Source organism: Klebsiella sp. 10 (assembly GCF_018223925.1).
Taxonomy (GTDB): domain Bacteria; phylum Pseudomonadota; class Gammaproteobacteria; order Enterobacterales; family Enterobacteriaceae; genus Klebsiella; species Klebsiella pneumoniae.
Genome location: NZ_JAGRRB010000011.1, coordinates 224148 through 278791, shown reverse-complemented (window position 1 = coordinate 278791; position 54644 = coordinate 224148). Strand labels below are relative to the sequence as shown.

Below are 54644 nucleotides of genomic sequence, written 5' to 3'. Positions count from 1 at the left end.
TGCCCTACTCTTCCCTCAGCATCAGCACGTCCAGTGCCAGCTCCACTGCCAAACAACCCCTACCAAAAACAAAACATAAAATAATTATACTTTAAGTTCATTGACTTACATTGAAATGAACTATTACCAAATCAAAAATGTACTTTTGGTACTTTACATTGATGAACCATTAGTACATTATCATCTCATCCAAACAACACCGGCAACGCCGGGGTGAAGTCAAAACGTCCCGTTAGCCGCGATAAGGCAAAGGTGAAGAGATGATCCGCGAAGAAGACAAGCCTGCATGGCGTAATTTTTGGTTAAAGGTCGTTCCGTTTTTGGTTGCTGTTATCGCAGTTAGCTATCCGTGCTGGGGTGGAAAATGAGCAAACAAGGCATTCGTTCACTGATTTACTGCCTGCTGATCTGCGGCGTTATCTGGGCAGCGTTGATTATCAAAATTCTGCACGCTACGGGGGTGTTCAATGGTTAGTCATCATTACGGGACACAGACCGTTAACCGCGGCGCTGTTCTTCCTGGGATGCTCGTTAAGCATCGGGAAAGCACCTGGACAGCATCAGCAAATAAACGCGGCCGCCTGTACCTGCATCGCGGGATTGAGCGGACTTACACAACCGACTTGCTGGTTGAAGTTTATCTGAACGGGTTGGGACAAGGTCTCAGCCGGTAATCGAAACGAAGAATTTAACTGAGCTATCTGGCAGCCATTACGGTGCCGGGCGTTTCACAACCAAATTTCAGGAGCGAGCTATGAACGCATACCGCGCATACGACGCTATCGAAGAGCGTAAGTGGGCTGAACAAACGCTGTCCGAAGAGAAGGAAAAGTGGATTGAAGATCGGGCAAAAGAGGTCTTTGACAGCCTTCCAGAGGATCCATACGCGGCACTACGCCAGTCTGTATCGTCCAAGGCGTTTCCATATGAAGGCCTCCGTAGCGATAAGGCTGGCGAGGTATACAACGACTTGCGCACAGCAATAGCTTACGCCCAGGCGGAATACGACTGGGATCACCGCACAGGCTGCCCGTTTTAAGGATACATGAAATGTCTGAATCTAAAACTCACTACCGAAAAGCTTTTGACTCTCCCTATCTGAGCAGTGCCGACATCGTTGAACCTACGGTGCTGACGATCGCCCGGGCAACATTAGAAAGCGACAAAACCAAAAAAACTAAAGACGTTTTTAACACCGCTTATTTTGAGGAGCGCGAGTTACGCCCTGGCGAAAAGCTTAAGCCAATGATCCTGAATGCCACCAACAGCAAGATGCTGAAAAGCATTACCGGATCGCCATTCCTTGAGGATTGGGTAGGCGTGAAAGTCACTGTTTACGTCGATAAAAATGTCAGGTTCGGAAAGGAATCGGTTGAAGGTCTCCGCTTAAGCCCAGCGCGCGTTTCAAAACCTGTGCTTTCGCCGGAAAAAACGCAAGCATGGAATAACGCTAAGGCCGCCTTCAAGCGCGATGGCAACCTGGATGCAGTGCTGGCGAGAATGGACATTTCTCCAGAGCATCGCCGCCAACTGGAACAGGAGTGCTCAGCATGATCTGGCATGACGTCGAGCAAAACGGGGAAGAGTGGGATGCTCTTCGCCTGGGGAAGGCTACCGCTTCAAACTTCGGCTTGATTATGGCTAACGATGGCAAGGCGTTTGGTGAGCCAGCCAAGCGTTATGCGCTTCAGTTAGCTCTTGAGCAGATTAAAGGGTGCAAGTCTGAGTTTGGCTTCACAAACGACCATATGGAGCGCGGCCACGAACAGGAGCCAATCGCTCGCATGCTGTACGAAGAGATGAACTTCGTCGACGTGGATAACGGCGGTTTCTTTGATCACGAAACGTATGGGGATAGTCCAGACGGACTCGTTGGCCGGGACGGGTTGGTTGAGATTAAGTCGGTAATTGCCGCCACTCACTACGCCACCCTCACCCGCGGCGCCTTCGATCCGGCATATAGATGGCAACTAATCGGCCACCTTGATTGCTCTGGCCGGGATTGGGTTGACTTCATCAGCTACTGCTCTGACTTCCCTGACGGGAAGCAACTCATTGTTTATCGCCTGACGGCCGCTGAGTGTCAATCAGAGATAGGCCGCCTTCGCGCGAGAAGGAATGAGTTCCTCTCCCTTGTGGCAGAGACTAAGCGAATGATACTGGAGCTCGAATGAAACATTACCGCGACGCCATAACCGTAGGAAAAGTGAAGTGTCTGTACTCCGTTCTCCATCGTGGCTGGCTAATGCCATCTGGTGAAGTGGTAAGAAACCCGTTAAAGGCTCAGAGGCTGGCTGAAGAGCTGGACACGAAAAGAGGTGCGCAATGACTGATTATGGCGGATCGAAAACTCCAAAAAATGAACGTGACTACTGGCAAACGCCGATTGAAATTTTCAACGCGCTCGACCGCGAGTTTGGCTTCTGGCTGGATGCTGCAGCCTCTGAGAGTAATGCGCTATGCGCTCACTATCTCACTGAGCTGGATGACTCGCTGAACAGCGAATGGGTGTCATACGGCGCGATATGGTGTAACCCGCCCTATTCCGATATTGGGCCGTGGGTAGAAAAGGCTGCTGAGCAATCCCGGGCGCAGTCTCAGGCCGTAGTGATGTTGTTACCGGCTGACATTTCTACCGGCTGGTTTATTTCAGCCATGCAATCAGCTGATGAACTCAGGCTCATAACTGGCGGCCGTGTTCAGTTTGTTCCGGCATCTGTTACAGGAAAGCGCCAGAGCAACCCTAAAGGCTCGCTCCTGTTTATCTGGCGCCCGTACATCACCCCGCGACACATCATTACGTCCGTATCGCTGGCTGAGTTAAAGCGGATCGGGAATCTGGAGGCGACATGAGCAAAGGTACTGTTATCTGCCTCTGTGATTTAACAGGGAAAATGGCTGAGCCATGGGTCGAAGCAGGTTATCGCGCCGTCCTGGTGGACCCGCAGCACCTTGAAACTTCGATCGACGGTCCTGTTGAGCGCATATCGGAAACCATCCTTGAGGCTATGCCGCGGCTTTCTCAAATTATTCGCACCGAGAACATCGTTATGGTTATTGGTTTTCCTCCGTGCACTCATGTTGCGGTATCGGGCTCCCGTTGGTTCGAGGCTAAACGAGCCAAAGACCCACATTTCCAGGCCAAGGCCGCACTGGTCGCTGAGCAATGCCGCATGATTGGAATGGTGACAGGTTGCCCGTGGGCATTCGAAAACCCGGTGAGTGTGTTCAGCAGCATCTTTGGCTCGGCCGATTACACATTCCATCCGTACCAGTTCACCGGGCTGTGCGGGGATGACAACTACACGAAGCAGACATGCCTCTGGACGGGTAACGGCTTCAAGGCGCCGGCAGAGAATATGCACCCGATGGTTGAAGCGGCTATCGACGCCGTGAAGCTAGCCTGCGGCCGCATGATGCCGAAGAAAAAGGCGATCGAAGCCATATCCGGAACGTCCTTTGCCGGGTTGGTGACTGACTGGTATCCGGACAACCGAATTCACGAATGTCCGCCCAGCGACGAGCGCGCCAACATTCGCAGCGCAACGCCTCTTGGATTTGCAAAGGCGGTTTTCCTTTCGAATGCACCCCATCTCAACAAGAAGCGGGAGGCAGCATGACGCCAGAAGAAAAAGAAAACGCTCTCCGCGCCCAGGCTCGTCGCTGCGCAGAAGAGATAACCAAAGCGATGAGCGTAAAGCCTAAACCGAAGTGGAACGCTGTATGCCCCCCCCATCCTTCGCAAGCACTACGAGAAGGTAAAGCCGATGGGTGTCAGCCTGGTGAAATTTGTCAGTGTTATTGGCCGCATGAATGGGCGGTATGGAGTGGAGTCATGAAAGAACGCGGAATGATTTTTAACGCTGAGATGGTGCGCGCCATTCTCGACGGCCGAAAGACGCAGACACGGCGGATTATGAAACCTCAACCAGAACCATGCCCCCGGGGTGGACACTGGTGGCCAAGCAACGTGTTCAAAAAAATGCTTCATGTCGAAGATGAAATGCAGAACGGCAAAGGTGGCTGGGGTGGGCTTGTTGGAGATGCTTGCCCGTTCGGAGACGTCGGCGATCGCATCTGGGTAAGAGAGGCGTTTGCAAGCGGTTTATCCACAAAATCTACGCTTGCCTACCGAGCAACTCACAAACGTGAAGATTTGGAGGATGGCTTTTACGACACCATCAAGTGGACGCCATCAATCCACATGCCGCGCTGGGCCAGCCGCATTCTGCTGGAAATCACCGACGTGCGGGTTGAACGACTGAAGAGTATCAGTGACGGCGATGCGATACGCGAAGGGTGCAGTATCGCCGACATGAAAAGTGGCGACTGTGTAGCTGATGTGTTCGCGCGCCTGTGGGCGTCAATCTACGGTGCTGAAAGTTGGAACGCCAACCCCTGGGTTTGGGTTATCGAGTTCAAGCGCGTTGAAGGCGGTGCAGCATGAGCGCAGAAATCATCGATCAGGCCAACGAGCTGGCAGAGCGCCGGCTGGAAATGACCATCCAGAACATGCGCATCAACCATAACGCTGTTTCAGCTACTCACTGCCGCGACTGCGGGGAAGAGATACCAGAGCGGCGCCGGGAACTGGTGGCGGGTTGTCAGCGCTGCGCTGACTGTCAGGAAGAAGAGGAATTACGCGGTAAGCATCGGAGGTGATATGACATCTGACAAACCGATAACAGCACAGCAGGCCGCCGATTTGCTCATCGTGTCGGCGCGCGTGATCTACCGCCTGATTGAGTCTGGGGAGCTCGCCGGCCGCAAGGTCGGCAACAAGTACAGAACGACCGAAGCAGCTTGTATTGCATATTTGAAAACCCCGCGCGATCCTGTCATCGCGAACGCGGGTGAACATAAAGGAGAAGTTTTATGTCAATCACCCTCAGGGGCGGCGTGTGGCACTGTCATTTCTTTACGCCGTCAGGAAAAAGAGTTAGGCGATCTCTTGGCACGGGGGACAAAAAGCAGGCTCAGGAGCTCCACGACAAGCTGAAGGCGGAAGCGTGGCGGGTTGACCAGATCGGCGACCTGCCCGTCAGAACCTTCGAAGAGTGCTGCATCCGGTGGCTGCGGGAAAAGGACCATAAGCGATCGCTGGATGATGACAAAACCAAAATTGAGTTTTGGCTGCAGCATTTTTCCGGCCGTGATGTCTCGAAGATAACGGCGGAGGAAGTTCATGAAGCCGTTAACGGGATGATCAACCGTAAACACCTGCAGGTGTGGGAGAGTAAGCGTGATGCCGCGCTGAGGAAGGGTAAGCCTGTTCCGGAGTACAAACCACGGCAGGTTTCGCAGGCGACGAAGGCGCAACACCTTTCCTTCATTCGATCCCTTCTCAGGGCCGCGGCGAATGACTGGGGCTGGATAAAAACAGCTCCTGTTATCAAAACCCGCAAGCCGATCAGTAAGCGGATACGGTGGCTGACCAGAGAAGAAGCTGAGCGGTTGATCGAGTGCATGCCGGAGAGCATTAAGCCAGTGGTGATATTTGCACTGGCAACCGGCCTGCGCCGCTCAAACATCATCGGGCTTGAGTGGCAGCAGGTCGATATGCAGAGAAAGGTTGCATGGGTAAATCCGGAGAACGCAAAAGCGGGCAAGGCGATTGGCGTAGCTCTGAATGATACCGCATGCAGGGTATTAAGGGATCAGATAGGGAAGCATTCCCGGTGGGTGTTCGTTCACACGACGGCAAAGCATCGCCCTGATGGAACGCTGACGCCCGCGGTTAGAAAAATGCGGGTGGATGACAATAACGCCTGGCGCGCCGGGTTGAAAAAAGCGGGGATCGAGGATTTCCGTTTTCACGACCTCCGGCACACCTGGGCGAGCTGGCTGATCCAGTCCGGCGTCCCGCTTTCTGTTTTACAGGAAATGGGAGGATGGGAGAGCATCGAGATGGTGCGCCGTTATGCTCACCTGGCACCGAACCACCTGACCGAACACGCACGGAAAATTGACGCCATTTTTGGCGCTAGCGACACAAATACGACACAAGGAGGAAATCAGGCTGGTTTAAAACTGGCGTAAGTTGTTGTTTCTTAATGGCACGCCCTACAGGATTCGAACCTGTGACCTACGGCTTAGAAGGCCGTTGCTCTATCCAGCTGAGCTAAGGGCGCCCTGAGAAGCGAGTGCTTCGCGGAGTGAAACGCGTGGAATTATACGGTCCACGTCGGTTGAGTCAATCCATTTTGCCAGGAAACTGCGGGCTTATACGACGCTGGCGAAATATCCCCCACCAACTGTACAAGAAGCATACCGCTGGGGCTCATGCGCGCGTAAATCGACTCAGTGGCCAGGCGCAACGCACCAATAACCATGTAATAACCATGGTCATAACAGGCTAAATTAGCCTCAGACAGGATAAAACAGCAAACGAGGACTGACAGCGAGGCCCGCTTCTGACAAAATATCCTCATCCCCCTTTCGTAAAGATACAGATGGAATCCTCTCTCTGATGGCAGCAAAAATTATTGACGGTAAAACGATTGCGCAGCAGGTACGCTCTGAGGTTGCGGAAAAAGTGAAGGCTCGCGTTGCGGCCGGAAAACGCGCCCCTGGGCTGGCCGTGGTGCTGGTCGGCAGCAACCCGGCCTCGCAGATTTATGTCGGCAGCAAGCGCAAAGCATGTGAAGAAGTGGGCTTCGTCTCCCGCTCTTACGATCTCCCGGAAACCACCAGCGAAGCCGAGCTGCTGGAGCTTATCGACACTCTGAATGCCGATAAGACCATCGACGGTATTCTGGTTCAGCTGCCCCTGCCGGCAGGGATCGATAACGTCAAAGTTCTCGAGCGCATCGCGCCGGATAAAGACGTCGACGGCTTCCATCCTTACAACGTTGGCCGCCTGTGCCAGCGCGCGCCGCGCCTGCGTCCGTGCACTCCGCGCGGTATCGTGACCTTGCTGGAACGCTACAATATCGACACCTACGGCCTCAATGCGGTGGTCATTGGCGCCTCCAATATCGTCGGTCGCCCGATGAGTATGGAGCTGCTGCTGGCCGGCTGCACCACCACCGTCACCCACCGCTTTACCAAAAACCTGCGCCATCATGTCGAAAACGCCGACCTGCTGATCGTCGCGGTGGGCAAACCGGGCTTTATTCCTGGCGAGTGGATTAAAGAAGGGGCGATTGTGGTCGATGTCGGCATCAACCGTCTGGAAAGCGGCAAAGTGGTCGGCGACGTGGTGTATGAAGATGCCGCCGAACGCGCGTCCTACATCACCCCGGTTCCCGGCGGCGTTGGCCCGATGACTGTCGCTACCCTGATTCAGAACACGCTGCAGGCGTGCGAAGAGTATCACGACGTTGAGGAGGCCTGAGATGGCGACATTTTCCTTAGGTAAACACCCGCACGTTGAGCTGTGCGATCTGCTGAAGCTGGAAGGCTGGAGCGAAAGCGGCGCCCAGGCGAAGATCGCCATCGCCGACGGGCTGGTAAAAGTCGACGGCGCGGTGGAAACCCGCAAACGCTGCAAAATCGTCGCTGGTCAGACGGTGAGCTTTGAAGGCCAGAGCGTGACCGTCACGGCCTGACAGCGAAAATAAAAACGCCCGCTTTTGCGGGCGTTTTTTTATGGCTTACTTCCGGCGCCAGGTGGTGCCCTGCGGGCCATCTTCCAGCACAATGCCCATCTCGTTGAGACGGTCGCGCGCCGCATCCGCCGCCGCCCAGTCTTTCGCTTTGCGCGCGTCCAGACGCTGCTGGATGAGCGATTCGATCTCCGCCACTTCCGCGTCGTCAACCTGCGCGCCGCTCTGCAGGAACGCCTCCGGCTCCTGCTCCAGCAGACCCAGCACCGCAGCAAGCTTACGCAGGTGGGCCGCCATGGCGTTCGCCGCGGCCGTGTCCTCGGTTTTCAGACGGTTCACTTCACGCGCCATATCGAACAGCACCGAGTAGGCTTCCGGGGTGTTGAAGTCGTCGTCCATCGCCTCGATAAAGCGTGCTTCGAAGGCTTCGCCACCCGCCGCATCGACGGATTTGTCCGTCCCGCGCAGCGCGGTGTACAGACGCTCCAGCGCCGAACGCGCCTGCTTGAGGTTCTCTTCGCTGTAGTTCAGCTGGCTGCGATAGTGGCCGGACATCAGGAAGTAGCGAATCGTCTCCGCATCGTAATACTTCAGCACGTCGCGGACGGTAAAGAAATTACCCAGCGATTTCGACATCTTCTCGCGGTCAACCATCACCATGCCGGAGTGCATCCAGTAGTTGACGTATTCACCGTCGTGGGCGCAGGTGGACTGGGCGATTTCGTTTTCATGGTGAGGGAACATCAGATCCGAACCGCCGCCGTGAATATCGAAGTGGTTGCCAAGCTGCTTGCAGTTCATCGCCGAGCACTCGATATGCCAGCCCGGACGGCCCGCGCCCCACGGCGACGGCCAGCTCGGCTCGCCCTCTTTCGACATTTTCCACAGGACGAAGTCCATCGGGTTACGCTTGACGTCAACCACGTCGACGCGCGCCCCCGCCTGCAGTTGATCGAGATCCTGACGCGACAGCAGACCGTAGTTCGGGTCCGTCGGCACGTCGAACATCACGTCGCCGTTATCTGCCACGTAAGCATGGCCTTTGGCGATCAGCTGCTCGGTGATCTCAATGATCTCCGCAATATGGTGCGTTGCGCGCGGCTCGCTGTCGGGACGCAGAATATTCAGCGCGTCAAAATCTTTGTGCATTTCGGCAATCATGCGATCGACCAGCGCGACAAAGCTTTCGCCGTTTTCATTAGCGCGCTTAATGATTTTGTCGTCGATATCGGTGATATTGCGCACGTACTTCAGCTTATAGCCGAGAAAACGCAGATAGCGCGCCACGACGTCAAAGGAGACGAAGGTACGTCCATGGCCGATATGACAGAGATCGTAAACGGTAATACCACACACGTACATGCCGACTTCCCCGGCATGGATAGGTTTAAATTCCTCTTTCTGGCGCGTCAGTGTATTAAAAATTTTTAACATCGAAGATTCCGTGTAGACGTGTGTGGGTAATGAAGTCTCTATAATACCCATAATTCAGACCGGACGCAGCACACATTGCAAGGTGCATCGACCCCCGCGGTTATGCTATAACACCCCCCTATATCTCACCCGACACCGGGTGCTAGCACCACACTCATCGGAACAGGATGCAAAAATGGTTACTTTCCACACCAATCATGGCGATATCGTAATCAAAACGTTTGACGACAAAGCGCCGGAAACAGTTAAAAACTTCCTGGACTACTGCCGCGAAGGTTTCTACGACAACACCATTTTCCACCGTGTTATCAACGGCTTCATGATTCAGGGCGGCGGTTTTGAACCTGGCATGAAACAAAAAGCGACCAAATCTCCGATTCAGAACGAAGCGAACAACGGTCTGAAAAACACCCGCGGCACGCTGGCGATGGCCCGTACTCAGGCGCCGCACTCTGCCACCGCGCAGTTCTTCATCAACGTGGTTGACAACGACTTCCTGAACTTCTCCGGCGAAAGTCTGCAGGGTTGGGGCTACTGCGTCTTCGCGGAAGTGGTTGAAGGCATGGACGTGGTAGACAAAATCAAAGCGGTTGCCACCGGCCGCAGCGGCATGCACCAGGATGTGCCGAAAGATGATGTGATCATCAAAAGCGTCACCGTCAGCGAGTAATTCGTGGCGACACTTTTTATTGCAGATTTGCACCTGCAAACAGAAGAACCGGCGATCACCGCCGGTTTTCTGCGTTTTTTACAGGGCGAAGCCCGCCAGGCGGACGCTCTGTATATCCTTGGCGATCTGTTTGAGGCATGGATCGGCGATGACGATCCTAACCCGCTGCACCAACAAATTGCCTCGGCAATCAAAGCCGTCGTCGACGCCGGCGTGCCGTGCTACTTCATCCATGGCAACCGCGATTTTCTCGTCGGCCAGCGCTTTGCCCGCCAGAGCGGGATGATCCTGCTCGCCGAAGAAGAGCGACTGGACCTCTATGGCCGTGAAGTCTTGATCATGCATGGCGACACGCTGTGCACCGATGACCAAGGCTATCTGGCGTTTCGCGCCAAAGTCCACACCCCGTGGATCCAGCGTTTGTTCCTGGCCCTGCCGCTGTTTATTCGCCATCGCATCGCCGCCCGCATGCGCGCCGACAGCAAAGCCGCCAACAGCAGTAAATCAATGGAAATTATGGATGTGAATCCACAGGCGGTAGTTGACGCAATGGAGCGGCATCACGTGCAGTGGCTGATCCACGGCCATACTCATCGCCCGGCGGTCCATGAACTGCAGGCCAACGGCCAACCCGCATGGCGTGTGGTACTTGGCGCCTGGCACAGCGAAGGTTCGATGGTCAAGGTGACGCCGGACGACGTCAAACTAATCCACTTTCCGTTCTGATTCCTGCGCGAGCACAATTCCGAAAGCGCCTTTTGCCCGGGCGTAGGTGCGCGCTTCCCCCCGCCCTGCATGCTAGTCTTCCACAACGTCACTCTCAAGGAACGAGCATGAGCAGGAAAAAGTGGAGTCAGCCGCTGATGTGGGGAATGATCATCGCGATCCTCAATCCGTTAGGGGTAAGTTATATCGCCTTAATCGGCGTCGTTATCGGCAACACGCTGACGTTTGTCTGGTGTGCGATGCTGGCGTGGGCTATCTATTTTTATGCCATTTATTTGCTCTGCACCCGCCCTCACGATAGCCGGCTGGTACAAATCTATTTACTGCTTATGTGCACCCTGATGCTCCCGTGGGGGTTAGTGCTGCTTATCACCTGTATCATGAGGGAGATAAAGGTCAATCAGGCACCCACGCCATCACCTCCAGGCGAGACAAAAGACGGCTAACCATGCGCACGCAACCGTTTTCCTTGCTGGCAGTTCATGCTATTCTCTGTGGCCTCTAAAGCAGTGTGAAACACACCCACAGGAGTTTTAAGACGCATGTCTTCCCGCAATAATTCGGCGCGTATCGCCATCGTGATGGGGTCCAAAAGCGACTGGGCTACCATGCAATTTACCGCAGAAATCCTTGATGCCCTGAACGTTCCGTACCATGTCGAAGTGGTCTCCGCCCACCGCACGCCCGATAAGCTGTTCAGCTTTGCTGAAAGCGCCGAAAGCCACGGTTATCAGGTGATTATTGCAGGAGCAGGCGGCGCGGCGCATCTGCCGGGCATGATTGCGGCGAAAACCCTGGTGCCGGTGCTCGGCGTACCGGTTCAGAGCGCAGCCTTAAGCGGTGTCGACAGCCTCTACTCCATTGTGCAGATGCCGCGCGGCATTCCGGTCGGTACCCTGGCCATCGGCAAAGCTGGCGCTGCGAACGCCGGCCTGCTCGCCGCGCAGATCCTTGCCCAGCATGATGCAGAACTGCACCATCGCCTGAGCGCCTGGCGTCAGGCGCAAACCGATGAAGTGCTGGATAATCCGGATCCGCGGGGTGCGGCATGAAACAGGTATGCGTGCTCGGTAACGGCCAGTTAGGCCGTATGCTGCGCCAGGCCGGCGAGCCGCTGGGCATCGCCGTTTGGCCGGTCGGCCTGGAAGCCGACCCGGAAGCGGTGCCGTTCCAGCAGAGCGTCATCACGGCAGAAATTGAACGCTGGCCGGAAACCGCCCTCACCCGCGAGCTGGCCCGCCACCCGGCGTTCGTCAACCGCGATGTCTTCCCGATTATCGCCGACCGCCTGACGCAAAAGCAGCTGTTTGACAAGCTTGGCCTCGCCACCGCCCCGTGGCAACTGCTGGCGGATAAAAGCGAGTGGCCGGCGGTGTTTGCTCGCCTTGGCGAACTGGCGATCGTTAAGCGTCGCGTTGGCGGTTACGACGGCCGCGGCCAGTGGCGTCTGCGGGAAAACGAGATCGATCAGCTACCGGCCGATAACTACGGCGAGTGCATCGTCGAGCAGGGGATTAACTTCTCCGGCGAGGTATCGCTGGTAGGCGCCCGCGCTCATGACGGTAGCACCGTCTTCTACCCGCTGACCCGTAACCTGCATCAGGACGGTATTCTGCGCGCCAGCGTCGCCTTCCCGCAGGCCAACGCTCGCCAGCAGGAACAGGCGGAAAGCATGCTGACGGCGATCATGAACGAGCTGAACTATGTCGGCGTGATGGCGATGGAGTGCTTCGTTACCGCCGAGGGGCTGCTGATTAACGAGCTGGCGCCGCGGGTGCACAACAGCGGCCACTGGACGCAGAACGGGGCGTCTATCAGCCAGTTCGAGCTGCATCTGCGGGCGATTACCGGCCTGCCGCTGCCGCCGCCGGTGGTCAACAGCCCGTCGGTGATGATCAACCTGATCGGCACCGATCTTAACTACGACTGGCTGAAGCTGCCGCTGGTGCACCTGCACTGGTATGACAAAGAGGTGCGCCCGGGTCGTAAAGTCGGCCACCTGAACCTCACCGACAGCGATACCGATCGCCTGAGCGCGACGCTGGAAGCGATCAAGCCGCTGCTGCCGCCGGAGTACACCAGCGGCCTGTTCTGGGCGCAATCGCAGCTCAGCTAAGCCCTTCGTGCCGGGGATTTGATCTATCCCCTTCCCCGGCACACCTTGAGGCGCGTACAATCCCCCCCTTGCTGTAAAGCTCATTTCTGTTTTGACTTCAGAGGATACCCCATGACCAATGGGACGGATTATCGCGCCATTCTCGCCAGCGATACGCCACTGATTGACGTACGCGCCCCGGTGGAGTTTAGCCAAAGCGCGATGCCGGCGGCGATCAACCTGCCGCTGATGAATGATGAAGAACGCGCCGCGGTCGGCACCTGCTACAAGCGTCAGGGGCCGGAAGCGGCGCTGGCGCTCGGCCATAAACTGGTCCAGGGTGACCTGCGCGCCAGCCGTACTCAGGCGTGGCTGGAAGCGTGCGCCCGTTACCCACACGGTTACCTGTGCTGCGCCCGCGGCGGCCAGCGCTCGCATATCGTCCAGCAGTGGCTGAAAGAAGCTGGCGTGGATTACCCCCTGATCGTCGGCGGCTATAAAGCGCTACGCCAGGCGGCGATCCAGGCCACCGACGAACTGGTGCAGCGCCCGATCGTGCTGATTGGCGGCTGCACCGGCAACGGTAAAACTCAGCTGGTCTGCTCACGCCCGGACGGTATCGACCTGGAAGGGCTTGCTCATCACCGCGGTTCTTCATTCGGTCGAACCCTGCAGGATCAGCATCCGCAGGCCACCTTTGAAAACCACCTGGCGGTCAGCCTGCTTAAAAAAGCCGAACAGCAGACCCGCTGGGTGCTGGAAGATGAAGGCCATATGATCGGCGCCAATCATCTACCGGAGAGCCTGCGCCTCCGCATGGCGCAGTCGCCGCTGGCGGTGGTGGAAGATCCGTTTGACGTTCGCCTCGAACGGCTGCGCGAAGAGTATTTCGATCGCATGTATCGCGACTTTATCGCCGCGTATGGCGAAGAGAAAGGCTGGCAGGCATACGGCGAGTATCTGCATCACGGCCTGTTTGCCATCCGCCGTCGCCTGGGGCTGCAGCGTTTTGCTCAGCTCACTGAACGGCTCGATGAGGCGCTGGTGCAGCAGCAGCGCACCGCCAGCACCGAGGCGCACTTTGCCTGGCTGGTACCGCTGCTGGAAGAATACTACGACCCGATGTATCGCTATCAGTTGGGGAAAAAAGCCGGGAAAATTCTCTTTCGCGGCAGCTGGCAGGAGGTCGCAGCCTGGCTGGCGAAGTAATCGCATGCTCTATTGTCCCGGCTTGCGGCGTAAACGCCTTAGCCGGGCTACCGGTCGGCGCGATTTGTAGCCACGGTAAGCGCGCGCGACCGGGGAGTTGTGACCGCTTAGAAGTCGTAGCGCAGACGGACCAGGTTCATATCGCCAAGGTTGTCGGTGCTGGAGGTAAACACGTGTTCGTAGTCAACGCGGAAACCGTAATCCAGCTGGAAGCTAATCCCCAGACCGTTATCGATACGCTGATAGTTGCGGCCGTTCACATATTCCAGACGGTCGCCCATAAAGTACGGCTGAATAGATTTAACAGCGTATTGATTGATCGGGAATTTATAGCCCGCAAAATATTCAATCCCCCAGGCGTCACCGGCAAAGTAATTATGCACATCGGTTTTCTTGGTGGTGAGGAAGTTCTGATACCAGCCGCCGCCGAAGGAGAAGGTCCAGTTATCCGGGGTCCAGCTCAGCGCGGTACCGACGATATTCTGGTCATAGGTTTTGCTGTCGGCGCTTGACGGGTCGCGCATTTCGGCGCGGGTGTAGTTCCACGCGGTACCCCAGGTCAGATCCTTCATGATGTGGTAGTCCGCGCCAACAGAACCACCGCCTTTACGCTTGTAACGCAGGCCGTTACCCGGCAGGTATTCGCTGTCTTCGAACAGATAAGAGCCGTAAAGATCGACATCACCTACAGTTTTCTTATATTTCAGCATATTACGTGAACGATAGGAGCCATCGTAATCGCCATTAATACCGTTCCCCGGGGCCTGACCGATCATATCGTAGTCCCAGATATCGGTTTTCACCCCCACCACATCATAGTAAATGCTGTTCTGCTGCCCGTAGGTTAACGTACCCCAGGTATCGCTTTTCAGGCCGGTATACAGCATGCGGCGGGTGGTATTGTTCGCGCCTTCCGCGTAGTGGTTATCCCAGTCAAACAGCGCCGGAATGTTCACGCCCAGCTCATAGTAGCTGATCCAGCTAATATCATCGAACAGGTAGTAATCCGCCGCGAAGCGGAAGCGGGTGCCGCCGTCAAAACCGTTACGCTTATAGGAGCCTTTGTCGCCATCGCCGGTCATCATGTTGAACTGCGGCCGGATACTGCCGCCGACGGTAAAGTTAAGCCGGCTTAACGGATCGCCCGCCTGCGGATCTTGTTTCAGCAGCGTAATCTCCGCGTGGGAAGGCAATGACGTTAACGCTAATGCTGCGCCGATCGAGATCGCCAGCGCTTTTATTGTGTGTGCCATAGTTTTTCCTTGATTAATAAGCCACCTTATATTTTCCAGTTGAATATTAACCGCGAATCAGCATAGCGTGTTGTTGGGTTTTTAATGTTTTGTGCTCTTAAAAATCAATGATTTATCAATTTGTGCGTTTAAAATAAAAGCGCCGCCAAAAACGGCGGCGCATCATCAAAATGCAATATTCTTACTGGCTAAACTGGCGGAATAGCGCTTTTCCTTTTAACAGACGCAGCCCCAGCCCGCCGCCGCACAGGGATAACAACACCGCTCCCGTCAGCGGCAGCAACACCCACAGGCGCCAGTCCGGCGCCCAGGGAAAATCAAAGACTTTCGTCTGCAGCATCGCCAGCGCCACTTCCGCGCCTATCGCCGCCACCAGGCCGGAAACCAGCCCCAGCAGGGCAAACTCCGCCCACAGCGTAGCGCGCAGCAGCGATTTTCCTGCCCCCAGCGTGCGCCAGACCACCAGCTCCTGATGGCGTTGACGCATACCGACCTGCACCTGCGCCAGCAACAGCAGCACGCCGCAGGCTGTCACCAGGCCCACCATCACCTCCAGCGCCCGGCTGACCTGGGAGAGCACCTGGCCGACCTGACGCAGGATGGCGCCGATATCCAGCAGACTGACGGTGGGAAACTCGCGGTTCAGCTGGGTCAACATCGCGGGACCGTTATCCCAGCGGAAGCTGGTGAGCCAGCTCTGCGGCTGCCCGTCCAGCGCCCCGGCGGGGAAAATAAAGAAGAAGTTTGGCCGCAGGCTCTCCCAGTCTACTGTGCGCACGCTGCTGACCTTCGCGCTGAACTTCTGGGTATCGCCGGTAAAGGTCACCGTATCGCCGATCTTTATCCCCAGCCGCTGCGCCAGCCCCTCCTCAATCGATACCTCGCCCGGCTTCGGCGGCCAGCTGCCGGCCACTAGCGGATTATGATCCGGACGCTGTTCGCTCCAGGTGAGATTAAGCTCGCGATTCAGCGCTTCGTCTTTGTTTCCGTCCGTGGACTGACCGTTGATCTGCGTCAGACGGGCCCGGACGATCGGATAGAATTCCGCCGCCCGCGTCTGGTGTTCGGCGAGGAAGGTCTTCACCGGCACTATCTGCTCAGGGGCGATATTGATCAGAAAGTAGTTCGGGCTCTGCGGGGGCAACTGCTGCTGCCAGCGGTCAAGCAGATCGCCGCGCAGCACCAACAGGAGCGCCAGCAGCATAAACGACAGGGAAAACGCCGCCAGCTGGCTGAGGGTCGACCACGGCTGGCGCAGCAGGCGGTTCACCGCCAGGCGCAGCGGCAAGGCTTTGAGCGTCAGGCGTTTGAGCAGCCACAGCAATCCCCAGCCCACCAGGCCGCACAGCAGCGCCAGCACCACCGCCCCGGCCAGCACCGACCACAGCAGCGGGCTGCCGCCCAGCAGCCAGGCCAACAGGCCCACCACCACGACGCTAACCGCCGGGATCCAGATTTTCAACGGCCAGACGTTAGCCACCACATCCTGACGCAGCACTCGCAGCGGCAGGGTCGCCAGCAGCAGTCGATAGGGTCGCAGGCCCACCAGCAGGGAAATGACGCCTGTCGCCCCGATAGCCCACAGCCACGGCCAACCGCTGGCAGCGGGTAACGCGGCGGGCAGCACCGGTTTGAGCACCAGCAGCAGCAGACGCTCCAGCGCCAGGCCCGCCCCCCCGCCGGTTATCACCGACAGCGTCAACAGCAGCAGCCATTGGCCGACGATAAGCTTGCGCAGCTGCGACCTTCCGGCGCCCAGCGTCTTGAGTATGGCGACCAGATCATAGCGGCTGCGGCAGTAGTGGCTCATCGCTACCGCCACTGCGGCGACGGCCAGCAGCAGCGTCAACAGCGCGGATAACAACAGGAATTGCTGCGAGCGTTCGAGGGATTTGCCCAGCGCGCTGTCGTCCTGGTCAAGGCCAATCCAGCGATGCTCCGGGCCGAGCTTCGGCAGCAGCCACTGCTCATAATTGGCGAGCTGTTCAGCGTCGCCGGCGAACTTATAGCGCCATGCGACGCGACTGCCGGGCTGCACGGCCCCGGTTTTTGCCACGTCGGCCATATTCATCATCAGTCGCGGCGCCATCTGGAAGGGGTTAAACCCTGCATCCGGCTCCTGAATCACCTCCCCGGCAATGCGCAGCGTGGCATCGCCAACGTCAATCGTATCGCCGGTTTTCAGGTTCAGGAGCGCCATCAGCCTTGGCGCCAGCAGCACGCTCCCCGCCTGCGGCTTCAGCCCCGGCGGTTGCGTTTCGAGGGTGCCATACAGCGGATAGCGGTCGTCCACCGCCTTAACGTCCGCCAGCTGCGGCGTATCCCCGGCGAACGTCATGGTGGCAAAGCTCAGCTGCTCGCCGACGGTCAGCCCTGACTTCCGCGCCTGTGCGATCCACTCGGCGGGTACCTCGCGCGAACTGCGCAGCGTACGGTCGCCGGCCATAAACTCACGGCTTTGCTGGCTAAGGCCTTTCTCCATCCGATCGCTTATCGACCCCAGGGCCAGCACGCAGGCCACGGCGAGGCTTAACGCCAGCCAGACGATCAGCAGCGACGGCGAGCGCCATTCGCGCCAGAACCAGCGGGCGATCATGCTTCCTCCCGCAGCTGGCCATCCACCAGGCGCAGACGGCGATCGCAGCGCGCCGCCAGCAGCGGATCGTGAGTGACGAGGATCAGGGTGGTGCCGTGTTCGCGATTAAGCGAGAACAGCAGATCGGCAATTTTGTCCCCGGTCTGGCGATCGAGGTTGCCGGTGGGCTCATCGGCGAACAGAATGGCCGGGCGCCCGTTAAAGGCCCGGGCCAGCGCCACCCGCTGCTGTTCGCCGCCGGAGAGCTGCGCCGGCAGGTGGTGCAGGCGTCTGCCAAGTCCCAGCTGCTCAAGCAGCGCGCGGGCATCGCCCCGGCTCTGGCTATCGCTGGCGCCGCGCAACAGCGCCGGCAGCTCGACGTTCTCCAGGGCGTTGAGCGTCGGGATCAGCATAAACGACTGAAAAACAAAACCAACGTGCTGCGCCCGCAGCGCCGCCCGCGCCTCTTCATCCATCCGGTGCAGCGGTTTGCCCAGCATCGATACTTCCCCGCTGCTGCCATCGTCGAGGCCGGCGAGGATCGCCAGCAGGGTCGATTTACCGGAACCCGACTCGCCGATCAGGGCGATGGTCTGCCGCGGTTTGACAACCAGCTCAACTCCGGTAAGGATGGAGAGCTGATGCTCCCCCTGACCGACGGACTTCTTAAGATGATGAACTTCAAGTATGTTTTCCGCTGGCATGTGCCTTTCCTGTTGTTGTTCCTGTTTACCTGCCGCGCGATGGCGGCGGACACGCTGCTGATCCTCGGCGACAGCCTGAGCGCTGGCTATCGGATGGCGGCCAACGCCGCCTGGCCTGCGCTGCTCAATGAGCAGTGGCAGGCGAAAACGCCGGTGGTGAACGCCAGCATCAGCGGCGATACCTCGCAGCAGGGGTTGGCTCGCCTGCCAGCGCTGCTTAAGCAGCACCAGCCGCGCTGGGTGCTGGTTGAGCTCGGCGGCAATGACGGACTGCGCGGTTTTCCGCCGCAGCAGACCGAGCAGACGCTGCGCACCATTATTAAAGATATCAAAGCGGCCAACGCCGAGCCGCTGCTGATGCAAATTCACCTGCCGGCGAACTATGGCCGCCGCTATAATGAAGCCTTCGGCGCGATTTACCCGGCCCTGGCCAAAGAGTTCGCTATTCCTCTCCTGCCCTTTTTTATGGAGGAGGTCTATCTCAAGCCGCAATGGATGCAGGACGACGGCATTCACCCAAATCGCGACGCGCAGCCGTTTATCGCCGACTGGATGGCGAAGCGGCTGGCTCCCTTAGTTAATCATGACTCCTGAACGCCAGGGGTCGCTGACAGGTAAAGTTATGCAAAAAACGGTTTTAGTGACAGGCTGTTCCAGCGGAATTGGTCTGGAAAGCGCGCTGGATTTAACCCGCCAGGGCTTTCGCGTGCTGGCGGCCTGCCGCAAAGCAGAGGATGTCGCGCGGATGCAGGAGCTGGGGCTAACCGGTATTTTGCTCGATCTGGATGACCCGCAGAGCGTGGAGCGCGCGGCAGCGGAGGTGATTGCGCTGACCGATAATCGTCTCTACGGCCTGTTCAATAACGCCGGGTATGGCGTCTATGGCCCGCTGAACACCATCAGCCGCCAGCAGATGGAACAGCAATTTTCCGCTAACTTTTTCGGCGCGCATCAGCTCACCATGCTGCTGCTGCCGGCGATGACGCCGCACGGCGAAGGGCGCATCGTGATGACCTCCTCGGTGATGGGGCTTATCGCCAGTCCCGGCCGCGGAGCCTATGCCGCCAGTAAATATGCCCTCGAGGCGTGGTCCGACGCGCTGCGCATGGAGCTGCGCCACAGCGGTATTCAGGTCAGCCTGATTGAACCGGGCCCGATCCGCACCCGCTTTACCGATAACGTCAACCAGACGCAAAGCGATAAGCCCGTAGAAAACCCGGGTATCGCCGCCCGCTTTACCCTCGGGCCGGAGGCGGTGGTGGAAAAAGTGCGCCATGCTTTTACCAGCGATAAACCAAAGCTGCGCTATCCGGTCACCCTGGTCACCCACGCGGTGGCGCTGCTTAAGCGCCTGCTGCCTGCCCGCGCGATGGACAAAATTATCCACGGCTGAGTTGAAGCGCGGAATGCCGCCCCCATGTAAAACAGAAATCGACTAACGAGAAATGCCCATGTCCGAACAGAATATTGTCAACATTAGCGAAGCGAACCTGCAGCAGACGCTACAGCAGTCCATGAACGTTCCGGTGCTGTTTTATTTCTGGTCTGCCCGCAGCCAGCACTGCGAACAGCTGACCCCGGTGCTCGAGCGCCTGGCAGCCCAATACAACGGCCAGTTCACGCTGGCGAAGGTCGATTGCGACGCCGAGCAGATGCTCGCTTCACAGTTTGGTCTGCGCGCCATCCCAACGGTTTATCTGTTCCAGAACGGCCAGCCGGTGGATGGTTTTGAAGGCCCGCAGCCGGAAGAAGCGATCCGCGCCCTGCTGGATAAAGTCCTGCCCCGTGAAGAGGAGCTGAAAGCTCAGCAGGCGCTGGCCCTGATGCAGGAAGAAAAATACGCCGATGCCCTGCCGCTGCTGAAGGAAGCCTGGCAGCTGTCGAATCAGGAAAGCCAGATTGGCCTGCTGCTGGCGGAAACGCTGATTGCTCTGCACCGTTCCGATGAAGCGGAAAGCGTGCTGAAAACCATTCCTCTGCAGGATCAGGATACCCACTATCAGGGTCTGGTGGCGCAGATTGAGCTGCTCAAACAGGCCGCCGACACCCCGGAAATCCAGCAGCTGCAGCAGCAGGTGGAACAGAATCCGGAGGATGCGCAGTTGGCCTCCCAGCTGGCGCTGCAGCTGCATCAGGTCGGGCGTAATGAAGAAGCGCTGGCCCTGCTGTTCAGCCATCTGCAGAAAGATTTAGGCGCCGGCGATGGCCAGGCGCGCAAGATGCTGCAGGAGATCCTCGCCGCCCTCGGTACCGGCGATGCGCTGGCCGCCAAATATCGTCGTCAGCTCTATTCGCTGCTGTACTAATCCGTTGCCTTCCCCGGATAGCGCTGCGCTTATCCGGGCTACGCGAACTATGCAGAACGTAGCCTAAGTAGCCCGGGTAAGGCGTGAACGCCGCAACCCGGGATCGTTCACGGGCGCTTTTTCAGCTGCGTCACCACCAGCTGATGGCGGGCGTTGAAGAACTTCCGGTAGGTCAGATAGCCGGCGATAATCGTCGACAGGCTGGCGGTCGACAGCAGCATAAAGGTCACCATGATCTGGTACTTAATCGCCTTCACCGGGTCAATACCGGCAAAAATCAGCCCCGACATCATCCCAGGCAAGCTCACCAGACCGACCGTTTTCGCCGAATCGACGGTGGGAATCAATGACGCGCGAATACTCTCGCGAATCAGCCGCGCTGAGGCCATCTTCGGCGTCGCGCCGAGGCTCAGTTTCTCCTGAATCTGCTGCTGCTCGCTGCTGAAGCGCTGGCCCATATTGTTGTAGCACAGCCCCACCGCCACCATGGCGTTCCCGGCCACCATCCCGGCAATCGGGATCACCTGCATCGGCACGAAGGCGATCGAGCCAGAAAACACCAGTACCGCCAGCGTTAGTCCAGCGCCAGTAGTGATGGCGATAAACGACGAGATAAAAGCTTTGTCGATATATTTACTGCGCTTCTTCGCATTCCACGCCGCGTTAAAGCAGATAAACAGCACCATCAACAGCGTCAGAACCGCATGATTGACGTTAAAGATATATTTCAGCACATAGCCGACGATTATCAGCTGCACGATCGCCCGGCAAATACTCCAGATAATATCTTTTTCCAGCGCCAGCTTTTCCCGATAGCTGACCAGAATAGCGATCAGCACCAGCACCATCGACAGCGCCAGCGATTCGTTCGTAATGTTATGCCCGTTCATGCTGTACCTCCTGCATATTTCCGCCGGCAGGTTGCAGCGTAATCACTTCATCGGCATGCGAAATTTCATTGCGATCGTGGGTGACCCACAGAACAGCGACCTGTTTTTCCGTTGCGTAGCCATGAATAATTTCATTCACATTCTGTTTATTACTTTCATCCAGCGCGCTGGTAATTTCGTCCAGCAGCAGCACGCGCGGCAGAAATTGTAGATTGCGGATCAGCGATACGCGCTGCTTTTCCCCGCCGGAGAGTTCGTTAATGGATTTTTCCAGCATATTTTCGTCAAGGCCAAAGCGCTGAAGGTCGGCCAGCAGCGCCTGCGGATCCGGTTGTTTATTGCGGATCTGCCACGGAAAAATCAGATTATCGTAAACCGAATCACCGAACAGGGCCGGCGTCTGCGCGCAGTAAGAGACCTGTTGGCGATACCTTTCCGGCGACAGCGTCGCGACATCCGCATCGTCGAAGAACAGGCGCCCGGAGGTTGGGCTGAGCAGCGAGGCGATAATCTTCAGCAAGGTACTTTTCCCGCAGCCGGAAGGGCCGGTAATCAACTTGAATTCTCCGGCGCGAAGCTGAAAATTGATATTGTGTAAAATAACGGCGTCGTCGGTCTTAAACCCCACACCGTCGAGACGCAAAAGCGCGTTATTTTCCTTCATGAGTCTTCCTGATTATTTTCTGAAACACCGCTAGTTTACCGCACTTTCCTTTCTCCAGGATGAGGAGAAAGATATACTCAGTTTAAACATGCGCTATTTCCTTGTAGCGCCCCGCCAGGCAACAAGACAGGAGGTTTTTGATGCTAATTTTTATTCCTATCCTTATTTTCGTCGCGCTGGTTATTGTGGCCGCGGCGGTGAAAATTGTCCCGCAGGGCTACCAGTGGACGGTGGAGCGCTTCGGGCGTTTTACCCAGACGCTGCAGCCGGGATTAAGCTTAGTCGTGCCGTTTATGGACCGTATCGGCCGCAAAGTGAACATGATGGAGCAGGTGCTCGATATCCCCTCGCAGGAGGTTATCTCCCGGGATAACGCCAACGTCACCATCGACGCGGTCTGCTTTATTCAGGTGATCGACGCGCCAAAGGCCGCCTACGAGGTCAGCAATCTTGAGCAGGCGATCGTCAACCTGACGATGACCAACATCCGTACCGTGCTCGGCTCAATGGAGCTGGACGAAATGCTCTCCCAGCGCGACAGCATTAACACCCGCCTGCTGCATATCGTTGACGACGCCACCAACCCGTGGGGGGTGAAAATCACCCGCGTCGAAATTCGCGACGTTCGCCCGCCGGCGGAGCTTATCGCCTCGATGAACGCCCAGATGAAAGCCGAACGTACCAAACGCGCGTACATCCTTGAGGCCGAAGGGGTGCGACAGGCGGAAATTCTGAAAGCGGAAGGGGAAAAGCAGTCGCAGATCCTCAAGGCCGAGGGCGAACGGCAGTCCGCGTTCCTGCAGGCGGAGGCTCGCGAACGGTCCGCCGAAGCGGAAGCCCGCGCCACCCAAATGGTCTCCTCGGCGATCGCCTCAGGCGATATTCAGGCGATCAACTACTTCGTGGCGCAGAAATACACCGATGCGCTGCAGCAGATTGGCGCCGCTAACAACAGCAAAGTGGTATTGATGCCGCTGGATGCCAGCAGCCTGATGGGATCGATCGCCGGGATCAGCGAGCTGATCAAAGAAGGCGCTGGCGATCGGAAAAAATCATGATCGGCATGATCCTCGCACACCCCCATCTGTTCTGGCTAAGCCTCGGCGGGCTGCTGCTGGCGGCCGAGATGCTGGGCGGCAGCGGATACCTGCTGTGGAGCGGCGTCGCCGGCGTGGTGACCGGCGCCCTGACCTGGCTCCTGCCGCTGAGCTGGGAATGGCAAGGCACGCTGTTTGCCGTTCTCACCCTGCTGGCGGCGTGGCTGTGGTCGAAATGGCTGCGCAAGCGCGTCAAAACGCAGCGCCCGGCCGATGCCCAGCTCAACCAGCGCGGGCAGCAACTGGTGGGCCGCCGCCTGACGCTGGATGCCCCGCTGGTGAACGGCCGCGGCCACGTCCGCGTGGGCGACAGCTCCTGGCCGGTGATTGCCGATGAAGACTTCGCGGCGGGCAGCAAGGTTGAAGTGATTGCCGTAGAAGGGATTACGCTACGAATCAGACCCGCCGTCCGTTAAGCCTGCGCCTTGCGATGGCAGCAGCCGGAAAGATTATCGATAATCGGGCACTCCGCGCTGTCGTCGCCGGGGCAGGATTCGGCCAGCGCCAGCAGGTGCGCGCGCATATTTTGCAGCTCGCGGATATGGTTCTCGATATCCGCCACTTTCTCCAGCGTGCGTTTTTTCACATCGGCGCTGTGCCGCGACGGGTCGTTGAACAGTGCCACCAGCTCGCGGCACTCTTCCAGGTTAAACCCCACCTGCCGCGCCTGGCGCAGCAGCGTCAGTTCATCGAGATGCTGCTGGCTATAGGTGCGGTAGCCGTTTTCGCTCCGCAACGGCGGCGTCACCAGCCCCTTCTCTTCATAAAAACGAATCGCTTTGCTGGTTAAGCCGGTTTTTTTCGCCACATCGCTGATATTCATTTTTTCTCCTTGACCTTCCCCTTGCTGGAAGGTTTAACCTTCTTAATACTCGATGAAAGAGTGGGTCTGGTCAATCGTTGACCGGAAAATTATTCAGGAGTTATTTATGTCTAACACTATCGACCTGACGCTGGATGGCCTCTCCTGCGGCCACTGCGTCAAACGCGTGAAAGAGAGTCTGGAGCAGCGTCCTGACGTTGAGCAAGCGGAAGTAACCCTCACTGAAGCCCATGTGACGGGCAGCGCCAGCGCGCAAGCGCTGATTGATACCGTTAAACAAGCCGGATACGGCGCGGAGCTCAGCCACCCAAAGGCTAAACCGCTGGCAGAATCATCAATCCCGTCGGAAGCACTGACAGCGGCCACTCCTGAGCTTCCGGCAGCCCATGACGAAGATGACAGTCAACAGCTGCTGATCAACGGCATGAGCTGCGCCAGCTGCGTCTCCCGGGTACAAAACGCGCTTGCCGCGGTGCCGGGCGTCTCACAGGCGCGGGTTAACCTGGCGGAACGCACGGCGCTAGTGATGGGCAGTGCGTCCGCCGCAGAATTAGTGCAGGCGGTGGAGAAAGCCGGCTATGGCGCGGAGGCGATCGAAGACGATCTGCAACGCCGCGAACGCCAGCAGGAAACCGCCCTCGCGACGATGAAGCGTTTTCGCTGGCAGGCGATTGTCGCCCTGCTGGTCGGCGTGCCGGTGATGGTCTGGGGCATGATCGGCGATAACATGATGGTCAGCGACGAAAACCGTTCGCTGTGGCTGGTTATCGGCCTTGTCACCCTCGCCGTCATGGTCTTCGCCGGCGGCCACTTCTACCGCAGCGCGTGGAAAAGCCTGAAAAACGGCACCGCCACCATGGACACGCTGGTGGCGCTCGGCACCGGCGTCGCCTGGCTGTACTCGATGAGCGTCAACCTGTGGCCGCAGTGGTTCCCGATGGAAGCCCGCCATCTCTATTACGAAGCCAGCGCGATGATTATCGGCCTGATTAACCTCGGCCATATGCTGGAGGCCCGCGCGCGTCAGCGCTCCTCGAAAGCGCTGGAAAAACTGCTCGACCTGACGCCGCCTTCGGCGCGGGTCGTCACGCCCGAGGGCGAGAAAGATCTGCCGCTCGCGGAAGTTCAGGCGGGCATGACGCTGCGCCTGACTACCGGCGACCGCGTCCCGGTCGACGGCATGATAAGCCAGGGCGAAGCCTGGTTTGATGAAGCGATGCTCACCGGCGAACCGGTGCCGCAGCAAAAAGGCGATGGCGACGCCATTCACGCCGGGACCGTGGTGCAGGATGGCAGCGTGCTGTTTACCGCCAGCGCCGTCGGCAGCCAGACCACGCTGGCAAGAATTATCCGCATGGTGCGCCAGGCGCAGAGCAGCAAACCGGAGATCGGCCAGCTGGCGGATAAAATCTCCGCCGTATTTGTTCCGGCGGTGGTCGTCATTGCGCTGATTAGCGCTGCGATCTGGTACTTCTTCGGCCCGGCGCCGCAGATCGTCTATACCCTGGTCATTGCCACCACGGTACTGATTATCGCCTGTCCGTGCGCCTTAGGCCTGGCGACGCCGATGTCGATTATCTCCGGCGTTGGCCGGGCGGCGGAGTACGGCGTGCTGGTGCGCGATGCCGATGCGCTGCAGCGCGCCAGTGAACTCGACACCCTGGTGTTCGATAAAACCGGCACCCTGACCGAAGGCAAGCCGCAGGTGGTGGCGGTGAAAACTTTCGCTGGCGTTGATGAGCATACCGCGCTGCGTCTTGCCGCCGCGCTGGAGCAGGGCTCAAGCCATCCGCTGGCGCGAGCGATCCTTGATAAAGCTGCCGACGGCCCATTGCCGGAAGTCAGCGGCTTCCGCACCCTGCGCGGCCTTGGCGTCAGCGGCGAGGCGGAAGGTCATCGTCTGCTGCTCGGTAACCAGGCGCTGCTCAACGAGCAGCATATCAATACCGCCGAGGTGGAAAGCGAGATGACAGCCCAGGCCTCACGCGGCGCCACACCGGTGCTGCTGGCGGTGGATGGTCAGGCCGCCGCGCTGTTCGCCATCCGCGACCCGCTGCGCGAAGACAGCGTCGACGCCCTGGCGCGTTTGCATCGGCAGGGCTACCGGCTGGTGATGCTTACCGGGGATAACCCCACCACCGCGAAGGCTATCGCCAAAGAAGCCGGCATTGATGAAGTGATCGCCGGCGTGCTGCCGGACGGTAAAGCCGATGCCATTAAGCGTCTGCAGAGCCAGGGGCACAAAGTGGCGATGGTTGGCGATGGGATTAACGACGCCCCGGCGCTGGCCCAGGCGGATGTCGGGATCGCCATGGGCGGCGGCAGCGATGTCGCTATTGAAACCGCGGCGATCACCCTGATGCGCCATAGTCTTCACGGCGTGGCCGATGCGCTGGCGATTTCGAAAGCAACGTTACGCAATATGAAGCAGAACCTGCTGGGCGCGTTTGTCTACAACTCGCTGGGTATCCCGATTGCCGCCGGGATCCTCTGGCCGCTGACCGGCACCCTGCTCAACCCGGTGGTCGCCGGCGCGGCGATGGCGCTGTCGTCGATCACCGTGGTGAGTAACGCCAACCGCTTGCTGCGCTTTAAACCAAAAGAGTAAACGCCGTCAGATGAAACGGGCGCCGACGTTGTTCGGCGCCCGTTTTTTTGCCGGGACAAGAAAAGCTCGCCGGAAGGGTGACGTGTATCACCATATGCGCTAGCATGAAGTCCTCACACTTCGGAGCGCGTATGGGCCTGTTAAACCGGATAAAAATGCTGTGGCGAGCCGCCGTCGGCTCGTCTTATTCCTGGCCTGCGATGGATATCGTCCTGCCCGGCGAACGCTATTTGCACCTCGTCGGCAGTATCCATATGGGCACCCGCGACATGGCGCCGCCGCCGGCGAAGCTTCTGAAAAAAATACGCCAGGCCGATGCGTTAATCGTCGAGGCCGATATCAGCGGCAATGAAACCCCGTTTAGCAATCTCCCCACTTACCCACCGCTGGCGGAACGCCTGAGCGATGCGCAGCTGAGCGAGCTAGAGGCGCGAGCCGGCGAGCTGGGCCTGTCGGTCGGGCTGTTCGACAGCCAGCCGCTGTGGCAGGTGGCGATGGTCCTGCAGGCCACCCAGGCGCAGAAGCTGGGGCTGCGACCGGATTACGGCATCGATTATCAGTTGCTGATGGCCGCCCGCGAGAGCAACATAGCGGTGATGGAGCTGGAAGGCGCCGACAGCCAAATCGCGCTGCTGCGCGATCTGCCCGACGGGGGGATGGCGCTGCTGGAGGATACACTGACCCACTGGCGCACCAACGCCCGTTTACTGCAGGTCATGATCGGCTGGTGGCTGGAGCAACCGCCGTCGCGCGGCGCGGTATCGCTGCCGACGACCTTTAGCCAGTCTTTATATGATGTGCTGATGCACCAGCGCAACCTCGCCTGGCGCGAGACGCTGCTGGCCTTGCCGCCGGGGCGCTACGTGGTTGCCGTCGGCGCGCTGCACCTGTATGGCGAAGGGAATCTGCCGGATATGCTGACATAAAAAAAATGGCCAATATTGCTATTGGCCCGTCAAAGAGGAATTTCATCATTATTATTATCCCGGGATTTGCATCCCGGATCGTCTGATTGTCGCTCAAAGTGACCATCACTGCCAACACTATTGCGCAAGATGGTACTATTTTTTAGACAACCTGCGGGCGTATTCTGACGTCACGCAAAACCGGTTGGTAAGAAGGATAGCTATGACTCCCGCCGTTAAATTACTCGAAAAAAACAAAATTTCCTTTCAGATCCACAGTTACGATCACGATCCCAATGAGACCAACTTCGGAGATGAAGTGGTGCGCAAGCTCGGCCTCAATGCCGACCAGGTTTACAAGACCTTGCTGGTCGCCGTGAACGGCGATATGAAGCATCTGGCGGTGGCCGTCACTCCGGTCGCCGGGCAGCTGGATTTGAAGAAAGTGGCGAAAGCGCTGGGCGCTAAGAAAGTCGACATGGCCGACCCGATGGTGGCGCAGCGTATCACCGGCTATCTGGTGGGCGGCATCAGTCCGCTGGGGCAGAAGAAGCGCCTGCCGACGGTGATTGACGCCCCGGCGCAGGAATTTGCCACCATCTATATTTCCGGCGGCAAACGCGGGCTGGATATTGAGCTGGCGGCCAGCGATCTGGCGCAGCTTCTCGATGCGAAGTTCGCCGATATCGCCCGCCGCGATTGATAAAACGATCCCGGATAGCGGCGCACGCGCCTTATCCGGGATACCCAACTTGTAGCCCCGGTAAGCGTAGCGCCACCGGGGAAATAGCCAACCTGAAGCCCAGGCTTACTGCCAGCTCACCTCGCCTTTCGGCTCATAGGCGGCGGCATCCAGCGGCGAGTTCTTCTCGATATACTCTTTCAGCACTTCGGCATCGATAAAGCCGGTATTCACATACCCGGGTTTATCGGCGATGTTCGGATAGCCATCGCCGCCGGTGGCGTTAAAGCTCAGCGTCGCCATCCGATAGGTCTTCGCCGGATCCACCGGTTCGCCTTTGATTTTCAGATCGTTCAGCTTACCGTCTTTGGCCACGAAACTGACGTTGGCAAACTGCGGATAAGCGCCGGAATCCGGCTTCATCTGCGCGACGGCGGTCAGGTAATCCACTACCTCCTTGCCGTTCATATCGACATAGGTCAGCACATTGCCGAACGGCTGGACCTTCATCACATCTTTGTAGGTGATATCCCCCGCCTCAATGGAGTCGCGGATCCCGCCGCCGCTCATCACCGCGAAATCCGCGTTGCTGCGCGCCATTTGCGCCGCCAGCAGCAGGTGGCCCATATTGGTCTGCACAAAGCGCACTTTACTGCGGTCGCCCTCCAGATGACCATTCACGCTGCCGATTTTGACCTGCAGCTGCGCCTTGCCTTTGTTCTGGAACGGCGTCAGCAGCGACATCATCTGCGGGTTCTCGGCGATCTGCGGCGTATACAGCACCCGCTCGCTTTGGCCGTTATCGTAAGTCACTTTTTTCTTCAGGTTGACCGGGATCAGATGATAGTGCACCAGCTTCATCTCGCCGTTGCGGAACTCAAAATCGGCGCGGCCGACGTATTTGCCCCACTCATGCGCCTGGACGATCCAGATGCCGTTCTGACGATCCGGAGCGCACGGGGTGCCTGGCACATAATCGACCTGCTTTTTATTTTCCGCCGCCATGCATACCGGATCCTGCGAGTGACCGCCGACGATCATCGCCAGCGATCCCGCAGGTAAACTCCGCGCCATTTCAACATCGCCCGGCGCGTTAGAGCCGTGGTTGCCATTGTCGTAATGGCCCATATGGGTGGTGGCCAGGATCACGTCCGGCTTTTCATTCTGCTGCAGCTCCTGGATAACCAGCTTCGCCTCTTCCGCCGGTTTGCGGAATTCAATATCGGTGAAATATTCCGGATTGCCAATCTTGGCCGTATCGTCGGTGGTTAAGCCAATCACCGCGATTTTCAGCCCACCGCGCTTAAACAACGCCCAGGGTTTGAACAGCCGTTCGCCGGTGCTTTTCTGATAAATATTGGCCGACAGGAACGGGAACTTAGCCCACTTTTCCTGCTGGCGCAGTACGCTCAGCGGATTATCGAATTCATGGTTTCCCACCGCCATCGCGTCGTAGCCGATCAGGTTCATGCCGCGAAAATCGGGCTCTGCATCCTGTAAATCAGACTCCGGTACGCCGGTATTAATATCGCCGCCGGATAACAGCAGGACGCTTCCCCCTTCCGCCGCCACCTCTTTACGGATGCCATCGACCAGCGTTTTCTGCGCCGCCAGGCCATATTCGCCGTAGTCATTGCGCCAGAAATGGCCGTGGTGATCGTTGGTGTGCAGGATGGTAATTTTATAGGTTTTATCCTGCTCATAGGCCTGTGCCGACAGGCTGCCCAGCGATAAAGCGGCGAATAGCGCCAGCGCTACGCTGTGTTTGAAATAATGCATGCTTCACTCCCTGACTTAATCCCAAGTGCCGAAAGTATAGCGAGTTAGTCGCGTTGACAAATATGTTTTCAGAATTGCGACTTCCTTCAAACCTTATCAACAGGTATGTTAGTCGGATAATAATTCTACCTGCATCCTCTATACGCCTTCGCGTTGTATGGCATTGCGTCAGCCCGTTCGTCATATTTCCCATGCAGTAGCCGGGAAAATCAGGGCAGTCGCCATGGCGGACAAAAGACGAAAGCTATATAAAAAAGTGACGTGAACCTATGGCAATCAATCAGACCGCTCAACCCTTGTCCGGCCCCGCTGCGCCGCCGCAAAAAGCACGCACCTCGTTTGGCATCTTAGGCGCGATCAGCCTGTCCCATTTGCTTAACGATATGATCCAGTCGCTTATTCTCGCTATCTACCCGCTGCTGCAGGCGGAGTTCTCCCTTACCTTCGTGCAGATCGGCATGATCACCCTGACCTTCCAGCTCACCTCATCGCTATTCCAGCCGGTGATTGGCTACATCACCGATAAACGCTCGATGCCGTGGTCGCTGCCGGTGGGCATGTGCTTCACCCTCTGCGGTTTGATTCTCCTCGCGCTGGCCGGTAGCTTCGGCATGGTGCTGCTGGCCGCCGCGCTGGTAGGTACCGGCTCCTCGGTTTTCCATCCGGAATCGTCCCGCGTAGCGCGGATGGCCTCCGGCGGCCGTCACGGCCTGGCCCAGTCGCTGTTCCAGGTGGGCGGCAACTTCGGCAGCTCGCTTGGCCCATTGCTGGCGGCGGTGATCATCGCCCCGTACGGCAAAGGCAACGTCGCCTGGTTTGTGCTGGCCGCTCTGCTGGCTATTGTCGTGCTGTCGCAAATCAGCCGCTGGTATGCCGCGCAGCATCGAATGAATAAGGGCAAACCGAAACCGGCCATCGTTAATCCGCTGCCGCGCAAGAAGGTCATTCTGGCGGTAGGCATTCTGCTGATGCTGATTTTCTCGAAATATTTCTATATGGCGAGCATTAGCAGCTATTACACCTTTTATCTGATGCATAAATTCGGCTTAACGGTGCAAAACGCCCAGCTTCATCTGTTTGCCTTCCTGTTCGCAGTGGCTGCCGGGACGGTAATTGGCGGGCCTGTTGGCGATAAAATTGGGCGTAAATATGTGATTTGGGGTTCTATCCTCGGCGTAGCGCCTTTCACCCTTGTTTTACCCTACGCCAGCCTTGAATGGACGGGGATTTTAACGGTGATCATTGGTTTTATCCTCGCCTCGGCCTTTTCCGCTATTCTGGTCTATGCGCAGGAACTGCTGCCGGGACGCATCGGCATGGTTTCTGGCCTGTTTTTCGGCTTCGCCTTTGGCATGGGCGGCCTTGGCGCCGCGGTGTTAGGCCTGCTGGCGGACCATACCAGCATCGATCTGGTTTATAAAATCTGCGCCTTCCTGCCGCTGCTGGGATTCCTGACGATATTCCTTCCTGATAACCGGCAAAAAGCCTGATTATTCGGCGGCCAAAGTGCAACCTTGGCCGCCGTTAACCCTTGTGTCATCAGCCTGTTCCACGATTTCCCCCCGCCATTTTCCCTTCTGTGCCTTTTCATCGGCTAATTGCATTTTTTTGCACAACTCAAGAATTATTCATAAACAAAGTGAACGTTTTTGTCATAAACTATTACCCGGACAGGGTAGCAAAATGGACCGATACACCACTGGAAAGGAGACGGAATGCACCACGCAACACCGCTTATCACCACCATTGTCGGCGGCCTCGTGCTCGCCTTTATTCTCGGCATGATTGCCAATAAGCTACGTATTTCTCCTCTGGTGGGATATCTCTTAGCGGGCGTGCTGGCCGGACCTTTCACCCCTGGCTTTGTTGCTGACACCAAACTGGCTCCGGAACTGGCGGAACTTGGCGTCATTCTGCTGATGTTCGGCGTCGGGCTGCATTTCTCACTTAAAGACCTGATGGCGGTAAAATCGATCGCCATCCCCGGGGCCATCGCCCAGATAGCCGTGGCGACGCTGCTGGGTATGGCGCTCTCCGCCGCCCTCGGCTGGTCGCTGATGACCGGCATCGTCTTTGGCCTGTGCCTCTCCACCGCCAGTACCGTAGTGCTGCTGCGCGCGCTGGAGGAACGACAACTGATTGACAGCCAGCGCGGGCAAATCGCCATCGGCTGGCTGATTGTGGAAGACCTGGTGATGGTCCTGACGCTGGTCCTGCTGCCGGCGATTGCCGGTATGGCGGAGAAAGGCAACGTCGGCTTCGCGTCCCTGGCCCTCGACCTCGGGATCACCATTGGCAAAGTGGTGGCCTTTATCGCCATTATGATGCTGGTTGGCCGCCGGCTGGTGCCGTGGATCATGTCGCGCAGCGCCGCCACCGGCTCACGCGAGCTGTTCACTCTGTCGGTGCTGGCCCTGGCGCTGGGCATCGCCTTCGGCGCCGTGGAGCTGTTTGATGTCTCTTTTGCCCTCGGCGCCTTCTTTGCCGGCATGGTGCTTAACGAATCCGAGCTCAGCCACCGCGCCGCCCATGACACCCTGCCGCTGCGCGACGCCTTCGCGGTGCTGTTCTTCGTCTCCGTCGGCATGCTATTTGACCCGATGGTGCTGGTCCAACAGCCGCTGGCGGTGCTGGCGACGCTGGCGATTATTATCTTTGGTAAATCCGCAGCCGCCTTTTTCCTTGTGCGGATGTTTGGTCACTCGCCGCGCACCGCGCTGACCATCGCCGCCAGCCTGGCGCAGATTGGCGAGTTTGCCTTTATTCTCGCCGGCCTGGGAATGGCGCTTAACCTGCTGCCGCAGGCCGGACAAAATCTGGTGCTGGCCGGGGCGATCATCTCAATTATGCTCAACCCGGTGCTGTTTACCCTGCTGGAAAAATATCTCGATAAAACCGAAACCCTCGACGAGCAGACGCTGGAAGAGGTCCTGGAAGACGAGAAGCAGGTGCCGGTCGATATCTGCAACCACGCGCTGTTGGTCGGCTTCGGCCGCGTCGGCAGCCTGCTGGGCGAGAAGCTGATGGCCCAGGGGATCCCGCTGGTGGTGGTTGAAACCTCGCGCACCCGCGTGGATGAGCTACGCGAGCGCGGGATCAGCGCGGTGCTCGGCAATGCCGCCAATGAAGAGATCATGGAGCTGGCGCATCTCGATTGCGCCCGCTGGCTGCTGCTGACAATCCCTAACGGCTACGAGGCCGGAGAGATTGTCGCTTCCGCACGGGAAAAATGTCCGAATATCGAGATTATCGCCCGCGCCCATTATGATGACGAAGTGGACTACATTATCGATCGCGGAGCCAATCAGGTGGTGATGGGCGAACGGGAAATTGCCCGCGCCATGCTGCGGCTTCTGGAAACGCCACCGGCTGGCGAAGTGGTCACCGGCTGATGTACTGCCCTCTCCCCGCCGGGAGAGGGACGCGCTTACCGATCCCAGTACGCCTCTTCCAGGCTGTCCTCACGCTCCGGCAGGCCGCGGGTTAAACGCGGCGAGTGCTGGTTCAGCACCTGATAGCTCACGCGGTTGGCATATTTACACACCTGCGCCAGCGAGGAGTAGGTCAGCCATTTGCATTTGTGCTTGCTGGAGTTGGGGACGTTATTGCGGTGGTAGTTATTGGCGGTGATGTCATGCAGCAGCGCCGCCAGCGCGCCGTCGCCTGCGCCGTTGGTGTTCATGATCTTCTCGGGGCCGCCCATATAGGGAGCGATATGGGAATATATGCGCAGCGGATTAACGCAATCCTGGTGACGCATCGCGCGGCTGAATTCAAACTGGTTAAACTCCGGGATCGCCCCCGGCAGCAGCGGATGCTGGGTTTTACGCTTCGCCTCTTCTTCAGTGAAGCCCGCCATATACAGGCCCGCCGGGCCGGCGGTGCACAGCACCAGGTCGACCCAGTCCAGCGCCTTATTCGCCGCTGACAGCGGATCGGCAAAGCCGGTCAGCGCTTCCCCTTCCTCTTCGTTCATTGCCAGAATAGAGACATGCTCCTGCAGGAACTCCTGCCACCACGCCGGGTTATCGGCAATCACGTATTTGGTTCCGAGGGTTAACACCACCGGCACATCGTGCTTTTTGGCATACTCAATAGCCTTCATCGTGGCGTCCGGCATCGGCTCGCCCGGCTTGCAGCGGACCAGGTAAGAGGTCAGCACCAGCGCCGAGGCGCCGGCGATCACCGCTTCCGGAATGCTTTCCGGACGCAGCTTGTTCATGTGGCCCGGGCTGATGGCGAAGGTGCGCTCGCCGCTGTCACCGATCAGGGTAAAGCAGCGGCCAATGGCGCCGTCGACGCCCTGCAGATAGTTCAGATCGGTGCGGCTGGAGGTATTGCACAGGTAACGATAGGCATAGCCGCCGATTTCGATATTGCTGCACATCACGCCAAGCAGCACCGAGCGATCGTCCGCCAGCACCGAGTAGTTGTGCATGGTATTGCCGATGGTGCCGCCGGCAAACTGATGGGTAATGAGATTGTTGCGCACCAGCTCCTGGTACAGCGCCTCGGCGACGTCATCTTCAATCACCAGCGAATGGCCCGCGCTCAGGCCGTAGCGCACGATAAACGCCTCATCCACTTTCGCTTCGATATCCACCAGCGTCTGGTCGATACCGACCACCCAGGAGACGCTGGATTCATTCTCCGGCTGAATTTGCTGCAGCAGCGGATCGCGGGCGTTAACGGGAAAATAGTGTTTAGATTTGCGTTTACCGGGAAATTTCATAGTGGCGCTTAAATAACAGGGAACAAGCGGGAAATAGTAGCATATTCCCCGCCCTGCGCGCGATCAGCGATAAGGCGCCGTCAGATTGACCATCATCTCAATATGCGCTGCGTCCGCATTAAGCGCCGGAATATATTCATATTGCTTGCCGCCTGCTTCGAGGAATATTTCCCGGTTCTGGACGGCGATTTCTTCCAGCGTTTCGAGACAGTCGGCGGCAAACCCCGGGCACAGCACCTGAATATGCTTCGTCCCTTTCTCGCCGAGCATCTTTAGCGTTTCATCGGTGTACGGCGTCAGCCAGGGTTCCCGGCCAAAGCGCGACTGGAAAGTCATCATCACCCGCTCCGGCGGCAGCCCCAGCGCGGAAACCAGTTCCCGCGTCGTATCGCGACAGCGCTGAGGATAATCATCGCCCTGGTTGGCATAGCGCTGCGGGATCCCATGATAGGAGAGCAGCAGCAGATCCGGTTCCCCATGCACCGCGAAGGAAGCGCGCACGCTGGCCGCCAGCGCATGGATATAGTCCGGATGTTCGGCATAGTCGCGAATAAACGAGATACCCGGAATGGCGCGCTTTTTCGCCAGAATCCGCGCCAGTTCGTCCCAGACGGCGGCCACCGTCGAGCAGGAATATTGCGGATACAGCGGCAGCACCACGATGTGCTCCACCCCCTGCGCCAGTAAGTCATCCACCGCGCTGGCCAGTGACGGTGAACCATAGCTCATGCCCAGCGCCACCGGGGTATCCGGCAGCCTGGCAGCCAGCGCCTGCTGCTGGCGACGACTATACACCATCAGCGGCGATCCCTCTTCCATCCACACGGACTGATAGAGCTTCGCCACACGCGGGGAGCGAATCGGCAGTATGACGCCGCGCAGCAGCGGCCACCATAGCAGACGAGACGTATCCACCACCCGTTTGTCGCTGAGGAATTGTCGCAGATAGCGCTTCACCGCCCCGGGGGTGGGCGCATCGGGAGTGCCTAAATTGGCCAGCAAGATACCTGTTTTCGTCTGATGCATTACCGCCTCTTAACCATTTGAATCGCAGCCAATTGTAGCTGAAATGGCGCTAAACGGAACCAATCATAGCAAAAGGTAGAAATGAGCGGAGTTCTCATCCTGCCGCAGCAGGATGAGAAAAGGCTTTATCAGCCGAGGATTTTTTCCAGTTCGGCGCGCACGTCAGCTACCGCTTTGGTGCCGTCGACTTTGGCGTATTTGGTGTTGCCCGCCTGCGCTTCTTTGGTGTAGTAGCCGATCAGCGGCGCTGTCATCTGATGGTATTCTACCAGACGCTTACGCACGGTCTCTTCCTGATCGTCTTTACGGGTGGTCAGCTCTTCGCCGGTCACGTCGTCTTTGCCTTCCACCTTCGGCGGATTGAATTTGATGTGGTATACGCGACCGGATGCCGCATGGACGCGACGGCCAACGATGCGGTCGACGATCAGTTCGTCCGGCACGTCGAATTCCAGCACGTAATCAACGGTAATGCCCGCCTCTTTCATGGCGTCAGCCTGCGGAATGGTCCGCGGGAAGCCGTCCAGCAGGAAGCCGTTACGGCAATCTTCCTGGGCGATACGCTCTTTCACCAGCGCGATGACCAGCTCATCGGTCACCAGCTTGCCTGCGTCCATAATGTCTTTCGCTTGCTTACCGAGCTCAGAGCCGGATTTTACCGCCGCGCGCAGCATATCGCCGGTGGAGATTTGCGGAATACCGTATTTCTCCATGATGAACTGAGCCTGAGTTCCTTTACCCGCGCCCGGAGCGCCAAGCAGAATAATACGCATTACGAAAATCCCCTCAAAAGTCGATTCAATTTTTCAAAAACGCTAAACCATACCACCAGAACGGCGATGGCTCAAGGAAGGCGGTGCGGCTGAAACGGTTAATGGTGAGATATTTTATGCAATCCAATGTGAAATGCCCCGCCTGAGCACATCGCTCAGACGGGGCATTTATCCCGTTCCCGGCGTCGCGTCGCTCGGCCGGGCTACTCGTTCAGCTTCGTGTCAGGAAGCCAGCAGCTGGTTCATACGACGGATAAACTGGTTCGGATCTTCCAGCGTGCCGCGCTCGGCCAGCAGCGCCTGATCCAGCAGCAGTTCCACCCATTCGCCGAACTGGGCGTCATCCTGGGTATCAGCTGCGCGTTTCACCAGCTGATGCGCCGGGTTCAGTTCGAAGATGTATTTCACTTCCGGCGCCGCCTGGCCCGCTGCCGCGAACAGCTTCGCCATCTGAGTGCTCATCTCGTCGGCATCGGTAGTGACAATCGCCGGGGTGTCGGTCAGACGATGGGTCAGACGCACCTCTTTCACCCGGTCGCCAAGCAGGTTTTTCACCCGCTCAACGAACGGCTCCAGCGCTTTTTCAGCTTCTTTGGTGGACTCGTCCACTTCATCCGCCAGCTTGTCCAGCGACTCGTCGGCTTTAGCGACAGACTGGAACGCTTTGCCGTCGAACTCGGTCAGGTAGCTCATCATCCACTCGTCGATGCGATCGGAGAGCAGCAGAACTTCAATCCCTTTCTTACGCAGCAGTTCGAGGTGCGGGCTGCTCTTCGCCGCCGCATAGCTGTCGGCAGTGATGTAGTAGATCTTCTCCTGGCCTTCTTTCATCCGCGAGACATACTCTTCCAGCGACACGGTCTGCGCGGAGGAGTCGGTATGGGTGGTTGCGAAACGCAGCAGTTTGGCGATCGCTTCCTGGTTGCTCGGATCTTCCGCCGGGCCCTCTTTCAGCACCAGGCCGAACTGTTTCCAGAAGGTTTGGTATTTTTCAGCGTCGTCTTTCGCCAGCTTATCCAGCATCTGCAGCGCGCGTTTGGTCAGCGCGGTGCGCAGGTTGCGGGTCACGCTGCTGTCCTGCAGGATTTCACGGGAGACGTTCAGCGGCAGATCGTTGGAATCGATCAGGCCGCGCACGAAGCGCAGGTAGTTCGGCATAAACTGCTCGGCGTCGTCCATGATGAACACACGCTGGACGTACAGCTTCAGGCCGTGTTTATGATCGCGGTTCCACATATCCCACGGCGCCTGCGACGGGATATACAGCAGGCTGGTGTACTCCTGCTTACCTTCCACGCGGTTGTGGCTCCAGGTCAGCGGGTCGCTGTAGTCGTGAGCGATATGCTTATAAAACTCTTTGTATTCGTCGTCGTTAACTTCGGATTTGCTGCGGGTCCACAGGGCCTGCGCCTTGTTGATTTTTTCCCACGAAATCACGGTTTCGCCGTCTTTCTCTTCCCGTTTTTCAATCTCAACCGGCAGCGCGATATGGTCGGAATACTTGCTGATGATAGAGCGCACGCGCCAGTCGTTGAGGAAATCATCTTCGCCTTCGCGCAGATGCAGGGTGATTTCGGTGCCGCGATCGGCTTTGGTGATATCAGCTACGGTATATTCGCCTTCGCCGGCGGATTCCCAGAACACGCCGTTTTCCGGCTTGTCGCCCGCCGCACGGGTACGCACGGTCACTTTGTCCGCCACGATGAAGGCCGAATAGAAGCCGACGCCGAACTGACCGATCAGCTGGCTATCCTTCGCCTGGTCAGAACCCATCGATTCGAGGAACGCTTTGGTGCCGGATTTGGCGATGGTGCCGAGATGGTCGATAACCTCTTCCCGGTTCATACCGATACCGTTATCGGCGATGGTCAGGGTGCGGTTGTCTTTATCAAACGAAACCCGCACGCGCAGCTCGCCGTCTCCCTCATACAAATCCGGCTGCGACAGCGCGCGGAAACGCAGCTTATCGGCCGCATCAGAGGCGTTGGAAATCAGCTCACGCAGAAAGATTTCTTTGTTGGAATAGAGGGAATGGATCATCAGGTGCAGAAGCTGTTTTACTTCTGACTGAAAACCACGAGTTTCTTGTCCTTTCATCTGATTCAACCTCAACAATGCCATTTTAAATGGGTAAAAAACCGTTGAGTGGGAGATGGGGACAGCGGGGAAATTTTTCAAGCGGAGGCGGCGAAGGCCGCCTCCATTTGTTCAGAAAGTAATCTTGTGGCGACCGGCCAGGGAGTGGGACAGCGTGGTGCCGTCGACCATCTCCAGCTCGCCGCCCACCGGCACGCCGTGGGCGATTCGGCTGGCGTCGACGCCATACTGCGCGCACAGCTCTGCGATGTAGTTGGCCGTCGCCTCGCCCTCAACGGTCGGGTTGGTGGCGAGGATCACCTCGGTGATCGACTCCGCCTCCAGCCGTTGCTCCAGGCGATCGAGCCCGATGTCATCAGGCCCGATGCCGTCGAGCGGCGACAGGTGCCCCATCAGCACGAAGTAGCGGCCGGAATACTGCCCGGTCTGCTCAATGGCATAGATGTCCGCCGGACTCTCTACCACGCAGATCTGGCCGTTTTCCTGGCGACGCGGGTTGCTGCAGATATTGCACACCTCCTGCTCGGTGAAGGTGCGGCAATCGGCGCAGTGGCCGATCTCCGACATCGCACGCGTCAGCGCCTGCGCCAGGCGCATCCCGCCGCTGCGATCGCGCTGCAGCAGGGTAAACGCCATGCGCTGCGCTGACTTCGGGCCGACGCCCGGCAGACAGCGCAGCGCTTCCATAAGCTGAGTTAACAGCGGGCTAGTTTGCATCAGAACGGCATCTTGAAGCCTGGCGGCAGTTGCATACCGGCAGAAACGGAAGCCATCTTCTCTTTCTGGGTCTCTTCGATACGGCGCGCGGCGTCGTTGAACGCGGCAGCCACCAGGTCTTCGAGCATCTCTTTGTCGTCTTCCAGCAGGCTTGGGTCGATCTCCACACGGCGGCAGTTGTGCGCGCCGTTAATGGTCACTTTCACCAGACCCGCGCCGGATTCGCCGGTTACTTCCAGCTGAGCGATCTCTTCCTGCATCTTCTGCATTTTCTCTTGCATCTGCTGGGCCTGCTTCATCAGGTTACCCAGGCCGCCTTTTCCACCAAACATAGGCTTCTCTCTCAGTCAGTCATCGTTAAAGGTACTGAATGCCAGTCAGACTGGCATTCAAATGGGGCGAATACTCTCTTCATCCAGATCGGCGTCGAAGAAACGACGCAGGGTCTGAATGTTATTATCCGCGATAATGGCTTCGCGCGCCTGCGCGAGCTTCTCTTCATAAATAGCCTGCCGCCACTCCAGCGGCGTACGCATCGCGGGATTATCGTCTTCCACGATGGTCAATTCAACCGGCGTACCGTACAACACCCCCAGCGCTTCAGCCAGCTTTTGCTGCGCGCTGGCGGAATTGAGGTGGCGCTGGCTGGGACGCAGATGCAGACAGACGCGGCTGCCCTCCTGCTCTTTCCACGCGTTGAGCGCCACCTGCTCGACCAGCTTCGGTACCGCCAGCTGGCTCACTTCCGCCGCCCAGCTGTCGCGCTCGACCGCTTCTTCGGCGAGCTTGGCCGCCAGCTCCGGCGTCTTCTCATGCTCCAGCGCCTTTTTCAGCGCTTTGGGCGTGGCGACTTCGACTTTGGTCTCTTCCACCACCGTCGTCGCCTTCCAGCGATAGGCCTCTTTCTTCGCCGGGGCCTGCTCCAGCGCGGCCGCGGCCGGACGAGCCTGGACGCGCTCGGTAATCGAACTCAGTCGCTCCAGCGCAGCGTTATTCACCGGCCGCGCGCGGGAAGCGGCTGCCGGTTCACTCTTTTTTGGGGTGGTTGCTCCCTGGCTGCGCTGCAGGTGGCTGCGGGCCGCCAGCACCTGGCTGGTGGTCGGCGGCAAACTCTGCGGCGACTGTGGCGGCGGCGCGGCGGGGGCAACCGGCTGACGCGGCGCGGGCGCGGCGGCCTGTGCCGGCTGCACCTCCGGCTCCGGCAGCGGCTTACGCGGATGAAACGCCAGGGCACGCAGCAGCGTCATTTCGACGCCCATCCGCCGGTCCGGGGCGTAAGGCAGCTCTTTGCGGCCAATCAGCAGCGTTTGGTAGTAGAGCTGAACGTCGCCGGGCGGTACGGTTCGCGCCAGTTCGCGCATCCGCACTTCGACCGCGGCCATGTCGGCGCCCAGCGCCGAAGGCGACAGCTGAACCATGGCGATGCGGTGCAGCAGGCTCTGCATCTCGACCAGCAGCGCCTCCCACTCGACGCCGCGTGCGGCGGCGTCATTGACGCCCGCCATGACCCGCTCGCCGTCGGCAGCAACCAGCGCTTCAATCAGCGACAGCGCCTGATCGTCATCAAGGGTGCCGAGCATGGTGCTCACCGATGCGGCCGTCAGCTGCCCTTCCCCACTGGCAATCGCCTGATCGGTCAGGCTTAAGGCATCGCGCAGGCTGCCATCGGCCGCCCGCGACAACAGCTGCAGCGCGCGGGGCTCAAAGGCAATCTGCTCTTCGCCAAGAATATGCTCCAGCTGATGGCGGATCTGTTCAACGTCCAGCGCCTTCAGGTGGAACTGCAGGCAGCGGGATAAGATCGTTACCGGCAGCTTCTGCGGATCCGTCGTCGCCAGCAGGAATTTGACGTGCGCCGGCGGCTCCTCCAGCGTTTTTAACAACGCGTTGAAGCTGTGACGCGACAGCATATGGACTTCGTCGATGAGATAGACCTTAAAGCGGCCGCGGGCCGGCGCGTACTGGACGTTGTCCAACAGATCGCGGGTATCTTCGACTTTGGTTCGCGAGGCGGCGTCAATCTCAATCAGATCGACAAAGCGCCCCTGTTCAATTTCCCGGCAGTTATCGCACACGCCGCAGGGGGTGGCGGTGATGCCGGTTTCACAGTTTAACCCTTTCGCCAGCAGACGGGCGATGGAGGTCTTCCCGACCCCGCGGGTACCGGAAAAAAGATAAGCGTGATGAATGCGCCCTAACGACAAGCCGTTCGCCAGTGCGGTCAGCACATGTTCCTGGCCGACGACGTCAGCAAAGGTTTGTGGGCGCCATTTACGGGCTAAGACCTGATAACTCATGGGCTGGCTCTGAAACGCTGGAAGGTGAAATCACGAAGGGGTCATGCTATCACAGCCCCGCCCGATCGGCGAGGCTATGTGGAGGGATTTGCTTAGTGGCCCGGGAACGGCACCAGACAGTAGCAGTGGATCCCCAGCTTCTCCAGGCGCTGTTCGCCGCCCAGATCGAAGAGATTGATAATGAAAGCGGCATCGTGCACTTCGCCACCGAGGCGGCGGATCAGTTTGACCGTGGCGTCGATAGTGCCGCCGGTCGCCAGCAGATCGTCAACCACCAGCACTTTATCGCCCGGTTTAATGGCGTCAACGTGGATCTCCAGCTGATCGGTGCCATACTCCAGCTCATAGGTCTCGGCGATGGTTTCACGCGGCAACTTACGCGGCTTGCGTACCGGAACAAAGCCCACGCCCAGCGCCAGCGCGACCGGGGCGCCGAACAGGAAGCCACGCGCCTCAGTCCCTACCACTTTGGTAATACCCGCGTCTTTGTAGCGCTCGGTCAGCAGTTCAATGCTAAGCGCGTAGGCCTTCGGGTCTTCCAGTAAGCTGGTGACATCGCGGAAAAGAATGCCAGGTTTTGGATAATCCTCGATACTCTGGATGCTGTTCTTCAGATATTCAAGCTGCTGTGCAGTTGCGGTCATAAGTGTATGCCTGATTGAAACGGTATTACCCACGGGCGTGCAAAAGGGGCCAAAGAAACATTTGTTTAACCTTTGACCAGGCTTGCCCGCGCTCGAAAACGCCAGAATTTACTGGCTGTCGGCAACAATTGCAACAGGCATTATTGCGCATCAGTGCTTTTGTTGCTTTGCGTCAACCACCGGAATGCGCCACATAAAGATCAGCAGACAGGCCAGAATGACCAACAGCATGATGCGCACCCACGTAAGCTTAACCAGCCACAGCGAAATAGCAAAAGTCACCACGATCATCGCAATGGCGCGCGGTTTAGCGCCGCGAGGCATGGCGCGGTACTGTTGCCAGTGGCGAAGATAGCCGCCAAACCAGGAGCAATACAGCAGCCACTGGTGAAAGCGCGGCGATGAGCGGGCAAAGCACCAGGCGGCGAGCAGAATAAACGGCGTCGTCGGCAGCAACGGTAAGAAGACGCCCAGCGTACCCAGCGCTACCGCCAGCCAGCCGATAATGGTTAAAATAACAGGTGGCATAATGCGAATCGTTATCAAACAGATGAGGCTACTGTAGCACAGTTGGCTGACGGAAAATGGAGGGGGTTGGTGAAAACTGCTCAACTTTTACAAACGCTGAACGACCAGCTGAGTGAGCTGTCCGCGCTGGTGGCGCCGCTGGCGGAGCACGCGACCCTCAGCCCGCGCTTTGACCGGCAGCTCTTCCACACCCGCAGCACGCTGATGCAGGCCTATCTGGCGGAAGCCCAACACAACTTTAACCAGCTCCGCCAGGCCGTCGAGCGCCAGCAGCTGCCGCAGGTGGTCTGGATTGCCGAGCGTCTGGCGGCACAAATCGCCGCGCTGCGCCGTGAAACCGCCACCTGGTCCTTGCGCAGTTGGGACCACGCGTCGCCAACGTTGAGCCGCTGGCAGCGCCGTCGCCTGCAGCATCAGGAGTATGAGCGCCGCCTGGTGGCGATGCGCGACCAACGCCAGCGTCAGCTGGCGCAGGCGACCAGCCTTGACGAGCAGCAGCGGCTGGGGAAAGAAGTTGAAGCCTACAGCGGCCGGTTGGCGCGCTGCCGACAGGCGCTGGACAAGATTGAAAACGTACTGGCGCGGCTGACGCGCTAACAGGAGAGCCCGATGTCGCTGGAAAATGCATCCGATGAGGTCAAACTGGCCGTCGATTTAATCATGTTGCTGGAATCGCATCAGATCCCGGCGCAAACCGTGCTGAGCGCGCTGGAAATTGTCCGGCGGGATTATGCAAACAAGTTAAAAAACGCGGAAAGCGGGTCGCAAAACCCAGAGAAGTAGGATGTTGTCTCCGCCAGTGTGCTGGCAGTCTGGTCCTTTGCGCATGACGCCACTGGAGACAATATTGATGGAAAAAGTCAGTCAAACCCCACACGACGCGGTGTTTCGCCAGATGCTCATGCATCAGGCGGTCGCGAAGGATTTTTTGCAGTTGTACCTCCCCGCGCCGTTTCTGGCGATCTGCGAACTGGATTCGCTGCAGCTGGTCTCCGGTAGCTTTGTTGAAGAGGACCTGCGCGCCAGCTATTCCGATATCCTTTACTCACTGCGCACGCGTCATGGACCGGGCTATGTGTACGCGCTGATTGAGCACCAGAGTACCCCGGACAAGCTGATGGCGTTTCGCCTGCTGCGCTATGCGCTGGCCGCCATGCAGCGTCATCTGGACGCCGGCCACGACACGCTGCCGCTGGTGGTGCCGATTCTGTTTTATCACGGCAAAGTGAGCCCCTGGCCCTGGGCCCGCAACTGGCAACAGCTATTCGCCGATCCGGCGCTGGCGAAGGCGCTCTATAGCAATGATTTTCCGCTGGTGGACCTCACCGTAATGCCAGATAATCAGATCGCCCGTCATCGGCGGATGGCCATGCTGGAGCTGCTGCAAAAGCATATCCGCCATCGCGATCTGGCCGAGCTGCAGGTGCCGCTGATTGCGCTGATGACGCAAGGCTATCTGACAGAAGCGCAGCTGAATACGCTGCTGCGCTATATGTTGCAGGCGGGAACCACGGAACATCCGGGGGCGCTGATCCGCACGCTGGCGGCGCAGTCGCCCAGGCATAAGGAGCTGATGATGACCATTGCCGAATGGCTGGAAGAGAAAGGCCGTAAACAGGGAAAGCAAGAGGGTGAGCAGGAAGGTCGAGAAGCCGCCACTCGCAGCATCGCCGCCAGAATGCTGGCGCGCGGCCTCGAACGTCAAACCGTGCAGGAGCTCACCGGGCTGAGCGATGAAGAACTCGCCGCGCTGGCGCCCTGATACAGCAGGGGCGGCTTTGCGCCGCCCCTCTTCGATCAGGACGCGGTGGTGGGCGCCAGATCGTCGCCTTTCCCGTCCCGTTTCACTTCGGTGACTTCATCGCCTTTTTCATTGCGCAGATGAACTTCCAGCTGGTTAAAGGCAATGTTGATGTCATTCTCCCGGCACAGGCGGTCGATGGCGCGGTTGAGCTCATCCACCGTGTAGCTGCGATCGCGCAGTTCTCGAACATACAGACGCAGTTCATGATCCAGGGTACTGGCCCCGAAGGTGGTGAAGAAAACCGCTGGCGCCGGCTCCTGCATCACTTTCGGATGATCGTGCGCGGCCTTCAGCAGCACCTCTTTCACCTTATCCAGGTCTGAGCCATAGGCGACGCCGAGGCGGATCACCACCCGGGTCACGGTGTCGGAGAGCGACCAGTTGATCAAGCGCTCGGTAACGAACGCCTTGTTCGGGATAATCACCTCTTTGCGATCGAAGTCGGTGATGGTGGTGGCGCGAATACGGATTTTGCTTACCGTCCCCGAGAAGGTTCCGATAGTGACCGTATCCCCAATGCGCACCGGACGTTCGAACAGAATGATTAGGCCGGAGACAAAGTTACCGAAGATCTCCTGCAGACCAAAACCTAAACCAACCGACAGCGCGGCCGCCAGCCATTGCAGTTTATCCCAGGAGACGCCCAGCGCCCCGAATACCGTCATCGCCCCGATAGCGATAATCGCATAGTTGAGAATGGTGGTGATGGCGTAGGAGGTCCCCTGACGCATGTTGAGCCGCGACAGCACCAGCACCTCCAGCAAACCCGGCAGGTTGCGGATCAGCGCCCAGGCGACCATTGACGCCACAATGGCGAACAACAAACTGCCCATCGTCACGCTGCGCACCACGCTGGCCCCCGCCTCGGTGCCGTTGTAGTGCCAGAGGGTAATGCTGTCGAGGTAGGCGAAAACGGTGATCAAATCAGACCAAATCGCCCAGAACATCACTGCGAACAGCGCGACCATCACCAACATGGTGATGCGCAGCGTCTGCTGGTTGACCTGCTCGAGAGCGATAGTTGGCTCTTCCTGCGGCTCGGCGCCTTCCGCCCCTTCCTTCACCAGATGTTGACGGCGCGCCAGCGCGCGGCGCCAGGCGATACGCCGCGCCGCCACGCTCAGGCCGCGCAGCACGGTCTGGTACAGCAGGTTCCAGATCATCACCAGATACACGGTCTCGATCCAGCGTCCCGCCAGACGCAGCGTCGTGTAGAAGTAGCCGGTTGCCGTCAGCACCATCAGGGCCACCGGAACGATAGACAACACCGTGATCGTCAGCAGGCGCAGGCTGTGCGACTCTTTATCGCGCCAGCTTTCCCGGCACATCGGCCAAACCAGCACCGCGATCAGCAGTAAGTTGAAGAAAATCACCAACTGCCCCAGCACGTCGTCCATCAGGTTCAGCGGCGACAGTTCGGAAATCACCGACCAGAAATTCAGCGGCAGCAGCGCCAGGCTGACGCGAACAATCTGCCGCCGCCAGTGGCTGGTCAACTGCGCCGGCATATTAAAGTGGTTGACCGCGACGCCGTTCTTTTCCAGCACTTTCCAGCACAGGCCAAACACCAGCCAGAACATAGCCAGCTTTTTACTGTACGCCCACAGCAGTCCGCTAATATTTAACTGCATGGTGAGTAAGATCAGACCGATAGCCAGAATCAACAGCACCACCGGTAAGGCGCGGATCAGATCGATCAGGATCGCCTTCGGCGTATGCAGTTGGGTATCGTTGCGCAGCTGTCCCACCTGGGAAGCAAGCTTTGCCTGATAATCCTTGAGCCACTGCAGACGCCAGCGGATGAGGCCGGCAATCAACAGCAGCGGTAAACCGGCCAGGAAAGCGACAAACACCGCAGGCCACGCTTTTTCCCAGTTCACGGTGATTTTCATCGCCTTAAACTGACCTTTCAGCGCCTCCGGGAAGGCCTTAATCCACTCCCAGTCCATCGGTTTATTGCTGTTCACCCAGAAAATTTGCTGGGTCAGAATTTCCTTCAGACTGCTCGAGACGCTCATCAGCTGCTGCTGGTTGATCTGCAGGTTGATGGCCATCATCAGCTGGTTGCCCAACTGTTTGTTGAACTGATCAAGCAGTTCGCGACGCATGTCGATCACTTCCAGTAGCGCGGCGTGGACTTCATCGTTCACTTCGCTGCTGTGCCCCTCCTCCAGTTTGGCGACAAAGGCATCGCTCTGGAACAGCGCGTCGCGCTGCTGGTTCACCTCAAACTGTTCAAGCCGCAGGTCGGCGATGCGGTTGGTCATATCCTGCAGCTCATCCGCCGACGGTAATGTCTGTTGCTGTTGGTAAAGAATACGCGACAGCAGCAGGCTCCCCCGCAGAACTGAAATTTGCTCTTTAATATCCCGTTCAGACTGCAGCGCGCGGTCGAGCCAGTTTTTGACCTGGATATTGCGCTGCACCAGCTGGTTACCGTTCTCTGTTGCCTGGATCAGCTTCTCGCTGAGCTGATGGTTAATATCCAGCTCCTGCTTGACCAGCGGGTTGGCCTGAATACGCGCCGTTTCGTCGGGGGTAACCGCCTCCTGGGCGGTTTTCTCGGTCAGGGTCAGCCGTTTGCTGTTCACGGCCTCCTGCAGCAGCTGTAGCTGATGCTCCAGCCGGTTGCTCCAGGCGGTGACGTAGTCACGCTGCTTCTGCAGGGTATCCTGCAGGATAGTGTTGCCTTCGAGGCTCTTGCGCTGTTGCTCGATCTGCGCGTTGAGCAATGCCTGTTGAGCCTGCAACAGCACCTGCTGGGTCGGGCGTAGGGTCTCGTCGCCCACCGAGGTGCCATTCAGACGATTGCGGATCTGCTGCAGCTGCTGGGAGGCGTTGAACATCGCATTTTGCACGCGTTCCGGCTGCGTTTGCAGGGAAACCAGTTGGCTGTTATAGGTCGCCAGATCGTTTTGCGCATTCTGCAGATCGTCCAGCGTCTGGGTGACGCGCGACTCCAGCTGACGCAGGGAGAGCGTACTTAGCGTTTTGCGCGTCGCGTCGTCGTTCGGGACATCGCTCAGGTTATTGAGGCTCTCCACCGCCTGGCGCAGCTTCGCCGGCGCCTGCTCGACCTGCTGTCGCAGCTGTGCCGTCTCGCTTTTGATACGCTCGATTTTATCCAGCGTTTCCAGCGTCTGAGTCAGATCCTGCTGGACCAGTTTGTCCTGCGGAGTCAGTTCTTTTTGCTTGTTTAACGTATTGAGCTGGCTCTGCACCTCTGCCCGATCGGGGAGATCCGCGGCGCGGCCCTGGACTGGGCTGAAAAGGCCAATAAAACAGAGCAGCGTGATAATAAAGATGAACGTGGCGCGTTGCCTGGAGATCGTGTGCAGCATAGTTAATATGAATGAATGCAAATGCCGGAGAATACCGGGGGTCGTCGCAAGCGCGCAGAATAGCATTTCTCAGCGCTGGCGAATAGCGGCGGACGGCGCTAAAAATTCACGCCCATCCGCGCGCTACCTTTAAGCTGACAAGCTCTCCGGGCCGCGTAGCGTCGGGCAGAATTGATACATCTCCAGCAGAATAGCGACGTAGTCCCGCGCTTCCGCATGCAGGTCGAACGAATCGGGGGCAAACAGCCAATTTTCCATCAGCCCGGAAAGGTAGCTGCGCATTAACACGGCCGCCCGCCGGGTGAGTAAATTGGCGGGCAGCAGCTTCGCCGCGATGCACTCTTTCAAGGTCTGCTCGATACGCTCATAACTCGCCAGGGAGAGCTGCCGCTGGGCCTGCTGCACCACGGTCATTTCACCGACGAACTCACACTTATGATAGATAATCTCCATCATTAATCGTCGACGTTCTTCTGTCACTGTCGCTTCAAGAACATAGACTAGAATCTCCCTGATAACTGAGAGTGGATCGTTGGGGAATTTTGCCCGATACTCAATTTCGAGATCGCTAATACTGGCGTCTGACAGCTCCCAAATTTCGTTGAATAAATCTGATTTATTCTTGAAATGCCAGTAGATAGCCCCCCTCGTTACACCCGCAGCTTTTGCAATTGTTGCCAACGAGGTAGATGATACGCCTTGCTGCGAAAACAGACGCAGAGCAACATCCAGAATCAGTTGCCGGGTTTCACGTGCCTGTTGTTTGGTTTTTCGTGCCATAGGTTAATGACTTTACAGAGGTTACGTTTACATACATTTGTGAATGTATGTACCATAGCATGACCATAATAGAAAGACTGTAGTGGGTTTGTGGTTGTTTGAGCCACTGAACATTTTGAAATTGGACACTCGAGGTTTACATATGAACAAAAACAGAGGGTTAACGCCTCTGGCGGTCGTTCTGATGCTCTCAGGCAGCTTAGCGCTAACAGGATGTGACGATAAACCGGCTCAACAGGGAGCCCAGCACATGCCGGAAGTCGGTATTGTGACGCTCAAATCCGCACCTCTACAAATAACCACCGAACTGCCAGGCCGCACCAGCGCCTATCGCATTGCGGAAGTCCGTCCTCAGGTCAGTGGCATTATTTTAAAACGTAACTTCGTGGAAGGTAGCGATATCCAGGCCGGCGTCTCCCTGTATCAGATCGATCCAGCCACCTATCAGGCCAGCTATGACAGCGCCAAAGGCGACCTGGCAAAAGCCCAGGCGGCGGCAAACATGGATCAACTGACGGTCAAGCGTTATCAGAAACTGTTGGGCACCAAATATATTAGTCAACAAGACTACGATACCGCCGTTGCGACGGCGCAGCAGAGCAATGCGGCCGTGGTCGCGGCGAAAGCGGCCGTTGAAACCGCGCGCATCAATCTGGCCTACACCAAAGTGACCTCGCCGATCAGCGGCCGGATCGGTAAATCCGCCGTGACCGAAGGGGCGCTGGTACAGAATGGTCAAACGACCGCCCTGGCAACCGTTCAGCAGCTGGATCCGATCTATGTTGACGTCACCCAGTCGAGCAATGATTTCCTGCGCCTGAAGCAGGAGCTAGCCGACGGCCGCCTGAAACAGGAAAACGGCAAAGCGAAAGTGGAGCTGGTGACTAATGACGGGCTTAAGTATCCGCAGTCCGGCACGCTGGAATTCTCGGATGTCACCGTCGATCAGACCACCGGCTCAATCACGCTACGCGCTATTTTCCCGAACCCGGATCACACCCTGTTACCGGGGATGTTCGTCCGTGCCCGTCTGGAAGAAGGGATTAACCCTGACGCCCTGCTGGTACCGCAACAGGGTGTTACCCGTACGCCGCGCGGCGACGCCAGCGTCATGGTAGTGGGTGAAGGCGATAAAGTCGAAGTCCGCCAGGTCACTGCTTCTCAGGCGATCGGCGATAAATGGCTGGTCACTGACGGTCTGAAATCCGGCGATCGCGTTATCGTCACCGGCCTGCAAAAAATCAAACCAGGTGTGCAGGTAAAAGCGCAGGAAGTAGCTTCTGATGATAAACAGCAAGCCGCAGGCAACGCGCCATCAGAACAAACCAAGTCTTAACTTAAACAGGAGCCGTTAAGACATGCCTAATTTCTTTATCGATCGCCCCATATTTGCATGGGTGATCGCCATTATCATCATGCTGGCTGGGGGATTATCGATCCTCAAATTGCCGGTGGCGCAATATCCGACGATTGCGCCGCCAGCAATTTCCATTACCGCCATGTACCCCGGTGCTGACGCCGAAACGGTGCAGAACACCGTAACTCAGGTTATCGAACAGAATATGAACGGTATCGATCACCTGATGTACATGTCCTCAAATGGCGACTCCACCGGTACGGCAACCATTACGCTGACCTTCGAATCCGGTACCGATCCGGATATCGCCCAGGTTCAGGTTCAGAACAAGCTGGCGCTGGCGACGCCTCTGCTGCCGCAAGAAGTACAGCAGCAAGGGATTAGCGTTGAGAAAGCGTCCAGCAGCTTCCTGATGGTTGTCGGCGTCATTAACACCAACGGCACCATGAACCAGGACGATATTTCGGACTACGTGGCGGCCAACATGAAGGATCCGATTAGCCGTACCAGCGGCGTCGGCGACGTTCAGCTATTCGGTTCCCAGTATGCGATGCGTATCTGGATGGATCCAAACAAACTGAACAACTTCCAGCTTACGCCGGTGGATGTGATCAGCGCCCTGAAAGCGCAGAACGCCCAGGTGGCCGCGGGCCAGTTAGGCGGTACGCCGCCGGTGAAAGGCCAGCAGCTTAACGCCTCGATCATCGCGCAGACGCGTCTGACCAATACGGAAGAGTTTGGCAACATCCTGCTGAAGGTGAACCAGGACGGTTCCCAGGTTCGTCTGCGTGATGTCGCCAAAATTGAGCTGGGCGGCGAAAGCTATGACGTAGTGGCGAAGTTTAACGGCCAGCCGGCATCCGGTCTGGGTATAAAACTGGCTACCGGCGCGAACGCGCTGGATACCGCCAACGCTATTCGCGCTGAACTGGCGAAGATGGAGCCGTTTTTCCCGTCGGGGATGAAGATCGTTTACCCGTATGACACCACCCCGTTCGTGAAAATTTCTATTCACGAAGTGGTTAAAACGCTGGTGGAAGCGATCATCCTGGTGTTCCTGGTCATGTATCTGTTCCTGCAGAACTTCCGCGCCACCCTGATCCCCACCATCGCGGTACCGGTGGTCCTGTTAGGCACCTTCGCGGTGCTGGCGGCGTTTGGCTTCTCGATAAACACCCTGACGATGTTCGGGATGGTGCTCGCCATCGGCCTGTTGGTGGATGACGCCATCGTGGTGGTAGAGAACGTCGAGCGCGTGATGGCGGAAGAGGGTCTGCCGCCGAAAGAAGCGACGCGTAAATCGATGGGACAGATTCAGGGCGCGCTGGTTGGTATCGCTATGGTGCTGTCGGCGGTATTTATCCCGATGGCGTTCTTCGGCGGCTCAACCGGGGCCATCTATCGCCAGTTCTCCATCACTATCGTTTCCGCGATGGCGCTGTCGGTACTGGTGGCGTTAATCCTGACGCCGGCGCTGTGCGCCACGATGCTGAAACCCATTCAGAAAGGCAGCCATGGCGCGACCACCGGCTTCTTCGGCTGGTTTAACCGCATGTTTGATAAGAGCACGCACCATTACACCGACAGCGTAGGCAACATTCTGCGCAGCACCGGTCGTTATCTGGTGCTGTATCTGATCATCGTGGTGGGTATGGCATGGCTGTTCGTCCGTCTGCCGAGCTCGTTCCTGCCGGACGAGGACCAGGGTGTATTCCTGAGTATGGCGCAGCTGCCTGCCGGCGCCACCCAGGAGCGTACGCAGAAAGTGCTGGATGAGATGACGAATTACTATCTCACCAAAGAGAAGGACAACGTGGAATCCGTGTTTGCGGTTAACGGCTTCGGTTTCGCCGGCCGCGGCCAGAACACCGGTATCGCGTTCGTTTCGCTGAAAGACTGGAGCCAGCGTCCGGGTGAGGAAAACAAAGTTGAAGCGATCACCGCGAGAGCAATGGGCTACTTCTCGCAGATTAAAGATGCGATGGTCTTCGCCTTTAACCTGCCGGCTATCGTTGAACTGGGTACCGCGACCGGCTTTGACTTCGAGCTGATTGACCAGGGCGGTCTGGGCCACGAAAAACTGACCCAGGCGCGTAACCAACTGTTTGGCATGGTGGCGCAGCATCCTGACGTGCTGACCGGCGTGCGCCCTAACGGTCTGGAAGATACACCGCAGTTTAAAATCGATATCGATCAGGAGAAAGCTCAGGCGCTGGGCGTCTCCATCAGCGACATTAACACCACGCTGGGCGCAGCCTGGGGCGGAAGCTATGTCAACGACTTTATCGACCGCGGCCGCGTGAAGAAAGTGTACATCATGTCCGAAGCGAAATACCGTATGCTGCCGGAAGATATCGGCAAGTGGTATGTTCGCGGCAGCGATGGTCAGATGGTGCCGTTCTCTGCTTTCTCGACCTCGCGTTGGGAATACGGTTCGCCGCGTCTGGAACGCTACAACGGTCTGCCGTCACTGGAAATCCTCGGTCAGGCCGCGCCAGGCAAGAGTACCGGTGAGGCGATGGCGCTGATGGAAGAGCTGGCGGGTAAACTGCCTTCCGGTATCGGCTACGACTGGACCGGGATGTCTTATCAGGAGCGACTGTCCGGCAACCAGGCCCCTGCCCTGTATGCCATCTCGCTGATTGTCGTCTTCCTGTGTCTGGCGGCGCTGTATGAGAGCTGGTCGATTCCGTTCTCGGTTATGCTGGTCGTCCCCTTGGGTGTGGTCGGTGCGCTGTTAGCCGCCACCTTCCGCGGGCTAACCAACGACGTTTACTTCCAGGTGGGTCTGCTGACCACCATCGGCCTGTCGGCGAAGAACGCAATATTGATCGTTGAATTCGCCAAAGACCTGATGGAGAAAGAGGGCAAAGGGCTGATTGAGGCGACGCTTGAAGCAGTACGTATGCGTCTACGTCCAATCCTGATGACATCTCTGGCGTTCATCCTCGGGGTAATGCCGCTAGTTATCAGCTCCGGCGCCGGCTCCGGTGCGCAGAACGCCGTCGGTACAGGCGTAATGGGCGGGATGGTGACCGCGACGATCCTGGCGATCTTCTTCGTGCCGGTGTTCTTTGTGGTGGTTCGTCGCCGCTTTAGCAAAAAATCGGAAGATATAGAGCACAGCCATCAGGTTGAGCATCATTAATCTTCACTCCTGAACAAAGGGCCGCTACCGCGGCCCTTTTTTATCACTGGCTGGCAAGGCACATATTGCCATTGTTTATTTTTCGTTCTGCATTTAATATATATTGATATGGCGCAGGCTATTTTTAGCAGCTTGTTCAACAACTCGGGATCGGCAAACACTCATTTACCAGGAATAATCCTACTATCATTATCCACGGGTCGGCGGTTTCTGAACGCGACAGCTGCCTGCCTTAAACCAATGATTCATAAGATTTCTCTATTTCTCCGGCTGTGGGCCAGCGCCTGCGAAATTAATTCGTCTATTTTTAAGATAATTTCTCGCTGATAATTGTAATTTTTCGTAATAGCACGATGAAATCTGTTGGAGAGTGGATTATAGTTAAATCAGCAGGATTACTCAGTTAGTGTCAGGTCAGTTAGTCGTGTTCATCCCACAACGGTGTTTGCTAGTCGTCGTTTAAACCACTCAAAAGGGGATGCGTTATGGACGAATACTCGCCAAAAAGACATGATATTGCACAGCTACGCTTTCTCTGCGAAACGCTGTATCATGACTGCCTTGCAAACCTGGAAGAGAGCAACCATGGCTGGGTCAACGACCCGACGTCGGCTGTCAATCTCCAGTTAAATGAATTGATCGAGCACATTGCCACATTCGCTCTTAATTATAAAATTAAGTATGCAGAGGATAATAAGCTGATCGCTCAGGTTGACGAATATCTGGACGACACTTTTACGTTGTTCAGTAACTACGGCATTAACTCTACGGATTTGCAAAAGTGGAAAAAATCCGGTAACCGACTATTTCGTTGCTTTGTCAACGCCAGCCGGGAAAACCCGGCCAGTCTATCGTGTTAGAATTATTACAATCAAAAGGTGGAATTATGTCTGATAAGCCATTAACTAAAACAGACTATTTGATGCGCTTACGTCGTTGCCAGACAATTGACACGCTGGAGCGCGTCATTGAAAAAAATAAATATGAACTGTCTGATAATGAGCTGGCGGTATTTTACTCAGCTGCCGACCATCGTCTGGCGGAACTGACCATGAATAAGCTATACGATAAAATCCCGACCTCTGTCTGGAAATTTATCCGCTAATTTACGCGTACTACGTGGTCTGCTGGCCGGACGGTACGGGTCAGCCGCCGCAGGGTATCTTTGTGATAGACATCACATCATTCAGCCAACAGCAACCCTGTAACCGGTTTCTTTTTTATACTGCTACGGCCATCAACAGTCAGGTATAAGGAAGACCCATGAGTGAAGAAAAACGCAAAATGATCGCCGGTGAGCTCTATTTATCTGGCGACCCAACGCTTCGCGCCGATCGCCTGCGCGCCAGACAGTTGTTGCACCGTTATAATCATTCCGCCCCGGATGACCAGGAACAACGTCAGCATATTCTGGCCGAGCTGTTCGCTCGCGC

At 57.7% G+C, this 54644-nt stretch carries 58 protein-coding genes, 1 tRNA gene, 2 pseudogenes and 1 other annotated feature (1 of these 62 only partly in view); of the genes and pseudogenes, 41 read left to right on the top strand and 20 right to left on the bottom strand.

Annotated features, from left to right (window positions below):
• Window positions 1–349 precede the first annotated feature (349 nt).
• The 14 genes and pseudogenes from KHQ26_RS13410 (at window position 350) to KHQ26_RS26055 (ending at window position 6039) form a co-directional block, all read left to right on the top strand.
• A complete protein-coding gene (locus tag KHQ26_RS13410) occupies window positions 350–475 on the top strand; it encodes a hypothetical protein (protein ID WP_164523432.1) in 126 nt (41 codons plus the stop codon).
• A complete protein-coding gene (locus KHQ26_RS13405; RefSeq protein ID WP_008807814.1) occupies window positions 468–674 on the top strand; it encodes a phage encoded cell division inhibitor protein in 207 nt (68 codons plus the stop codon). The genes KHQ26_RS13410 and KHQ26_RS13405 overlap by 8 nt, the downstream gene beginning before the upstream one ends.
• Window positions 675–754: 80 nt before the next feature.
• Window positions 755–1039 carry a host nuclease inhibitor GamL gene (gene gamL, locus KHQ26_RS13400; RefSeq protein WP_064174485.1) on the top strand — a complete coding sequence of 95 codons (285 nt, stop codon included), beginning with the start codon at window positions 755–757 and terminating at the stop codon, window positions 1037–1039.
• Between the two features lie 11 nt (window positions 1040–1050).
• Window positions 1051–1249, top strand: a pseudogene (locus KHQ26_RS13395) (hypothetical protein).
• Window positions 1246–1554 (top strand): hypothetical protein, encoded by a 309-nt coding sequence (locus tag KHQ26_RS13390; protein WP_162824057.1) that lies wholly within the window; start codon window positions 1246–1248, stop codon window positions 1552–1554. The pseudogene KHQ26_RS13395 and the gene KHQ26_RS13390 overlap by 4 nt, the downstream one beginning before the upstream one ends.
• Window positions 1551–2174, top strand: a complete 624-nt coding sequence (locus tag KHQ26_RS13385) for a lambda exonuclease family protein (protein ID WP_065520814.1) — start codon at window positions 1551–1553, stop codon at window positions 2172–2174. Before KHQ26_RS13390 ends, KHQ26_RS13385 begins: the two co-directional genes overlap by 4 nt.
• Window positions 2171–2329, top strand: a complete 159-nt coding sequence (locus tag KHQ26_RS13380; RefSeq protein ID WP_074420599.1) for a DUF1317 family protein — start codon at window positions 2171–2173, stop codon at window positions 2327–2329. The genes KHQ26_RS13385 and KHQ26_RS13380 overlap by 4 nt, the downstream gene beginning before the upstream one ends.
• A complete protein-coding gene (locus KHQ26_RS13375) occupies window positions 2326–2853 on the top strand; it encodes a phage N-6-adenine-methyltransferase (protein ID WP_211657702.1) in 528 nt (175 codons plus the stop codon). The genes KHQ26_RS13380 and KHQ26_RS13375 overlap by 4 nt, the downstream gene beginning before the upstream one ends.
• Window positions 2850–3620, top strand: a complete 771-nt coding sequence (locus KHQ26_RS13370; RefSeq protein ID WP_211657703.1) for a dcm methylase — start codon at window positions 2850–2852, stop codon at window positions 3618–3620. Before KHQ26_RS13375 ends, KHQ26_RS13370 begins: the two co-directional genes overlap by 4 nt.
• Window positions 3617–3839, top strand: a pseudogene (locus KHQ26_RS13365) (hypothetical protein). The gene KHQ26_RS13370 and the pseudogene KHQ26_RS13365 overlap by 4 nt, the downstream one beginning before the upstream one ends.
• Window positions 3836–4447, top strand: coding sequence for a hypothetical protein (locus tag KHQ26_RS13360; protein ID WP_211657704.1), 612 nt, complete (start codon window positions 3836–3838; stop codon window positions 4445–4447). The pseudogene KHQ26_RS13365 and the gene KHQ26_RS13360 overlap by 4 nt, the downstream one beginning before the upstream one ends.
• The gene (locus KHQ26_RS13355; protein ID WP_016529283.1) at window positions 4444–4662 is read left to right on the top strand and encodes a TraR/DksA family transcriptional regulator; all 219 of its coding nucleotides are present in this window, start codon (window positions 4444–4446) and stop codon (window positions 4660–4662) included. The genes KHQ26_RS13360 and KHQ26_RS13355 overlap by 4 nt, the downstream gene beginning before the upstream one ends.
• Window position 4663: 1 nt before the next feature.
• Window positions 4664–4999 (top strand): helix-turn-helix domain-containing protein, encoded by a 336-nt coding sequence (locus tag KHQ26_RS26220; protein WP_071788041.1) that lies wholly within the window; start codon window positions 4664–4666, stop codon window positions 4997–4999.
• Window positions 4882–6039, top strand: coding sequence for a tyrosine-type recombinase/integrase (locus tag KHQ26_RS26055; RefSeq protein ID WP_223168401.1), 1158 nt, complete (start codon window positions 4882–4884; stop codon window positions 6037–6039). The genes KHQ26_RS26220 and KHQ26_RS26055 overlap by 118 nt, the downstream gene beginning before the upstream one ends.
• Before the next feature lie 15 nt (window positions 6040–6054).
• Here the strand turns inward: KHQ26_RS26055 and KHQ26_RS13345 are convergent.
• Window positions 6055–6131, bottom strand: a tRNA-Arg gene (locus KHQ26_RS13345).
• A gap of 338 nt (window positions 6132–6469) precedes the next feature.
• On the opposite strand from KHQ26_RS13345, the gene folD reads away from it, so the two are divergent.
• Both folD and ybcJ read left to right on the top strand, forming a co-directional pair.
• Window positions 6470–7336: a bifunctional methylenetetrahydrofolate dehydrogenase/methenyltetrahydrofolate cyclohydrolase FolD gene (gene folD / locus KHQ26_RS13340; protein WP_004143017.1), complete on the top strand. Its 867-nt coding sequence runs from the start codon at window positions 6470–6472 to the stop codon at window positions 7334–7336.
• 1 nt (window position 7337) lies between these two features.
• Entirely contained in the window at window positions 7338–7550 is a 213-nt protein-coding gene (ybcJ, locus tag KHQ26_RS13335) for a ribosome-associated protein YbcJ (protein ID WP_004143016.1), read from the top strand.
• 45 nt (window positions 7551–7595) lie between these two features.
• Here ybcJ and cysS read toward each other — a convergent pair whose 3' ends face one another.
• On the bottom strand, window positions 7596–8981 hold the full coding sequence (gene cysS, locus KHQ26_RS13330; RefSeq protein ID WP_020803895.1) for a cysteine--tRNA ligase: 1386 nt from the start codon (window positions 8979–8981) through the stop codon (window positions 7596–7598).
• 175 nt (window positions 8982–9156) lie between these two features.
• On the opposite strand from cysS, the gene ppiB reads away from it, so the two are divergent.
• The 6 genes from ppiB to mnmH all read left to right on the top strand — a co-directional run bounded on the left by ppiB (window position 9157) and on the right by mnmH (window position 13681).
• A complete protein-coding gene (ppiB, locus tag KHQ26_RS13325) occupies window positions 9157–9651 on the top strand; it encodes a peptidylprolyl isomerase B (protein ID WP_004151319.1) in 495 nt (164 codons plus the stop codon).
• Between the two features lie 3 nt (window positions 9652–9654).
• Window positions 9655–10377: a UDP-2,3-diacylglucosamine diphosphatase gene (gene lpxH, locus KHQ26_RS13320; RefSeq protein ID WP_004893764.1), complete on the top strand. Its 723-nt coding sequence runs from the start codon at window positions 9655–9657 to the stop codon at window positions 10375–10377.
• Window positions 10378–10484: 107 nt separating this feature from the next.
• A complete protein-coding gene (locus KHQ26_RS13315; protein ID WP_020803889.1) occupies window positions 10485–10823 on the top strand; it encodes a hypothetical protein in 339 nt (112 codons plus the stop codon).
• A gap of 96 nt (window positions 10824–10919) precedes the next feature.
• Window positions 10920–11429, top strand: a complete 510-nt coding sequence (gene purE / locus KHQ26_RS13310) for a 5-(carboxyamino)imidazole ribonucleotide mutase (protein WP_004893772.1) — start codon at window positions 10920–10922, stop codon at window positions 11427–11429.
• A complete protein-coding gene (purK, locus tag KHQ26_RS13305; RefSeq protein WP_004143002.1) occupies window positions 11426–12493 on the top strand; it encodes a 5-(carboxyamino)imidazole ribonucleotide synthase in 1068 nt (355 codons plus the stop codon). Before purE ends, purK begins: the two co-directional genes overlap by 4 nt.
• Before the next feature lie 111 nt (window positions 12494–12604).
• Window positions 12605–13681 carry a tRNA 2-selenouridine(34) synthase MnmH gene (gene mnmH / locus KHQ26_RS13300; protein ID WP_004151323.1) on the top strand — a complete coding sequence of 359 codons (1077 nt, stop codon included), beginning with the start codon at window positions 12605–12607 and terminating at the stop codon, window positions 13679–13681.
• A gap of 107 nt (window positions 13682–13788) precedes the next feature.
• Here mnmH and KHQ26_RS13295 read toward each other — a convergent pair whose 3' ends face one another.
• Window positions 13789–14934, bottom strand: coding sequence for a porin (locus KHQ26_RS13295; protein WP_004142997.1), 1146 nt, complete (start codon window positions 14932–14934; stop codon window positions 13789–13791).
• A gap of 91 nt (window positions 14935–15025) precedes the next feature.
• Here KHQ26_RS13295 and KHQ26_RS13290 point away from each other — a divergent pair, with 91 nt between their 5' ends.
• Complete coding sequence (locus KHQ26_RS13290) at window positions 15026–15139, top strand: hypothetical protein (RefSeq protein WP_004219504.1); 114 nt, start codon at window positions 15026–15028, stop codon at window positions 15137–15139.
• On the opposite strand, the gene ybbP is transcribed toward KHQ26_RS13290, so the two are convergent.
• Together ybbP and ybbA are read right to left on the bottom strand one after the other, a co-directional pair.
• Window positions 15116–17530 (bottom strand): putative ABC transporter permease subunit YbbP, encoded by a 2415-nt coding sequence (ybbP, locus tag KHQ26_RS13285; RefSeq protein ID WP_004177220.1) that lies wholly within the window; start codon window positions 17528–17530, stop codon window positions 15116–15118. The two genes, KHQ26_RS13290 and ybbP, sit on opposite strands and share 24 nt — an antisense overlap.
• A complete protein-coding gene (gene ybbA / locus KHQ26_RS13280; protein ID WP_004151324.1) occupies window positions 17527–18213 on the bottom strand; it encodes a putative ABC transporter ATP-binding protein YbbA in 687 nt (228 codons plus the stop codon). Before ybbA ends, ybbP begins: the two co-directional genes overlap by 4 nt.
• Between ybbA and tesA the strand changes: the two genes are divergently transcribed.
• The 3 genes from tesA to KHQ26_RS13265 are packed head-to-tail and all read left to right on the top strand — an operon-like array spanning window position 18184 to window position 20519.
• Complete coding sequence (tesA, locus tag KHQ26_RS13275) at window positions 18184–18807, top strand: multifunctional acyl-CoA thioesterase I/protease I/lysophospholipase L1 (RefSeq protein WP_004196998.1); 624 nt, start codon at window positions 18184–18186, stop codon at window positions 18805–18807. The two genes, ybbA and tesA, sit on opposite strands and share 30 nt — an antisense overlap.
• Window positions 18797–19606, top strand: a complete 810-nt coding sequence (locus KHQ26_RS13270) for an SDR family oxidoreductase (RefSeq protein WP_009484702.1) — start codon at window positions 18797–18799, stop codon at window positions 19604–19606. The genes tesA and KHQ26_RS13270 overlap by 11 nt, the downstream gene beginning before the upstream one ends.
• Before the next feature lie 58 nt (window positions 19607–19664).
• Window positions 19665–20519, top strand: coding sequence for a co-chaperone YbbN (locus tag KHQ26_RS13265; RefSeq protein ID WP_002892263.1), 855 nt, complete (start codon window positions 19665–19667; stop codon window positions 20517–20519).
• A gap of 107 nt (window positions 20520–20626) precedes the next feature.
• Here KHQ26_RS13265 and fetB read toward each other — a convergent pair whose 3' ends face one another.
• Both fetB and fetA read right to left on the bottom strand, forming a co-directional pair.
• Window positions 20627–21409 carry an iron efflux ABC transporter permease subunit FetB gene (fetB, locus tag KHQ26_RS13260; RefSeq protein WP_004177223.1) on the bottom strand — a complete coding sequence of 261 codons (783 nt, stop codon included), beginning with the start codon at window positions 21407–21409 and terminating at the stop codon, window positions 20627–20629.
• Window positions 21396–22073: an iron efflux ABC transporter ATP-binding subunit FetA gene (gene fetA, locus KHQ26_RS13255; RefSeq protein WP_004177224.1), complete on the bottom strand. Its 678-nt coding sequence runs from the start codon at window positions 22071–22073 to the stop codon at window positions 21396–21398. The genes fetB and fetA overlap by 14 nt, the downstream gene beginning before the upstream one ends.
• Before the next feature lie 140 nt (window positions 22074–22213).
• Here fetA and KHQ26_RS13250 point away from each other — a divergent pair, with 140 nt between their 5' ends.
• A complete protein-coding gene (locus KHQ26_RS13250; protein ID WP_002892258.1) occupies window positions 22214–23131 on the top strand; it encodes an SPFH domain-containing protein in 918 nt (305 codons plus the stop codon).
• The gene (locus tag KHQ26_RS13245; RefSeq protein WP_004142979.1) at window positions 23128–23586 is read left to right on the top strand and encodes an NfeD family protein; all 459 of its coding nucleotides are present in this window, start codon (window positions 23128–23130) and stop codon (window positions 23584–23586) included. Before KHQ26_RS13250 ends, KHQ26_RS13245 begins: the two co-directional genes overlap by 4 nt.
• Here KHQ26_RS13245 and cueR read toward each other — a convergent pair.
• Window positions 23583–23993, bottom strand: a complete 411-nt coding sequence (gene cueR / locus KHQ26_RS13240) for a Cu(I)-responsive transcriptional regulator (RefSeq protein WP_002892208.1) — start codon at window positions 23991–23993, stop codon at window positions 23583–23585. The two genes, KHQ26_RS13245 and cueR, sit on opposite strands and share 4 nt — an antisense overlap.
• A gap of 106 nt (window positions 23994–24099) precedes the next feature.
• On the opposite strand from cueR, the gene copA reads away from it, so the two are divergent.
• The 3 genes from copA (at window position 24100) to ybaK (ending at window position 28209) form a co-directional block, all read left to right on the top strand.
• Entirely contained in the window at window positions 24100–26601 is a 2502-nt protein-coding gene (gene copA, locus KHQ26_RS13235; protein ID WP_004177225.1) for a copper-exporting P-type ATPase CopA, read from the top strand.
• Between the two features lie 131 nt (window positions 26602–26732).
• Window positions 26733–27527 carry a TraB/GumN family protein gene (locus tag KHQ26_RS13230; protein ID WP_004151327.1) on the top strand — a complete coding sequence of 265 codons (795 nt, stop codon included), beginning with the start codon at window positions 26733–26735 and terminating at the stop codon, window positions 27525–27527.
• Window positions 27528–27729: 202 nt separating this feature from the next.
• A complete protein-coding gene (gene ybaK / locus KHQ26_RS13225; RefSeq protein ID WP_002892205.1) occupies window positions 27730–28209 on the top strand; it encodes a Cys-tRNA(Pro)/Cys-tRNA(Cys) deacylase YbaK in 480 nt (159 codons plus the stop codon).
• Between the two features lie 105 nt (window positions 28210–28314).
• Here ybaK and ushA read toward each other — a convergent pair whose 3' ends face one another.
• Window positions 28315–29967 carry a bifunctional UDP-sugar hydrolase/5'-nucleotidase UshA gene (ushA, locus tag KHQ26_RS13220; protein ID WP_004177226.1) on the bottom strand — a complete coding sequence of 551 codons (1653 nt, stop codon included), beginning with the start codon at window positions 29965–29967 and terminating at the stop codon, window positions 28315–28317.
• Between the two features lie 269 nt (window positions 29968–30236).
• Here ushA and KHQ26_RS13215 point away from each other — a divergent pair, with 269 nt between their 5' ends.
• Together KHQ26_RS13215 and ybaL are read left to right on the top strand one after the other, a co-directional pair.
• On the top strand, window positions 30237–31457 hold the full coding sequence (locus KHQ26_RS13215) for an MFS transporter (protein ID WP_004147385.1): 1221 nt from the start codon (window positions 30237–30239) through the stop codon (window positions 31455–31457).
• Window positions 31458–31682: 225 nt separating this feature from the next.
• On the top strand, window positions 31683–33359 hold the full coding sequence (ybaL, locus tag KHQ26_RS13210) for a YbaL family putative K(+) efflux transporter (protein ID WP_002892195.1): 1677 nt from the start codon (window positions 31683–31685) through the stop codon (window positions 33357–33359).
• A gap of 35 nt (window positions 33360–33394) precedes the next feature.
• On the opposite strand, the gene KHQ26_RS13205 is transcribed toward ybaL, so the two are convergent.
• The 9 genes from KHQ26_RS13205 to KHQ26_RS13165 all read right to left on the bottom strand — a co-directional run bounded on the left by KHQ26_RS13205 (window position 33395) and on the right by KHQ26_RS13165 (window position 42781).
• Window positions 33395–34699, bottom strand: a complete 1305-nt coding sequence (locus KHQ26_RS13205) for an inosine/guanosine kinase (protein ID WP_002892192.1) — start codon at window positions 34697–34699, stop codon at window positions 33395–33397.
• Window positions 34700–34762: 63 nt separating this feature from the next.
• Window positions 34763–35725 (bottom strand): ferrochelatase, encoded by a 963-nt coding sequence (gene hemH / locus KHQ26_RS13200; RefSeq protein WP_002892189.1) that lies wholly within the window; start codon window positions 35723–35725, stop codon window positions 34763–34765.
• Window positions 35726–35853: 128 nt separating this feature from the next.
• Window positions 35854–36498 (bottom strand): adenylate kinase, encoded by a 645-nt coding sequence (gene adk / locus KHQ26_RS13195; RefSeq protein WP_002892184.1) that lies wholly within the window; start codon window positions 36496–36498, stop codon window positions 35854–35856.
• A 222-nt stretch (window positions 36499–36720) separates the two neighbouring features.
• A complete protein-coding gene (htpG, locus tag KHQ26_RS13190; protein ID WP_004177228.1) occupies window positions 36721–38595 on the bottom strand; it encodes a molecular chaperone HtpG in 1875 nt (624 codons plus the stop codon).
• Window positions 38596–38706: 111 nt separating this feature from the next.
• Window positions 38707–39312 (bottom strand): recombination mediator RecR, encoded by a 606-nt coding sequence (gene recR / locus KHQ26_RS13185; RefSeq protein ID WP_002892177.1) that lies wholly within the window; start codon window positions 39310–39312, stop codon window positions 38707–38709.
• Complete coding sequence (locus KHQ26_RS13180; RefSeq protein ID WP_002892173.1) at window positions 39312–39644, bottom strand: YbaB/EbfC family nucleoid-associated protein; 333 nt, start codon at window positions 39642–39644, stop codon at window positions 39312–39314. Before KHQ26_RS13180 ends, recR begins: the two co-directional genes overlap by 1 nt.
• Window positions 39645–39701: 57 nt before the next feature.
• Window positions 39702–41609, bottom strand: a complete 1908-nt coding sequence (gene dnaX, locus KHQ26_RS13175; protein WP_004177229.1) for a DNA polymerase III subunit gamma/tau — start codon at window positions 41607–41609, stop codon at window positions 39702–39704.
• Window positions 40305–40369, bottom strand: a sequence feature (DnaX frameshifting element). It overlaps the preceding gene by 65 nt.
• Window positions 41610–41701: 92 nt before the next feature.
• Complete coding sequence (gene apt, locus KHQ26_RS13170; protein ID WP_004177230.1) at window positions 41702–42253, bottom strand: adenine phosphoribosyltransferase; 552 nt, start codon at window positions 42251–42253, stop codon at window positions 41702–41704.
• Window positions 42254–42403: 150 nt separating this feature from the next.
• Complete coding sequence (locus KHQ26_RS13165) at window positions 42404–42781, bottom strand: DUF454 family protein (RefSeq protein WP_004177231.1); 378 nt, start codon at window positions 42779–42781, stop codon at window positions 42404–42406.
• A gap of 69 nt (window positions 42782–42850) precedes the next feature.
• On the opposite strand from KHQ26_RS13165, the gene priC reads away from it, so the two are divergent.
• From priC to KHQ26_RS13150, 3 genes are all read left to right on the top strand, one after another.
• On the top strand, window positions 42851–43378 hold the full coding sequence (gene priC, locus KHQ26_RS13160) for a primosomal replication protein N'' (RefSeq protein ID WP_004177232.1): 528 nt from the start codon (window positions 42851–42853) through the stop codon (window positions 43376–43378).
• Between the two features lie 12 nt (window positions 43379–43390).
• On the top strand, window positions 43391–43564 hold the full coding sequence (rsmS, locus tag KHQ26_RS13155; RefSeq protein ID WP_002892136.1) for a pleiotropic regulatory protein RsmS: 174 nt from the start codon (window positions 43391–43393) through the stop codon (window positions 43562–43564).
• Between the two features lie 67 nt (window positions 43565–43631).
• Window positions 43632–44543: an Rpn family recombination-promoting nuclease/putative transposase gene (locus KHQ26_RS13150; RefSeq protein ID WP_004177233.1), complete on the top strand. Its 912-nt coding sequence runs from the start codon at window positions 43632–43634 to the stop codon at window positions 44541–44543.
• 35 nt (window positions 44544–44578) lie between these two features.
• Here KHQ26_RS13150 and mscK read toward each other — a convergent pair whose 3' ends face one another.
• Together mscK and acrR are read right to left on the bottom strand one after the other, a co-directional pair.
• Entirely contained in the window at window positions 44579–47926 is a 3348-nt protein-coding gene (mscK, locus tag KHQ26_RS13145) for a mechanosensitive channel MscK (RefSeq protein ID WP_004177234.1), read from the bottom strand.
• Window positions 47927–48055: 129 nt separating this feature from the next.
• Complete coding sequence (gene acrR, locus KHQ26_RS13140; RefSeq protein ID WP_002892080.1) at window positions 48056–48706, bottom strand: multidrug efflux transporter transcriptional repressor AcrR; 651 nt, start codon at window positions 48704–48706, stop codon at window positions 48056–48058.
• A gap of 142 nt (window positions 48707–48848) precedes the next feature.
• On the opposite strand from acrR, the gene acrA reads away from it, so the two are divergent.
• From acrA to maa, 5 genes are all read left to right on the top strand, one after another.
• The gene (gene acrA, locus KHQ26_RS13135) at window positions 48849–50042 is read left to right on the top strand and encodes a multidrug efflux RND transporter periplasmic adaptor subunit AcrA (protein WP_004177236.1); all 1194 of its coding nucleotides are present in this window, start codon (window positions 48849–48851) and stop codon (window positions 50040–50042) included.
• 22 nt (window positions 50043–50064) lie between these two features.
• Window positions 50065–53211, top strand: a complete 3147-nt coding sequence (acrB, locus tag KHQ26_RS13130; RefSeq protein WP_002892069.1) for a multidrug efflux RND transporter permease subunit AcrB — start codon at window positions 50065–50067, stop codon at window positions 53209–53211.
• Window positions 53212–53696: 485 nt separating this feature from the next.
• On the top strand, window positions 53697–54071 hold the full coding sequence (gene tomB, locus KHQ26_RS13125; protein WP_002892066.1) for an Hha toxicity modulator TomB: 375 nt from the start codon (window positions 53697–53699) through the stop codon (window positions 54069–54071).
• 26 nt (window positions 54072–54097) lie between these two features.
• A complete protein-coding gene (locus KHQ26_RS13120) occupies window positions 54098–54316 on the top strand; it encodes an HHA domain-containing protein (RefSeq protein ID WP_002892050.1) in 219 nt (72 codons plus the stop codon).
• Between the two features lie 158 nt (window positions 54317–54474).
• A protein-coding gene (gene maa, locus KHQ26_RS13115) for a maltose O-acetyltransferase (protein ID WP_002892030.1) crosses the window boundary here: on the top strand, window positions 54475–54644 show its 5' portion. 397 nt of this gene lie beyond the right edge of the window; 170 of the gene's 567 nt are visible here — the first part of the coding sequence; the start codon lies at window positions 54475–54477; its stop codon lies beyond the right edge, outside the window.

Bases quoted from the DNA above. Each gene is read 5' to 3' on its own strand.
- ybbA (WP_004151324.1), bottom strand. From the start codon at position 18,213: ATGCCAGCGGAAAACATACTTGAAGTTCATCATCTTAAGAAGTCCGTC.
- KHQ26_RS13355 (WP_016529283.1), top strand. From the start codon at position 4,444: ATGAGCGCAGAAATCATCGATCAGGCCAACGAGCTGGCAGAGCGCCGG.
- KHQ26_RS13270 (WP_009484702.1), top strand. From the start codon at position 18,797: ATGACTCCTGAACGCCAGGGGTCGCTGACAGGTAAAGTTATGCAAAAA.
- adk (WP_002892184.1), bottom strand. From the start codon at position 36,498: ATGCGTATTATTCTGCTTGGCGCTCCGGGCGCGGGTAAAGGAACTCAG.
- hemH (WP_002892189.1), bottom strand. From the start codon at position 35,725: ATGCATCAGACGAAAACAGGTATCTTGCTGGCCAATTTAGGCACTCCC.
- KHQ26_RS13165 (WP_004177231.1), bottom strand. From the start codon at position 42,781: ATGCCACCTGTTATTTTAACCATTATCGGCTGGCTGGCGGTAGCGCTG.
- acrB (WP_002892069.1), top strand. From the start codon at position 50,065: ATGCCTAATTTCTTTATCGATCGCCCCATATTTGCATGGGTGATCGCC.
- KHQ26_RS13120 (WP_002892050.1), top strand. From the start codon at position 54,098: ATGTCTGATAAGCCATTAACTAAAACAGACTATTTGATGCGCTTACGT.
- mnmH (WP_004151323.1), top strand. From the start codon at position 12,605: ATGACCAATGGGACGGATTATCGCGCCATTCTCGCCAGCGATACGCCA.
- htpG (WP_004177228.1), bottom strand. From the start codon at position 38,595: ATGAAAGGACAAGAAACTCGTGGTTTTCAGTCAGAAGTAAAACAGCTT.
- KHQ26_RS13295 (WP_004142997.1), bottom strand. From the start codon at position 14,934: ATGGCACACACAATAAAAGCGCTGGCGATCTCGATCGGCGCAGCATTA.
- recR (WP_002892177.1), bottom strand. From the start codon at position 39,312: ATGCAAACTAGCCCGCTGTTAACTCAGCTTATGGAAGCGCTGCGCTGT.
- cysS (WP_020803895.1), bottom strand. From the start codon at position 8,981: ATGTTAAAAATTTTTAATACACTGACGCGCCAGAAAGAGGAATTTAAA.
- KHQ26_RS13360 (WP_211657704.1), top strand. From the start codon at position 3,836: ATGAAAGAACGCGGAATGATTTTTAACGCTGAGATGGTGCGCGCCATT.
- folD (WP_004143017.1), top strand. From the start codon at position 6,470: ATGGCAGCAAAAATTATTGACGGTAAAACGATTGCGCAGCAGGTACGC.
- KHQ26_RS13245 (WP_004142979.1), top strand. From the start codon at position 23,128: ATGATCGGCATGATCCTCGCACACCCCCATCTGTTCTGGCTAAGCCTC.
- KHQ26_RS13370 (WP_211657703.1), top strand. From the start codon at position 2,850: ATGAGCAAAGGTACTGTTATCTGCCTCTGTGATTTAACAGGGAAAATG.
- purK (WP_004143002.1), top strand. From the start codon at position 11,426: ATGAAACAGGTATGCGTGCTCGGTAACGGCCAGTTAGGCCGTATGCTG.
- KHQ26_RS13385 (WP_065520814.1), top strand. From the start codon at position 1,551: ATGATCTGGCATGACGTCGAGCAAAACGGGGAAGAGTGGGATGCTCTT.
- ybcJ (WP_004143016.1), top strand. From the start codon at position 7,338: ATGGCGACATTTTCCTTAGGTAAACACCCGCACGTTGAGCTGTGCGAT.
- copA (WP_004177225.1), top strand. From the start codon at position 24,100: ATGTCTAACACTATCGACCTGACGCTGGATGGCCTCTCCTGCGGCCAC.
- KHQ26_RS13315 (WP_020803889.1), top strand. From the start codon at position 10,485: ATGAGCAGGAAAAAGTGGAGTCAGCCGCTGATGTGGGGAATGATCATC.
- KHQ26_RS13230 (WP_004151327.1), top strand. From the start codon at position 26,733: ATGGGCCTGTTAAACCGGATAAAAATGCTGTGGCGAGCCGCCGTCGGC.
- KHQ26_RS13390 (WP_162824057.1), top strand. From the start codon at position 1,246: ATGATCCTGAATGCCACCAACAGCAAGATGCTGAAAAGCATTACCGGA.
- KHQ26_RS13375 (WP_211657702.1), top strand. From the start codon at position 2,326: ATGACTGATTATGGCGGATCGAAAACTCCAAAAAATGAACGTGACTAC.
- KHQ26_RS13250 (WP_002892258.1), top strand. From the start codon at position 22,214: ATGCTAATTTTTATTCCTATCCTTATTTTCGTCGCGCTGGTTATTGTG.
- KHQ26_RS13405 (WP_008807814.1), top strand. From the start codon at position 468: ATGGTTAGTCATCATTACGGGACACAGACCGTTAACCGCGGCGCTGTT.
- KHQ26_RS13150 (WP_004177233.1), top strand. From the start codon at position 43,632: ATGGAAAAAGTCAGTCAAACCCCACACGACGCGGTGTTTCGCCAGATG.
- purE (WP_004893772.1), top strand. From the start codon at position 10,920: ATGTCTTCCCGCAATAATTCGGCGCGTATCGCCATCGTGATGGGGTCC.
- ushA (WP_004177226.1), bottom strand. From the start codon at position 29,967: ATGCATTATTTCAAACACAGCGTAGCGCTGGCGCTATTCGCCGCTTTA.
- KHQ26_RS13380 (WP_074420599.1), top strand. From the start codon at position 2,171: ATGAAACATTACCGCGACGCCATAACCGTAGGAAAAGTGAAGTGTCTG.
- apt (WP_004177230.1), bottom strand. From the start codon at position 42,253: ATGACCGCAACTGCACAGCAGCTTGAATATCTGAAGAACAGCATCCAG.
- ppiB (WP_004151319.1), top strand. From the start codon at position 9,157: ATGGTTACTTTCCACACCAATCATGGCGATATCGTAATCAAAACGTTT.
- KHQ26_RS26220 (WP_071788041.1), top strand. From the start codon at position 4,664: ATGACATCTGACAAACCGATAACAGCACAGCAGGCCGCCGATTTGCTC.
- KHQ26_RS13180 (WP_002892173.1), bottom strand. From the start codon at position 39,644: ATGTTTGGTGGAAAAGGCGGCCTGGGTAACCTGATGAAGCAGGCCCAG.
- ybbP (WP_004177220.1), bottom strand. From the start codon at position 17,530: ATGATCGCCCGCTGGTTCTGGCGCGAATGGCGCTCGCCGTCGCTGCTG.
- gamL (WP_064174485.1), top strand. From the start codon at position 755: ATGAACGCATACCGCGCATACGACGCTATCGAAGAGCGTAAGTGGGCT.
- KHQ26_RS13215 (WP_004147385.1), top strand. From the start codon at position 30,237: ATGGCAATCAATCAGACCGCTCAACCCTTGTCCGGCCCCGCTGCGCCG.
- KHQ26_RS13205 (WP_002892192.1), bottom strand. From the start codon at position 34,699: ATGAAATTTCCCGGTAAACGCAAATCTAAACACTATTTTCCCGTTAAC.
- rsmS (WP_002892136.1), top strand. From the start codon at position 43,391: ATGTCGCTGGAAAATGCATCCGATGAGGTCAAACTGGCCGTCGATTTA.
- tesA (WP_004196998.1), top strand. From the start codon at position 18,184: ATGAACTTCAAGTATGTTTTCCGCTGGCATGTGCCTTTCCTGTTGTTG.
- ybaL (WP_002892195.1), top strand. From the start codon at position 31,683: ATGCACCACGCAACACCGCTTATCACCACCATTGTCGGCGGCCTCGTG.
- fetB (WP_004177223.1), bottom strand. From the start codon at position 21,409: ATGAACGGGCATAACATTACGAACGAATCGCTGGCGCTGTCGATGGTG.
- acrR (WP_002892080.1), bottom strand. From the start codon at position 48,706: ATGGCACGAAAAACCAAACAACAGGCACGTGAAACCCGGCAACTGATT.
- tomB (WP_002892066.1), top strand. From the start codon at position 53,697: ATGGACGAATACTCGCCAAAAAGACATGATATTGCACAGCTACGCTTT.
- acrA (WP_004177236.1), top strand. From the start codon at position 48,849: ATGAACAAAAACAGAGGGTTAACGCCTCTGGCGGTCGTTCTGATGCTC.
- dnaX (WP_004177229.1), bottom strand. From the start codon at position 41,609: ATGAGTTATCAGGTCTTAGCCCGTAAATGGCGCCCACAAACCTTTGCT.
- cueR (WP_002892208.1), bottom strand. From the start codon at position 23,993: ATGAATATCAGCGATGTGGCGAAAAAAACCGGCTTAACCAGCAAAGCG.
- mscK (WP_004177234.1), bottom strand. From the start codon at position 47,926: ATGCTGCACACGATCTCCAGGCAACGCGCCACGTTCATCTTTATTATC.
- KHQ26_RS13265 (WP_002892263.1), top strand. From the start codon at position 19,665: ATGTCCGAACAGAATATTGTCAACATTAGCGAAGCGAACCTGCAGCAG.
- fetA (WP_004177224.1), bottom strand. From the start codon at position 22,073: ATGAAGGAAAATAACGCGCTTTTGCGTCTCGACGGTGTGGGGTTTAAG.
- ybaK (WP_002892205.1), top strand. From the start codon at position 27,730: ATGACTCCCGCCGTTAAATTACTCGAAAAAAACAAAATTTCCTTTCAG.